The organism is Bacilliculturomica massiliensis, from assembly GCF_900605495.1.
Classification (GTDB): domain Bacteria; phylum Bacillota; class Clostridia; order Peptostreptococcales; family Anaerovoracaceae; genus Bacilliculturomica; species Bacilliculturomica massiliensis.
In genome coordinates, this window is the sequence record NZ_LR027603.1 from 728,681 (window position 1) to 786,351 (window position 57,671).

Below are 57,671 nucleotides of genomic sequence, written 5' to 3' on the forward strand. Positions count from 1 at the left end.
CTTCAGAAGAACAACATGCCCTTCATCGAGATCGACAGCGATTATGCGGGGACAGCCAGACACAACGTCTTCTTTGACAATGAGAGAGGCGGCTACCTGGCGGCGCGTCATCTGATCGAGAATGGTCACCGGCGCATCGCCTGCATTACGGGTCCCAACGGACCGGATTATGTCAGCGGACGTATCGAAGGTTACAGAAAAGCGCTGGCGGAAGCCGGGATCCCTTATGAGCCGGACCTTCTGGTGGAGGGTGACTATACTATGGAATCCGGGATACGGGCGGCGGAGCAGCTGATCGGCAGGGACTTTACCGCGGTCTTCGCTTTCAACGACATGATGGCCTTCGGCGCTTTCAAGACGTTTCGGGACCGTGGGATCCGCGTCCCGGACGACATTTCCCTGGTGGGCTACGACGACGTTCCACTCTGCGATCTTCTGGAGGTCTCGCTGACCACTGTGAGACAGCCGATCTATGAGATGGGAATGACGGCGGCGAAGAATATGATCCGGTATATCGAGACGGGAAGCGATGAGGATACCAATGTGTGCTTTGAACCGCAGCTCATGGAGCGCAGCAGCGTGAAGAACCTGAACGCACAGCCCGGAAACTGAGAGTGAAAGAAGGAGTAGAAAATGAAAAACATCAGACAGTATCTGACCTATGATGAAGCGATCTTTTCCGGGGAGGAGACGAAGAACATCGCCTCCCTCCTGAAAACATATGGGATGGAAGGAACGGAATTTTTTATGAACGAGGCCTGGCCGCGGACCCAGGATCTCTTTTCCGACGAGGAGGGAAAGCGTAAGTGGGTGGAGAAATTCTCCGCTCTCTGCGTGAAGCGCGTGCACTGTTCCTATTATGCGTATCCCACCCATTTCCTGACCAGAACCCATTTCAGCGAATTCGTGGAGCGCATGGACGGCCTGCAGGGCATCGTCGATTATTACGGCGATCTGCGCGGCGTTCACATGTTTGAACGCTGGACCCAGGAGTATGAACTGGCCTGCGCTCTGGGCGCTCAGTGCTTCGTCTTCCACGTGATCGACTACGCGGCCATCGACGGCGCCTGGGACTTCCACATTACCCGGGAAGAGATCCTTCAGGCCATGGTGGGCCTGGTGCAGACGTTCCTTCTGTATCTGGAAGAGAAAAATCTGCTGACGGAGACCTCGCCGGTGATCGAGCTGGAGAACGCAGGCTGGGGACTGGAGTACGGCGTCCAGCGCTGCGAAGATTTTGCGGAGATCTTCGCGCAGATCAGCGATCCCAGAGGAAAGGTGCGCGTGGGATGGGACATCAACCATCTGCTGCACGCCATCGGCACGGACGGAAAGGGCGGCGCCTGTTTTATGCTGCAGGATTTCGAGATCACGCCGGAGATGGCGTCTATGGAAAAAGAGTACGGCTCCGATCCAAAGACCTTCGCCATGAAGTGGATCGGCCATAATCTGCTCCATCCCGCCGTCATTGGACGGACCAATTGCCTGCATCTGTCGGACTGTGAGCTCAAGGAAGTGGAGTATTTCAGGAACGGCCGTCTGATGGGCGAATACGGCGAGAAGATCGACGCGATCCAGGGCCGGGATGAGAAATCCGACTACGGCGTGGGCATCGTTCTGGGGATGTACGATTCTCACGTTCCAATGGGCCGCGGCGGCGTGATACTGGCGGAGGATATGAAGAAGCTCATCGCCCGTCTGGCAGAGGAAAATGAGGAATTCGTGCTGCTCCACGAGCTGAAGAACAGTAGGCCGCTGTTTCCGGAGCTGGAGAACCAGCTGGAGTTTCTGGGACTGAAGCGCGGCTGATCGACGCTTTTCAATACAGACCTGAGTTAACGAGTGAACGGAGGAAGCAAATGAAATTCAGAGATATATTTCCGGTGGAGAAAGCAATTCTGGCCATGCTGCATCTGAAGGGGGATTCCCCGGAGGATATTCTTGAGAGAGCGAAGAGAGAGGCGGATCTGCTGTTTGAATGCGGCGTGGACGCCGTGATCGTGGAGGACTATTTCGGCGGCGAGGATGATGTGGTCCGGGTGCTTGAGTGGCTGCAGACCCAGCGGCCTCACTACTGTTACGGCGTCAACGTGCTGGACCAGTTTGCCAAAACTTACGAGCTTGCTGAGAAGTACGGCGCAAAGTTCATGCAGGTGGATTCTGTGTGCGGCCATCTGGTCCCCGAGGAGGACGCGGAGTACGAGAAAGAGCTGAAGTCCTATCACGACAGAGGAACGGTCTTCATCATGGGCGGCGTGCGGTTCAAGCATAAGGATGTACTATCAGGGCGCAGTCTGGAGGAGGATCTGAAACTTGGAATGGAGCGCTGCGACGCTATCGTTGTGACGGGCGTGGGCACAGGCATCAACACGGAGATCGAAAAGATCCGTGAATTCCGGTCCATCATGGGAGATTTTCCGCTGATCGTGGGAGCGGGGCTGACGCCGGATACGGCGGAGGAACAGCTTTCTGTCGGAGACGGGGGCATCGTGGGATCCTGTCTGAAGGAAGGCGGAAAAGCGGAGAACGACGTGAGCAGAGAGAATACATTGAAGTTTATGGCGGCGGTAAACGCCCTGAGAAAGGAAAAATAGGGGATGGAATATTTAGTTGGCGGATACACCATGCTCAACGATATTGTTTTTGCCGACGGCAGTTCCATAACGAACCAGCTGGGCGGCTCGGTCTTTTCCGCCGCGGGCGTGAAGCTGTGGCGGGACAGCGTGGCCTACATCGGGGCCGCAGGGGAGGACTTCGACCGCCATTACGGACCATTTTTCGAGGCCAATGGGATACGGACTCAGGTGAAAAAGGAATTTCCCCACACTCTTCACTACGTGATGAAGTACGAACCGGACGGAAGATGGAGTGAGACCTGCAAATACGGGGACGAATACGAGGAGTCCGCCATGTCCAAAAGCATGCTGACGCCGGAGATGTTCGCCGCCTTCTGCGGGGAGGATACCAGGGGCATCTATCTGGAAGCGTCGCTTTCCACTGAGATCGTGGATCATTTCAGCGAACTGAAGGCGCTGATGCCCAATGGCAAGCTCATGTGGGAGATCGCTACGGGGGATCTGACCGACCCGGCGCGCCGTGAACAGGTGCTTTCCCGCATCGAACAGACGGATATTTATTCGATGAATTTCAACGAGTCCAGGAGCTTTTTCGGCGTCGAGACGGAGGAAGAAGCTCTGGAGGCGATACTGCGCCTGGAAAAGCCCTGCTTTTTCCGGGCGGGCACAAAAGGCGCCTATCAGATCCAGGACGGGACTGTGAGCTTTCTGCCCTCCGTGGGCGCGGAGGAAAGCGTGGACGCCACAGGATGCGGCAACTGTTCCACGGCGGCGGCGCTCATCGGTTTTGCCGAAGGTCTCTCTCCGCTGGAGACACTGGCCATGGCCAACGTCTCGGCGGGGTACAACGCCAGACAGTACGGTCCCTGGCCGCTGGTCACGGAGGATGTGCGCCGGGAGGCGCGGGCGAAGATGGAACGATTGCTGGCGTCCGCCGGCAGATAGACCGCATTTTCCTTTTCAGGGAGGGGGAAAGAGTGTTACAATAAAGACAGTGCAAAACATTTTTTCATTGTCCACCGGGATAAGGGAGGCGGTTATCAATGGACGGCAAAAACGGAGAACAGCGGGCCAGCTGCATCAGCTGCGGCGTATACAACTGCGACAGCGGAGACAAGACGTTTCCGCCCTTCTGTCTGACCAACGAGGAAAACAGACCGATCATAGAGGAGACCATACGGATCTACGAGACAGACGAACAGACAGGCCGTGTGGCCAGAGCGTCCGCGGAGGTGGAAGGCGAGCATTACTGTCAGGCTACCAGAGTGGAGGAGATCCTCTACTTTGCGGAGAAGATCGGGGCGAAAAAGATCGGAATCGCCACCTGCGTGGGGCTGATCGAGGAGAGCAAACTGTTTGCGAAGATCCTGCGGGCCAAGGGCTTTCAGCCTTTCGGCGTGGCATGCAAGGTGGGAGGCGTGGACAAAAACGTCATCGGAATACCCGATGAGAAGAAGGTGGACCGGGGCGGCTACGAGCCCATCTGCAATCCTGTGGCCCAGGCCAAGCTGCTGAATAAAGAGGGAACAGACCTGAACGTCATCGTGGGGCTGTGCGTGGGGCACGATTCTCTGTTCATCAAGTATTCCGACGCATTGGTCACGACCCTTGTCACAAAAGACAGGGTGCTGGGTCACAACCCTGTAGCGGCCCTCTACACGCTGGGTTCTTATTATAAAAAAATACTGAGATAGCGCGAAGGCAAGAAGAAAGAGACAGCCGGCGGATGACGCCGGCCGTCTCTTTTTTGCTGCTTTTTATTCAAAACGCTGATCGTTCGTTCCGTCTCTCTCTTGATATAGCGGCGTGTTCACAGGGCCTTAGGCCGAATCCGCCGCCGGTCTGCTTCTCGCGGACAGAACTCCATAGACCGGCGCGATCCCTGTGAGCCCCGCCCGGTCCGCTCCGATTCTGCAGCGCCGACGCAAAGGGCGGTCTGCGCCATGTTTTTCCCTTTTTTTCGCCGCACTATGCAAAGTACGTGTATTCAGCTACCAAGTACGTGCAGCGTGAACTTTTTTTTGAAATATGCGCTACAATACAGGCAGAACCTTTCTTTCAGTTTAACGAAATCTATACTCTGGGTCAAACGGCGGAACCGGCGCTTTTATATTTAAAAAAGGAGCCTTTTTCAAGGCTCCACTGGGGGAATGACGTTCTGATAATAAGTATACCTTTCGTCAAACAGGAGGTGCGGGACGGAAAAGGCGGCGGAAACACGGCCCAGGACAGGCCCCGCGTCCCTTTCACGGAACGCCCCACAAGTTCGGAATGGTCCGGAACGCCAGGGAGGTGGTGCGATGGAACGGATCGACATGCGCACGATCTACAGGGGACAGCCGGAATACGCGCTGTTTCCGGAGCCGAAACCCGGGGAGAGCGTATGGCCCCATCAGGGCTGCCCCTGCTGGAGGGAGCGGCGGTACACGCTGCCGGCCGACCCCGATCATGAGTGCTGGTACTGCAGATACGCGGACTTCCATCTGAACCAGGACAAGGCACTGGAAGTGGGCATCTGCCAGTACCCCAAAAAGTGAAGCGACACGGTATTTTTATCAAGGGAGGAAAATGCGAATGGAACAAATGATGAAGAAACTGAGCCATGTTCTCCGGCTCCACGGACGGCCGCGTCAGGCGGCCAGCCGGCCCGCCCGCCGGGTTCTGGCGTCGCCTGTTCCGGCGCGGGCGGCAGACGGCCCGGGGCTGACGGTGGTAAAGCCATGGGAATCGGGGACGATAACGGAACCAGGGGGCATCTACGCCAACGGCATGGCCATCACACTGGAGGGAAAGGGGAACGGAACTGTCATAAAAGACGGGAGCGGAAATGAACTATCCTTGAGCGGCCTTTCCAGCTCCACAGATGGCGGTTATGACCTCTCCCAATACATCATCTACGGCGGATGTCAGAACAGCACGTGCACATCCGCCAGCGTCACCATGACAGGAGGGAAGGTATACGGCATCTGCGGCGGAGGAGGCGGGTCCAGCGCCACGGTCACGGGCAATACCTTCGTCGCCGTCTCCGGCAATGCCGCCGTCGGCAAGACAGGCGGCTTAAGAAACGACGCCAGAGGCATCGCCGGCGGCGGCATGGGACCGGTAGGCGGATCGGCTGCCGTCCAGATTTCCGGCGATGCCGATATATGGGGCTACGTCTATGGCGGCGGCAAAGATTATTATGGGACGGTGGGGAACGGCTCCAGCGTAACCATCAGCGGAGGCGCCATAGACAGCGGCGACGTCTGCGGCGGCGGCATGGGAAAAGTCACCGGGAATACCGTAGTGGTCATCACAGGAGGCGACATTAAAAGCGACGTCTACGGCGGCGGCAGCGGCGGGGCCACGGGGGGGTCCAGCGTCTCCGTCAGCGGCAGCGCCAAGGTGGCGGGACCCGGGTACAGCGGCGTGGTCCTGAATGTGAACAGTCGTACCGGGGGCGTGGACAAGTTTACCGTCAGCAATTTGGGCGCTGACGCACTCATCAAAATCAAGCTGAATTACGGCTACGACCCCTTTACGGACGGCGAACGCCCCACCGCCGTGGCCGTCACAGGGGCAAGGGAGGAGGATTTTACCAAGTTCTCCCTGTCGGGCAGCGGCGCCCAGTATCTGGAGCCGTACTACCATACGGACAGCGGTGAGGGGCAGATCCGAATCCGCTACGTGATGCCCACAGTGGAGGACGCCGCTGTCTACGCCAACGGCGCGGCCCTCCTCATCGACGGGACAGACAGCGCACAGACCACCGCCTACATGGACCTCGACCGGGACGGGGTGCTGGACCAGAGGGAGAAAGAACATACCAGCCTTGCCATGGTGAATTTTGACAAGAAAATAGCCAATGCACCGATGGACGGCACCGATCTGTCCAATTGGAACGTTTACGGCGGCAGCAAGGACGCCGACGTGGCCGCGGACACCCAGATCACCATGACCGGCGGCAAGGTGAAGTTTCTCACCGGCGGCGGCAGGGCGGCGACAACGGACGCCGGCGTTAAGGGAAATACATCAGTCACCGTCCGGGGCGGTATCGTGGGCTCGGATATTTACGGGGGCGGCAATACCAGCGGCGGCGGGCTGGCCGCTAATGTGGACGGCAGCACATCGGTCACCGTGGAGGGAACCGTCATGGGCAGCGTCTACGGCATCGGCAGCAGCACGGTGGGCGGCACGAAGACCGTCGCGGTGGGCGGCAGTGCAAAAATCGGCGGCCAATCCGGCTCTGGCGTGGTGATCAACGGCGGTACGGGAACGCCCGTTGTCAACGGCGTGGACAGTTTCAAGATCGATCCCAGCCTGACGACCGCCGCCGGCGTGTACGTTAAACTGCCCGCCGGCTGTACCGACGGCGTCATCGCCACCGGCGCGGTTCAGACCGACCTGGCCCAGATCAGGCTCACCGGCCCCGGATCAGCGGGAAAGGAAGCGGTACTGGACGGTACGGACGTCAAGGTCGCTGCAGCGTCGGCAGCTCCCGCGCCCACGGTAACGGGCGTCAATATTTACGCCAACGGCGTGCCCATCAAGATCGTGGCAGGTTCTACAGATGGCAATACCAACATTCTCTATGACAAGGACGGCAACGGCAGGATCGAGGATAACGAATATCTGAAGATCGGCGATGACGAACCCGGCGCCGCGGGCTACAACCTCTTTAATTACATCGTCTACGGCGGCAGCAATAACACCCCCATAACCGCCGAGCCCAAAATCAACATGACCGGCGGCAAGGTGTCCATTATCTTTGGCGGCGGCAGCGGCAACGACGGCGACGTCACGGGCGACCCCTCCGTCATCCTCAGCGGCGGCACGGTGGAGGCGATCTATGGCGGCGGCTACGAGGGTGCAAGTTCGGGTAATACCTCTGTCCTCATCTCCGGCGGCGAGGTGACAATAATCGGTGTCTACGGCGGCGGCTACGGCGGAGACAGTACGGTCTCCAGCTCTTCCGTCACTGTGAGCGGCGGTACGGTGTTTTCTGTTTATGGTGGCGGCAGCACCGGCAGCAATGTTACAGGCAATGTGGCGGTCGCCGTCAGCGGCGGCAAGGTGACAGGCGACGTCTACGGCGGCGGTACCAGCGGCACTGTGGACGGCACGAAGACCGTCACGGTGGGCGGCAGTGCAAAAATCGGCGGCCAATCCGGCTCTGGCGTGGTGATCAACGGCGGTACGGGAACGCCCGTTGTCAACGGCGTGGACAGTTTCAAGATCGATCCCAGCCTGACGACCACTGCCAGCGTGTACGTTAAACTGCCCGCCGGCTGCGGCGACGGCGTCATCGCCACCGGCGCGGTACAGACCGACCTGGCCCAGATCAGGCTCGTCGGCGCCGGGGCGGCGGGAAAGGCGGCGGCCTTTGAAAACAATACCATCATTGTAAAGACGGCTTCCACGCCGCCCGCCGGCGGCTATACCATCACCTTTAACGCCAACGGAGGTACGGTGACGCCCGCCAGCAGCGCCACCGGTACGGACGGCAGGCTGTCCAGCCTGCCCACGCCTGCCCGGAGCGGCAAATACAGCTTTGCAGGCTGGTATACCCGGGCCGCCGGCGGCGATCCGGTAACGACGAACACCGTCTTTGCCGGAGATACTGTGATCTACGCCCATTGGACCTATACGGGCGGCGGAGGCGGCGGTTCCGGCTCCGGCGGCTCCAGCACGACCACCAGCACTGTCAAAAATCCGGACGGTTCCACCACGACCACGGTCACGGACAAGGTCACCGGCGCCGTCACCGAGACCACTAAGGCCAAGGACGGCACGCAGACCGTGGTGGAGACGAAAAAAGACGGCTCCAAGAAGGAGACCGTCACCGCTCCTGACGGTACAAAGACCGAGACGGCCACCACTGCCAAGGGGGATATGACTTATACCCAGCAGCGGCCTGACGGCACAAGGATCAGCGCCGATAGCCCCAGTAGCGGCGGAGCCGCAGCAAGGGTGGACCTGCCCGGCAATGGGACTGAGCAGGTGACAGTCTCCTTCCCGGTGCTCGCCGGCACGGTGGTCCTGCGCGTCCTTCCCGACGGCACGGAGGAGCCGGTTGCTTATTCACTGGTGGAGGATGGAACCGTTTATGTCCGGCTGGAGGGCGACGCCGAACTGCGGGTGGAGACTCGCGGGGGTCTCTTTGACGACATGTCCGGTCATTGGGCGGAGGAATACGCGGACTTCACCGGCGCACGGGAGCTGTTCCACGGCACCGCGCCCCGCACCTTCGCGCCGGAACTGCCCATGACCCGGGCCATGCTGACAACCGTGCTCTGCCACATGGATGGGGATCCCGACGCGGGAGCGGCTCCGTTCCGCGACGTGGAGACCGGAGCATGGTACGCAGAAGGCGCGGCCTGGGCCGCGGAAAAAGGCGTTGCCGCCGGTACCGGCGGCGGGCTGTTCGAGGGGGACCGCAGCATTACCCGACAGGAGCTGGCGGTCATGCTCTGGAACTATGCCAGATCTGAGGGCTTGGACGTTTCCGTTGGGGAGGATACCAATATACTTTCCTACGCCGACGTCGACAGAGCAGAAGAATGGGCGATCCCGGCGCTGCAGTGGGCCTGCGGAGCGGGCGTCATGCGGGGCGGTCCGGACGGGACTCTGGACCCCGCAGGCATGGCCACCCGGGCGCAGGCGGCGGCCATGCTGAAACAGTTTGTTGCTGCGGCGGTGAAATAAAGCGGTATCGGCAAGTCTGAATATAAACAACTTTATTGGCAGTCCCGCAAGGTAAATCTGACAGTACAAGAGGCTTCATCCTAATTGGGATGAAGCCTCTTTACTACGTCAGGACAGTCGGGGGACATTGACGCCTGCGGCGTGGACAGCAGTACGGAATCGTCGCTATTTTATCGGGCAATAGAACTCACATATTCTCGTGGAGAAACATGGTAATAATTCCGAAATGCTTTGTAGAAATTGCTGCTGTTGCTATAGCCCAAAACTGAGGAGATTTCTTCTACCGGCAGACCCGTTCCTTGCAACAGGATGACCGCCCGTTCCATTCGCAACTCCAATAAAATTTCTGAAAAAGATTTTCCAATTTCCCGATGCAGTAAGGTAGAAATATAGTTTGGGTGGTAGGAAAAATGCTTGGCGATTTCTTTGAGTGTTACGGTATCAACGTGTTCCCCAATATACTGCACGATTTTTTCTGAAGGACTTTTCTTTACAGATTCCCGATTTGCATTCACATACTGACGTGCAATTTGAATGAGAAACGACAATGTAAGCGACTTCAGGACTACCTGTGTGTCCTCTTGCCGGTTGGCATACTCTATCACCATCATTTCAAGAAGCGCCCGTATGTTGCAGTCGTCCTCAATTTTGAAATGGATATATTCGTCGGAAAATTCATTAGTTGACGGATCAAGCAGAAAATGAAATAGCTTTGAATTAGCGGAAAGCATAGGCAAAAAGGCCCGGCAAAAGGTATCTTTCTGAATCAGTACGCCAATAATTGTTGTCTCCTTGTCGTCATGGACGCAAAGAGCATGACCAGCAAAGGGCTGGCCAGCATATAGCTCCCCCTCCCGGATGGTGATACGGTTATCATACTTAAAGCTGATGGAATCGTATTCACCCTGATAAGTGTAATTGAAATAGAAATAATCGTGCCGGTGAAATAGCTCCTGCCGCCCACCGCTTTGATGAACGACGACCATAATTTCATCTTCCGGCGCGCCGGGCCAATAAAACATTTTTTCCTCTTGATTTTCACCAAGGCAATTATGATATGTCCAATCCAATGTTGAATATTCTTCGCGCAATCTCTCGACCGCCGCGCATAAAATCTCCTGCGCCACCGTACTACTCCTTTACCTAAAGCCCCCTGTTTTATTTGCATCATATCACACCATATGAGAAAACACCACTGTATATATTAAGATTTGGCGCTGATTCTTTGAACATATTCTTTTATACTGAAAGTTGTTAAGAAAAAACAGGAGGCTATTCAATGAAATTCAAAGAGTTAGACGGTGGGAAAGCCGTTTTTTACAGAAAATTGTTCTCGCTTGTGCTGCCAATCGCATTTCAACAGTTCATGCTGGCGGCGGTGAGTGCTTCGGACGCTCTTATGCTTGGATTTGTCAGTCAAGATTCCCTGTCGGCGGTTTCGTTGGCTGGACAGATCACCTTTGTGTTCAATCTATTTATGGGTGGCTTGACAATGGGAACGAGTATTTTGGCTGCACAATATTATGGGAAAGGGGACATATCCTCTATCGAAAAAATCTTTGCTTATGTCACAAGGGTTTCCTTTCTGATTTCGTCCATCTTCTTTTTGGCGTCTCTTTTTATGCCCGAAATGTTAATGCGAATTTTCACCAATGAGCCGCAACTTATATCGGGGGGCAGTGTTTATCTTCGTATTGTATCAGCCCCCTATCTTTTCACTGGCATATCACAAATTTTCCTTTGTATCTTGAAAAATACAGGGTATGCCATGAAAAGTATGGTGATTGGGTCAAGCGCCGTTATCATCAACATTTTCCTAAACGCCGCGCTGATTTTTGGACTGTTCTTTTTTCCAAAAATGAGTATCGCGGGCGCGGCTCTTGCAACATCTATTTCAAAGCTCATTGAAATGCTATGGGCCTATGTGGAATCCTTGCGTGAAAATCGAATCAGGCTGCGTGTGAAATATTGCTTTAAGGCAGATCGGCTTTTAGTTAGAGACTATTGGAAATTCACCGTACCTATGATGGGGGATTATCTGGTGTGGGGGTGCGGCTTCACAATGTATTCTGTCATTATGGGGCATTTAGGCAGCGACGCTGTGGCCGCTAATTCGATTGCAAATATCGTAAAGAATTTAATCGTTAGTTTTTGCACTGGCCTTGCAAATGGCGGCGGCATTATTGTAGGCAACGAATTAGGAATGGGAGATTTGAAACAAGCAAAGAAATATGGCGGACTACTCTGGAAAATGGCGATTATTGGCGGTGCAGCGTCCGGCCTGCTATTGATTGCATTGTCACCTGTCATTTTGAATGTAACGACTTTAAGCAGCCAAGCGACCGAATACTTAAAATGGATGTTGATATTTTGTGCCTGTTACATGGTCGCTAAGGCTATCAACATGACAACAATAGCTGGAATTTTCCCCGCTGGCGGCGATTCTAAATTTGGTTTGATTTGCGACGCTATTACTATGTGGATATTTGCTGTTCCAGCCGGTTTTCTTGCGGCATTTTATTGGAATCTCCCTGTCGTCGTTGTGTTCCTAATCATCAATTTAGATGAAGTCGTCAAGCTCCCCGCTGCCATTATCCATTATCGGAAATATGGTTGGTTAAAGAATATCACAAGATAAAACCAAAACAGGAGGATTGAAAAATGACCGAACTTGAAAAATTGGACGCCGGACTGGAATACTGTTTCTTTGACGCCGGTGTTGTTGCCCGTAAAGAAAACGCCTTAAAGGGCTGTGCAAAATTCAATGTGATTGACCCTGCCGATTATGAGGCCCAGCTTGCGGCAATCAAGGAGCTATTCGGCTCGACCGGAGAAAACGTCTATATTCAGCCCAATTTCAACTGTGACAACGGCAAAAATATCCATGTAGGAGAGGACTTCCTTACAAATTACAATGTCACGATTTTGGATATAGCCCCGGTGCATATTGGCGACTATTGCATGATCGGGCCGAATACACTAATCACGACTGTCGGCCACCCGTTAACACCGAGGGGCAGACGGGAGAAAAAAGCGTATAGCAAGCCTGTGACGATTGGAAATGATGTTTGGATTGGTGGTAACTGTACCATACTCCCCGGCGTTGCGATCGGGAATAACGTGGTCGTGGCTGCCGGGGCGGTTGTTACCAAAGATGTGCCGGATAATTGCGTTGTGGCAAGAGTCCCGGCAAGAATTATCAAACGATTTACACGAATTACATAAAATGAGTAGAGGCAAAAGCCACAGGAAAATGCGTCTCGAATTGAGACGCATTATGAGGAAAGATGATCCGAAAGGTTATCTCCGTGGCTCATGTGGACGAGGCCGAGCTGGTCCGCCAAATCACGGAAAACAGGACGGTGGGATTTTTCGGGGTAAGAAATTTATAGACGCAGAACAGCGTAGGGCTGTCATACACAGCGATCTGGATTTCAGCGTGTCGGCAGATTGGATGTGATGGCGTCCACTGCCTTTTTCACGGATCCAGGGGAGGCCGCCAGGTTCATGCGGACAAAAGAGGCGAAGCGGTCTCCGCCGAACCAGTGACCGTAGTCGAAGGCCAGACCGCAGGTCTTCTGCATGAAGTCCTTCATTTCCTCCGGCTTCAGGTATGCGCTGAAATTCATCCACAGCAGATAGGTCCCCTCCAGGGGGCTGATCTCCACCAGAGGAAGGGCTTCTGAGAAAGCTTTTCTGACGCAGGCCTCATTGTCCGCGATGATCTCTTTTGCTTTTTCAAACCAGGGGCGTCCCTCTTCGTAGGCGGCGCGTACGGCGATGTAGCCAAAAGAGTTTCCATCGCTGATCTGGATGGCCTCTGTAAATTCGTCGAATTTCTTTCGCAGCGTTCCGTCCGGTATGATCACGAAGGAATTCTGGCAGGAAGCCAGATTGAACGTCTTTGTGGCTGCGGTCAGAGTCACGAGAAAGCTGTCGTAATCGCCGGCAAGAGCGGTGGGGATCTGTTTTGCGCCGCCGAAGGTGATGTCCTGATGGATCTCATCGGAAAGCACATAAACGCCGTGTTTCCTGCAGATATCCATAAGGCGGCGCAGCTCTTCCAGAGACCAGACGCGGCCCACAGGGTTGTGGGGGGAAGAGAAGATGAGCAGTTTGGCCTTCGTCTCGGCTATCATCTTCTCAAATCCGTCGAAATCAATGGAATACAGTCCGCCGCTGTTGATCAGATCGCAGGGAGCCAGCCGGCGGCCGTTGGCCTTTACTGCGTTCAGGAAGGGATAATAGACAGGGGTCAGCACCGCCACGCTGTCGCCCGGTTCCGTCAGGATCTGGATCCACCAGTTGATAGCGGGGACCACGCCGGGGGAGAAACGGATCCATTCTTTTTTCACTTCGAAGCTGTGATACTTTTTTTGCCAGTTGATAAAGGCGTTAAAATAACTCTCGGGTACCTTATAGTATCCGAATACGCCGTGATCGATATAGTCCTTCAGCGCCTTCTGCACGCAGGAGGGTACTTGAAAGTCCATGTCGGCGACCCACATGGCATGCAGGCCTTCTTCCCCGAAGTTGGGCGTCATATCGTCCCACTTGCAGGAGTCGGTATTTTTTCTGTCCCTGAAGATAATGCGTTCGTCATTCATAATATGTACTCCTTCCATTCGATAACTGCAGGCGCCGCCGGTCCTGCCTGTTTGCACGGTTTCGTCACTCTCGCCGGCCTCGCCGGTTCCGGGACCTGGGCGCACGCCGGAGTCGTCACGCCCCGCAGGACATGACGATCAGCAGCCGTCCGCCGGTGAAGGTGACGGTCACTGTGTCGTCGGCGAATTCATTGCTGATCCCCAGCGGAAACGCGTTTTCCATGAGATAGTCGGTAAGGGGATATTTCGCTCCTGTGAGCGTGATCCCTTCACAGCGGTCGGAGAAGGCAAACAGTGAGAATTTGTAGCCCGGCTCGCGGTGCAGGATAACAGTGCCGGGATCGGCCACCATCGCTCTGTTTTCCGGATCCACAAGCATTCCGTCGGCCCCGTGTACGCGCAGATAGGCCAGGGTCTGGAGGTTGGCCACCGTGTGGTCCAGCCGTCCGCCGATGCCTCCAACGATGAGAAAGGTGTCCATGCCCAGTTCCAGCCCTTTTTTGATGCAGAGCATAGTATCCGTATCGTCCTTTTCGCTGGGAACGCGGACCACGGGCACGCCGTCAAAAAAGTGGTCTTCCTCCGGCAGAACAGAGACTGGCCCGGGGGCCGTGGGGGCCGCGGACCGGCGGTCTTTGCAGGTATCCGCCGCAGTTCCGGCCCTGGCTCTTTTACCACTCTATCTGTGCATAAGAGACAGGGGATACGGTTATCATACTTTAAGCTGATTGAATCCGATTTCTGCCGCCTCCGCCGCAGCCAGGCAGGTGCCGGCGGGATCGGAATCGAAGTCGCCGATGATGAGATCCGGGCGGATCCCGGCCTCTTTTGCCAGGTGGTATCCGCCGTCGGCGCAGATGACGGTGTCGCCTTCTGTCTGCTTTATGAAAGAAGGAAAGCCGTGGGGATTATATGCGGTTATAATGATGCAGCGTTTCAATTGCGGTTACCTCGCTTTCCTGATGTGAGTTTATCTAATGGGTATCATATCACATTCCCGCCTGTGGGGACAGATCAATTTCCCTCCGTCACCAGCTGGCCCCTCTTGTTGAAGAAGGTCCTGCAGCCGAATTCCACCAGCAGGATGGAAGCCAGAGCCACGCTGGCGGAGATGGCCAGCATGACGCCGATCTGATAGCGCGTGGCCAGCAGCGGCGAGTTTCCCGCAAGGATCTGTCCGGTCATCATGCCGGGGAGAGAGACGATCCCCATGCCCACCATATTGTTGATCGTAGGCATCAGCGCGCTGTCGAAGGCGTCCTGCAGGATACGGCGGGAGGCTTTTTTTGGAGTGGCGCCCAGCATGAGAGCCGTCTCCACTTCGCCGCGCATGGTCTCGAATCCTTTCGTCAGGCGGGCGGCGCCTAAAGCGATGCCGTTCATCGAATTGCCCAGGATCATCCCGCAGATCGGGATAAAATACTGGGGATCATACCAGGGCCGGATGCCGATGACCACGAGAACGAAAAACAGCAGACAGACGGCAGTGCTGGCCCACATGGAGAGGGAAATGATCTTCATGAGCCGGGGAGAAAGCCTGCTCTTCACCCGGCGCTTGACGTTGTTTACTGCGAATGCCGCCATGCAGGCCACGATGATCAGGGAGAGCAGGGGATGGGGATTGCTGAAAACAAAAGAGAGCACATAGCCTACCAGGATCAGCTGAACGGTCATACGGGCGCAGGCCGCGGCGATCTCTTTTTCTCTGCCAATACGGGCGTGGGCGGAGATCAGGAGCACCGCGATGATAAACAGATAGGCCAGAGCCAGTTGGGTATAGGATATTTCCTGGATCATGAGTCTGCCTCCTCGGGAATGTTTAAAGTGCCGGCTGCAGAGCCGGCTTTGACGGGAGTCTCCACTCGAAGCACGGTACCTGCCTCCATGCGGATGATCCTGCGGGAGTATCTGCGCGCCATTTCTTCAGAGTGAGTGACGAGAACGCAGGAAGCCTTTCGGCTGTTCAGGTCTGCGGCGATCAGATCCATGACGGCGGTCTCCGTGGCTGCGTCCAGAGCCGAGCCGGGCTCGTCCAGCAGCAGGACGGGGGGCTGCAGAAGCAGAACTCTGGCCAGTGCAAGACGCTGTTTTTCTCCGCCGGAGTACAGCTCCGGATCGTTGTCGAGAGCTTTATTTCCCAGGCCCACCTGTTCCAGGATCGAAGAAAGCGTTTGATCGGGGAACGGAGGAAGCTCCTGAAATTCGGCGGCGATGTTGAGATTTTCCCTGACGCTGCCGGGAAAGACCGTGCTCTGCTGGCCCAGCATGACGACCCTGCGCCGCAGCTCCACCAGGTCCGCATGGGCCAGGTCTTCGCCCTGAAACAGAATGCGGCCGGAATCCGGACTTATCATTCCGTTGAGCATGCGCAGAAGCGTGGTCTTGCCGCAGCCTGAAGGACCGAACAGACAGGTGATCCCGCCGGCCTCGATCTCCAGTTCAGGAATACGGAGAATATTTTTATAAATAACATCTTTCAGAACGAACATCTGAGTAAACTCCTTCTTTTTGTGTCAGAATAAGATTGAAAAGTCGGTAGCGTATCGTATACTATATTAATGTATCTTACCCTCGATTGACAAGAGTATGGGCGGTATCAGGAGAAAAGATTTCTTTCGGCGCCGTTATGCTGAAATTCAGGATCCGGACAGGCCTTGAAGCCGGGGCGATGGTTCAGAGATGCAAATACGTATTCCTCCCGGGCGGGGCAGGCCGCGGCAGTCCGGAAGGAGTCGGCAATGGAGAAGCGAATGGAAAAGATAAATCTGAAAAGCCTGGATCAGGACGAACTGCAGGCTTTATTGAAAGAGATGGGGGAACCGGCTTTTCGAGCAAAACAGATCTTTGCCTGGATCTACAGAGGCGCGTCGTCGCCGGACGAGATGACGGATCTCAGCAAAGGATTGCGGGAGAAGCTGGCGGAACGGGCGGAGATCAGAGAGCTCCGCATCTTGAGACGGCAGATATCCGAACAGGACGGAACGCGGAAGTACCTGTTCGGACTGGACGATGAGAATGCCATCGAGACTGTGTTTATGAAATACAGACATGGGAATTCCATCTGCGTCTCATCTCAGGCGGGCTGCCGGATGGGATGCCGCTTCTGCGCCTCCGGCATGGCCGGGCTTGCGAGAAATCTGTCTGCGTGGGAGATCGCGGATCAGATCCTGCAGGTACAGAAGGACACGGGAGAGCGCGTGAGCAACGTGGTGATCATGGGAACGGGTGAGCCCTTCGACAATTACGATCAGCTCAGCCGGTTTCTCAGACTGGTCCACGAAAAGAACGGGCTGAACCTGGGATATCGCAGCATAACGGTCTCCACCTGCGGCGTGATACCTGGAATTCTGCGCTTCGGAGAAGAATTTCCCCAGGTCAATCTGGCCATCTCCCTTCACGCGTCTAACGAGGCCACGAGAAGCGAACTGATGCCCGTGAACCGCAGCTACCCCATGGCGCAGCTTCTGGAGGTCTGCCGCAGTCACGCGGAAAAGACGGGAAGGAGGATCACCTTTGAGTATACGCTGGTGTCCGGTGTGAACGACGGGGAGAAGCAGGCGGAAGAGCTGGCGGGGGTGCTCTCCGGGATGCTGTGCCACGTGAATCTGATCCCGCTGAACACCGTCAGAGAGAAGTCCTTTCGGGGCAGTTCCAAGGACTATGCCAGACGGTTTCAGGCGGCGCTGGAACGCCGCGGAATTCCCGCCACCATACGGCGGGAACTGGGCGGAGACATTGATGCGGCCTGCGGTCAGCTGCGCCTGAAGGCATAAGAAAATACTTGCCCATTACAGGGGGTTAGTGTATAATTAAAGAAAAGCAACAGTCGGCAGTGCCGACCATAGAAAAGAAATGGGGGCGGTCCAAATGGTTAAATTATTAGTAGGCCACAAAGGCAGCGGAAAGACAAAAAAGATGATTGATCTGGCCAACGAATGCATTGAGACGCGTAATGGCAGTATCGTTTTTATAAACAAAAACCACAGACTGATGTACGATCTGAAATACAGGATCCGTGTAGTGTGCATGGAGGATTACGAGCATATCACCAACATTGACGAATATATCGGTTTTATCTACGGCATCATCAGTTCGGACCACGATATCCAGGTGATCTTTATCGACAGCATCCTGAAGCACGCCGATGTAAAGATCGACGACCTGGAGGAGTTCCTGACAAGACTGGAAAAGATTTCGGAGATGTACGGTCCGGAATTTGTGGTCAGCATCAGCGCCGATCTGGAGGAGCTGGGCGACTACGCAAAGAAGTTCGACATTCTGAACAACTAGAGACAGTTTTTTAAACAGGCAGAAACAACAGGCGGTGATTCTTCACCGCCTTATCTTATGGAAATTTTTATCGACGGCAAATGCGCTGTTTCGCGGGCAGCGCCGCGCGCCGGAAGCGGCGGGCCTGCGGCGCAGTGCCGAAGACATGCAGTGCCAGAGACATGGGTTGCCGGAGACATGCAGTGCCAGAGACATGGGTTGCCGGAGACATGCAGTGCCGGAGACATGGGGCGCCGGCGGCGTCTGCGTGGGAAATGCCGAGGCGGAGTCCGCGGCCGCGGGAGGGGAAGTATGAACAGAAAGGTTGTCTCGTACGTTTTTTTCAGCGCTTTTATTTTCAGTACGATGGAGGTGGCGCTGAAAATCGGCGGCGGAAGTTTTGACCCGCTTCAGATCACTCTGATCCGGTTTTTTATCGGCGGACTGGTACTGCTTCCGCTGGCGCTGGACGATCTGCGGAAGCGTCAGGTGTCGTTGACGCGGGGCGATTACGGGTATCTGGCGTTTCTGGGGATCTTGTGTATTTGCGTCAGCATGCTTTTCTTCCAGTTTGGAGTCATGTATTCTCACGCGTCCACAGCGGCGGTGGTCTTCTCGGTGAATCCGATGTTTACCATGCTCTTCGCCCATTTCTTTACGGAGGAAAAGCTGAATCGCAGAAAGGTGATGGCTCTGGCCGTCAGTCTGGGCGGCATCGCCGTGATGATGAACCCCTTCCATCTGGCGGAGGGAAATACGGTCCGGGGGATGGTCTGTATCGTGATGGCAGCGCTGACCTTCGGCCTTTACAGCGCGGCGGGAAAGCTGAGGATCAAACGGCTGGGCGGCTTTACGCAGACATCGGTGAGCTTTATTCTCGGTTCTGCGGTACTGGCTGTGCTCATGGGATTTATGGGACGCCCGGTGATCTCGGGGATCTCTGCGGCCAATGTGCCCATCCTGCTCTATGTGGGCGTCGTGGTGACGGGAATCGGCTATCTGCTGTATTTCAAGGCCATCGAGGCGGGCGGAGCCGCTAAGGCTTCCGTTGTCTTTTTCATTAAGCCTATGATCGCGCCGGTGATCGCGCTGGTCATTCTGCACGAAGCAATTACACTGCAGACCGTGACAGGAGTAGGGATCCTGCTGATCGGTTCTTATATAAATATGACGGATAATTCAGGCGCAGCGGCGCCGGAGGGGGGAGATACGGATGGAGACGGACACGAAGATGCGGATCGCAGAGCTGGCTGATTTTCTGCGGGACCGCAGACCGAAAATCATGGAGACGAGACAGGAGAGCGCCGTGCTGATCCCTTTTGTGGAAAAGGACGGCGAGACGCACATTCTGTTTGAAGTGAGAAGCGACAATGTGCCGCAGCCGGGAGAGGTGTGTTTTCCGGGAGGACGGCTGGAAGGAAAAGAGAGGGCCGCAGACTGCGCGGTCAGAGAGACGAAGGAGGAACTGGGCATACCGAAGCACTGCATCAAGGTTCTGGGTCCCTTCGACATACTTCACAATTATACCAATGCAACCATTTATACCTTTATCGGAATGCTTTCTTATGAGGATGTAAAACGCATGGAGCTGAACAGGGAAGAAGTGAAAGAGGCGTTCCTCGTGCCGGTTTCTTTCTTCACGGAAAACAGGCCCTATGTTTATAAATATGAAGTCGCGCCGCAGATCGGCGAAGATTTTCCCTACCACATGCTGGATTGTCCCGACAAGTACAATTGGAGAAAAGGCAGCTGCACGGTCCCCATTTTTCAGTATGAGGGACGTGTCATCTGGGGAATCACGGCGCGGATTCTGTGCCACTTGCTGGAAACTCTGAAAGATGGATAATTTTGAGGGGTTCTAAACCGGCTGCGGCGTCCCCTATAATATACGAGGGTAAGGATTAGAGAAAAAACATAAACGAGGAGGACAAGTTTTATGAAATCTTTTGTCAAAAATCTATTACCCCTGGGGGCGCTGCTGGTGGCAACGGCCATGCCGGTGCAGGCACAGGCAGCGGAACAGCAAAGTACCGCATTAAACGAAATACTGAAAAGCAATATCAAATTTACCAGTCAATCAGATACATATCTCAGTCAGCTTATTTGTAAGTGGAATGGAAATCATCCGGGAAAGGACTGCGACGATCTTATTTTCGACATCGTGAACAACTGCATCAAGCCCAATCTGCCTCAGTGGCCGGAGTGGCCGGGGCAGGGAGGCGGATCGGAGCGGCCTGACGTTCCCGACGTCCCCGATGTGGAAGAGCCGGAGCAGCCCGACGTTCCTGATGTGGAAGAGCCGGAGCAGCCCGACGTTCCTGATGTGGAAGAGCCGGAGCAGCCCGATGTTCCCGATGTGGAAGAGCCGGAACAGCCCGACGTTCCCGATGTGGAAGAGCCGGAACAGCCTGATCTTCCCGACGTGGAAGAGCCGGAGCAGCCCGATGTTCCCGACGTGGAAGAGCCGGAACAGCCCGAGGCGCCGATCATCCCCGAGCGGCCTGAAAAGCCGGAGACTCCGGACACGGACAACGGCGGAAACCAGGGAAGCACACAGCTGGGCGCTTACCAGCAGCAGGTCGTGGATCTGGTGAATAAAGAGCGCAGAGCCGCGGGACTTTCCGAACTCAAGGTGAACGCAAAACTTTCGCAGGTAGCGGAAGTGAAAGCGGCGGATATGAGAGATAAGAATTACTTCTCCCATACTTCTCCCACCTACGGTTCCCCGTTTGACATGATGAAGCAATTTGGAATCACTTACAAGTCCGCAGGCGAGAACATTGCAAAAGGACAGAAGACGCCGCAGTCGGTTATGAACGGATGGATGAATTCACAGGGGCACAGAGAAAACATCCTGAGTTCCAGTTATACCGAGATCGGCGTGGGTTATGTAACAGACAACAAAGGAAATACATACTGGGTACAGATGTTCATCAGACCGTAACGCGCAGGCGTGAGGGCTGAATAAAAACTGCCCCGCCGGACAGAACTGCTTTTGGAGCAGAGTTGTCCGGCGGGGCGTTTTTATAGCGCTGTCCCCAGCCGCCCGGCGCTCTGCTGCTCCGGCCGCAGTCTTTGACAGACGGGCAGGGCGGATCATAGGATCCCGCCGGTCCTGCCGGACAGACGGGGATGGCGGCGCTGGGAAATATTGCGCTTTTGGGGACGGAAGGGGATGTGGTGTGGTATAATAGTTCCAACCATTGACTGCGGCGTTGCCGCAAGGAAGGAACTATTGCACCATAAGCAACATTGCGCCAACGGCGCCAAGTATCGAAGCTTATGGTATAATAGCCGCAGAGCGGCTATTATACTGATTCTGTGCGCGGCGGACGCCATGCGCGGATTATACCATGATGGCCTACGGCCAGTCATGGTATAATGTCCGCAGAGCGGACATTATAGATTCTGTGCGCAGCAGACGCATGCGCGGATTATACCATGATGGCCTGCGGCCAGTCATGGTATAATGTCCGCAGAGAGTAAGAGTGGAGTGGTTGAGCTGGATCGCGCGGTGGAGACCGCGCGGACGGACATTTGGGAGGGAGCTTGAGGATGACATTTAAAATTGGTCTGTGCCAGAGCACAACGTTGTCGGAGGATCGCAGGGAAAATCTGAAACGGGCGGCGGAGATGGTCCGGGAGGCGGCGGAGCAGGGAGCGGGGATCGTGGCTCTGCCGGAAATGTTTACGACGCCGTACACACATAAATATATTGCCATGAACAGAGAGCCGGCGGATGGAGAGACCACGGAAGCGCTGTCGTCTCTGGCGCGGGATCTGGGGATCTGGCTGGTAGGCGGCTCCATACCGGAGGAGGAGGACGGGCGCCTGTACAATACCTGTTTTGTCTTCGGCCCGGACGGCAGTCTGGCGGGAAAGCACAGAAAGACCCATCTCTTTGACGTGGATATCAAGGGCGGGATCCGCTTTATGGAGTCGGAGATCTTTACGCCGGGGGAGCAGGTGACGGCGGTGGATACGGATTTTGGACGGATCGGAGTGGGAATATGCTACGATGTGCGGTTTCCGGAATATTTCCGCACGCTGGCGCTCATGGACGCCAGACTGATCATCCTGCCCGCCGCGTTCAACATGACCACAGGTCCGGCCCACTGGGATCTCACTATGCGGGCCAGAGCTCTTGACAATCAGGTCTATTTCGCGGCGGTGTCACCGGCCAGAAATCCCCAGGGCCCCTATCTGGCCTATGGAAGTTCCTGTGTAGTCACTCCCTGGGGAGAATTCCTGGGGAAACTGGATGAGAGACCCGGCGTTCTGGTGTGCGATATCGACTTCGAGTATCTGCGGCAGATCAGAGAGCAGCTGCCTCTTCTGAAACAACGGCGGCCGGAGCTCTATCTGAACAGGCGCTGAGCCTTGGGATCCTGCGGGGCGCGCTGGTCTGCAGCCTTGAAAACAGAAACTTTACAGGAAATGGCGTATCGTGTATAATTCCTTTAGATCGCGCGGAACTGAGAGATACAGAACAGAGAAACAGCGAAACAGCGATGACAGCGGGGCGAAGGAGCTAGGCAGAATGATGAAAAAATTGCTTGTATTGCTGGCGGCCGGGATTTTGGCGGCGGGGATCTCCGCCTGCGGCGCCAATGGGGCATCTGGAGGCGAAGGACGCGCGGCGGAGGAGAGATCGTCTTCCTATGTGGTGCTGATCACAGGCACTGCCGGTCTGGGCGATCAGGGAGTGAACGACCAGCTCTGGGAAGGGATCGGGAATGCCGGCGGCGAGCTGGGGATCAGGGGCAATTATCTGGAATCGAAGACGGAAGCGGAATACGGAGAAAAGATCCGGATGGCGCTGGAGGGAGAAGCGGATCTGATCATATGCGCAGATCCGGCCATGGGGAGCGCCGCAGCGGCGGCAGCCGAGGAAAACCCCGACAGCAGATTTGTCATTTTGGACACAATAATAGAAAAGGATAACGTGGCGTGTCTCACCTGCGCCCGGGAGCAGGGAGCATTTTTAGCAGGACTGGCTGCCGGCATGACTACGGAGACGGGGAAGGTCGCTTTTTTAGGCGGAGGTGAGACGGAGGAATCGCGCAGTCTGCTGTGGGGCTGGGAGGCCGGTGTCCGGGCTTCAGGCAGCGGGGCAGAAACATGCTGTGCTTTTGTGGAAGAGTCCGCGGGGACCGCCGCAGAGAAGGCGAAAGAACTGATCGGACAGGGAGCGGACGTGATCTTTCAGGCGTCCGGGAGCAGCGGGGCAGAAGTGATCCGGGCCGCAGCTGAGGCGGGCGTTATGGCAGTGGGTACGGGAGAGGATCTGTCTTCACTTGCGCCGGAGCACGTGCTGTGCACGGTGACCAGGCGAAGAGACCGGGAGATCAGTCGCCTGCTCGAAAGCCTGACGTCAGACGGCTTCTCGGGCGGGATCATAAGAGGCTCGCTGGCGGACGGATGCGTGGAGCTCAGCGACGGGGCCGGCAATCTGCCGCCGGAAGTGAGAGAAGCCGCGGATAAGTGGAGCGCCGCCATCGCGGACGGCGCCGTAAACATCCCCGGGGATCGGGACGAGCTGGAGCGGTTTGAGCCCCAGTTATAGAAGAACAGAAAGAATACCGGGCCAGACATTGGGTCTGGCCTTCGATTTTGGATCAAAGGATCAGAGAAGGAAGAAGGTTCCGCGTGTCTTTGGAGACCGCGGCGGATGGAGGCTGCGATGGCGTTTTTACCGGTAACAAAAAAAGAAATGGAAGAACGGGGCTGGGAGCAGCCGGATTTTGTGCTGGTGACAGGAGACGCCTATGTGGATCATCCGTCTTTCGGAACGGCGATCATCAGCCGCGTGCTGGAACGGCACGGCTATAAGGTGGCGATCCTCTCCCAGCCGGATTGGAAGACGGCGGAGGATTTCCGGCGCTTCGGAAAGCCCCGTCTGGGCTTTCTGATCAACGCAGGCAATGTGGATTCCATGGTGAATCACTTTTCTGTCTTCAAACACAGACGAAGGCAGGACAGTTATTCGCCGGGAGGAAAAACAGGCCGCAGGCCGGACCGGGCGGTGATCGTTTACAGCGGACGGGCCAGGGAGGCTTACAAGGATGTTCCCGTGATCATCGGCGGGCTGGAAGCCAGCCTGCGCCGATTCGGGCATTATGATTACTGGGAGGACAGAGTGCGGCGCTCCATCCTGCTGGATTCCAAGGCCGATCTGCTGATCTACGGCATGGGGGAAAAAGCTGTGGTGGAGATCGCGGAGGCGCTGGATTCCGGGATCTCAGCGAGGGATATCGGCTGGATCCGGGGCACGGTGTGCCGGCGGGTCTCCGACGACACGGACCAGGACTATCTGGCGCAGGGAGACACGGCAGTGCTGCCCTCCTTCGACGAGATCTGCAGTTCACGGGAGGAGTACGCGCAGAGCTTCCTGATCCAGTATAAAAACAACGACTGGATCCTGGGAAAGCAGCTGGTGGAACGTTACGACAGCCGGCTGTGCGTGATCCAGAACCCGCCCATGGAACCGCTGTCGCAGCTGGAACTGGACGATATATACGAGCTGCCTTACGAAGGTACGTACCATCCGTCTTATGAGACGGATGGCGGCGTACCGGCCATCCGGGAAGTGCGGTTCAGCATCGTCTCCAATCGAGGATGTTTCGGAGGCTGCGCTTTCTGCGCTCTGACCTACCATCAGGGAAGGGAGGTTCGGGCCAGAAGCAGGGAATCCATCGTCGCGGAGGCCAGACGTCTCTCTGCTCTGCCGGATTTCAAAGGCTATATCCACGATGTGGGCGGCCCCACTGCGGATTTCAGAGGGCCGGCCTGCGAAAAGCAGCTGACCGCGGGCGTGTGCAAGCACAGAGACTGTCTCTGGCCAGCTCCCTGCGGACAGATGAAGGCGGATCACAGGGATTACCTGTCGATCCTCAGAGAACTGCGGGAGCTGCCCGGCGTAAAAAAGGTCTTCATTCGTTCCGGGATCCGCTTCGACTATGTGATGGCGGACAAGCGCGACGATTTCCTGTGGGAGCTCTGCGAACATCATATCAGCGGGACGTTGAAAGTAGCGCCGGAGCACGTGTCTGGCAGAGTGCTGGCGAAAATGAGAAAGCCGGCGCCGGAGGTCTTTGCCGCATTTGCTGAAAAGTACAGAAAGATCAACGAAAAACTGGGAAAGAAACAGTATCTGATCCCCTATTTTATCTCATCCCATCCGGGTTCGACGCTGCATGATGCGGTGGAACTGGCGCTCTACCTGAAAAAGAGCGGATTTGTACCGGATCAGGTGCAGGATTTTTACCCCACTCCAGGTACGCTTTCCACCTGTATGTACTATACGGGACTCGATCCTTTTACCATGGAGGAGGTCTATGTGCCCAGAAGTATGGATGAGAAGAAGATGCAGCGCGCGCTGCTGCATTTCAATAAAAAAGAAAACAGGCCGCTGGTGGAGAAAGCTCTGAAGAAGATCGGGAGGCAGGATCTCATAAGCGTACTGCGGTAGACTGAAAACAGGGGAGGAAACCGAAATGAGCCTGTTGGGACAACTGGCCGCCGTCATGGAAGAAAGCCGGGTAGAATACGAGACGCTGAAAGAGACGCCTGCGCCGGTTTTTCGCTGTCTGGAACAATACTTCGCACAGCGGGACGGAACGCCCGGGGACAGAGCGCACGCCGACGGGGGAACGGGCATGATGCGAAACGGCGCGGCGCTGGGCGACAATCTGGACTTCATGCGCTGGCTGATCTCGGAACGGAAGATGGCAGGGGCACTGGATCTGATCTATATCGATCCGCCGTTTTTTTCCGGGGCGAATTACGAGGCGGAGATCCGGATCAGCGCGGAAAAGATCAAGCTGCCCAGAATGAAACAGAAGGCTTACGGGGACACGTGGGAGAACGGCATGGAGGATTATCTCCGCATGCTTGCCGTGAGACTGCTTTTTATGCGTGATCTGTTGGCGGACACCGGCGGGATCTGGGTCCATCTGGACTGGCACGCGGCCCATTATGTGAAGATCATCATGGATGATATATTTGGCCCGGAGAATTTTGTAAATGAAGTGATCTGGACTTACAAGTCGGGAGGCGTCAGTTCCAGACGTTTTGCCCGGAAGCACGATACGCTGCTGTACTATGCGAAGAGCGGGGCATACTATTTTAAGACGCAAAAGGAGAAATCCTACAATCGGGGATTTCTGCCTTACCGCTTTAAAGGCGTTCAGGAATACGAGGATGAGATCGGATGGTACACGCTGGTCAATAAAAAAGACGTGTGGCAGATCGACATGGTGGGCAGGACCGCCTCCGAGCGGACCGGCTACGCCACGCAGAAGCCGGAAGCGCTGCTGGCGCAGATCCTGGAAAGCTGTACCAGAGAAGGGGATCTGTGCGCCGACTTTTTCTGCGGATCGGGCACGCTGGCGGCCGCGGCGCAGCGGCTGGGCAGAAGATGGATCTGCTGCGATTCGGGGAAACTTGCGGCTGCGGCGGTAAAAAAGAGGATGGCGCGTCAGAGCGCGGATTTTGACGGCTGGTACTCAAAAGAAGAATGGGGACATAGGATAGAGGACGGCGGGATCTGTGTGAAAGCGCAGCTGCGCCGGACGGACGAGGGCGGCGCGGCTGCTTTCTGCGCGGAAATAGAGAGCTGCGGCATGCCGGATATCGACGAGCTTCCGCTGAGAAGATCCCAGCGGGAACATCTCAGAAAGCTGGCGCAGGAAGAGCCCCTGAGTCTGATCGATCACTGGTCGGTGGATTTTCACTATGACGGAGAGGTTTTTCGGCCGCAGGCTGTTGTGCTTAGAAATGAGGGAACGCTGGATCTGAGGGCCGAATGGCCGCTGTCCGGCGCAGAGCTGGAGACGCTGGAGAAGGAATGGGCCGGGGCCGGAAAAGAAGCTGGGAAAGAGCGGGGCGCGCGCCTCGCCGCGGTCAAAGTCTGCGATGTATTCGGCGGCTGTAAATTTGGAGTGACGGAGATACGATCATAAATTGGGGGTGCAGGTAGGATGAATATCAGGGACAGGATAACCGGCGATTCGGTGAAAAAATTTATTATCGATATGGTGTTTGTGTTTGCCGGTTCGGCCATCGGAGCCTTTGCGACCAACGCTGTGCTGATCCCCAACGGACTTTCCGGCGGCGGGATCACCGGAGTGTGCCGGATTCTGCAGCAGTATGTGGATTTCGATTTTTCTCTTATGTACTATGTGCTGGCGCTGGTGGTGCTGGTCGTATGCTGGATCATACTGGGGGCCTGGGAGGCGAAAAAGATCATCGTCATGACCATCGTGTACCCGGCGTTTCTGGTGTTGTTTGAGGACCTGAATTTTACGCTGCTGGAGCAGAAAGACATGACGCTGGCCTCCGTATTCTACGGTCTCATTGCCGGCGTGGGAAGCGGTCTGGTCTTTGAACGGGGCTTTTCTTCCGGGGGCACCGACACCATAGCCAAGATCATTAAGGTGAAATGCCTGCCGCACGTGGGGCTGTCGCAGATCCTCATGTGTGTGGACGGGGCTGTCATCATCGCATCCGGCTTCGTATTCGGAACGAACATCGCGCTCTACGCGCTGATCTCCACCATCGTTTTCGCCAAGTCCTCAGAAATGATCATGTTCGGGTTTGATCCCAAGGTCGTGCAGCTGGAGATCATCAGCGATCAGCGGGAACAGATCGCCGAATATATTTCCAATGTGATCCAGCGGGGCATCACCAACGTGGAGATCATGGGTGAGTTCTCGAAGGAAAAGAAAATGAAGATCGTCACCATCTGTTCGCCCCGGGAGAGCATGTTGATCAAGCAGTTCGTGGCCCAGCTGGACCGTCAGGCTTTTGTTACAGTGGTTCACGTGGACACGGTCTGGGGAAATGGGAGAGGTTTCAGCGACATCAGTGGAAGCTGAGGAAACGTGTACGGGCAGCGTCTTCGGGGGCAGTGTCTGCGGGCAGCGACTCCGGGGGCAGCGTCTTCGGGGGCAGTGTCTGCGGGCGCAGCGACTCCACGGGCAGCGTCTTCGTGCTGCGTCTCCGCGGGCTCTCGAAAAAAACCTTTTCCGAGGAATCTTAAAAAAACAGTTGCCAACTATCGCTTGTCCGTGTATAATAAGAAATGTCTTTGGGCAGTTAGCTCAGCTGGTTAGAGCGCTTGCTCGACAAGCAAGAGGTCGTTGGTTCGAGCCCAATACCGCCCACCAGATAAAAACCGGTCAAATCATTGGTAATTCAATGTTTGACCGGTTTTTTATTTCCTGTATTGCTCACACTGCAGCTTGCCTTTGCCTTTGCATTTACATTTGCGTTTTGCGGGATGTGAAAAGGGGGACCGCGCTCCCCGCGTAACGTGTGGGAGTAGGTTGGGAGTTTTCAGTTTACTGCAGATTGGCTGGCCTAATGGCGCCTGCTCTTGCGCAGAGCTGAGGGTTCCGGCGGCGGTGCTCTGCAGCGGGGGATGTTGTGTCTGCCGGTGGGGCCATTGGCGGGGAATGGGTGTTCTGCCGGCGGGGCCATCGGCGGGCGATAGGTGAAAACAGCCAAAAAAATCGATTTTCACCTAAATATCCGGAAAAACAGCATGAAATATCCAGTTTATTACATGAAAATAGGCGAGATCTGCTTAAATAATTAAAATTCACCTATTTTACGAGTCCATATAGGTGAATTTGAATAAAAATTCTGCATATCACCCACGGCCGCACCCCGGGTCCGCTGCCGGGCCGCCCAAAGTCCACTCACAGGCCGTCCCCCGGTCTGCTCATAGGCTGCCGACAGCATGCCCCCAGTCCGGTCTGCTCACAGGCCGCCCATCGGTCTACCCACAGGCACCCACGGGTCTGCTCACAGCCCGCCCCCGGTCCTCCCATACCCCTCTTCCTGCGGCTGCATCGGCGGGACTTCAAGACAGCCAGACACCCAGATAAAGAGGATTATTCCGCGTATTATTTCGTCATTTCTACATTCTTAATGAGCAGAGAAAGCGTTCCGTCCGGGTTGTTGATGATCTCAAATTTGTCCGGCCGGTTGACCATGGACAGGGGCAGCTTGATCTCAATTCCATCTTCCGTAACGATCTTCCGCTTTTTGTTTACTGTCCGGTCCAGATTTTCCGGAAGCTCGATATGTTCTTCCTCGATCCCCTGACGGGAAAGTTCCTGATAGAATTCCTGCCTGATGGCGGGCACGCCCTTGGAAACGCTGTCGGCCAGGGTGTCCACATGCATGGAGCGGGTAACGTTGAACTCGTTGCTGATGGTCTTGTCCGCATCCATTTCACTTTTCAGATCGCCGGGATAATACTTTTCCGTCACGGTCTTCATGGCTTTCTTTACGATATTCAGCTTTTCTTTCGGCGATCTTTCTTCGGGAATGCGCAGGATCTGGCTGGAAATGTATCTCTGATTCTGTCCGTCGATGCTGTATTTTTTCTCCTTCAGATAGACCTTGTCCATGGCAAAATCGAAGATGAGAAACTCGTCGATCTTCTGAGAGGCGGAAGGCAGGGATACGGGCTGGCAGACGATCGTGTTGGCGATGTCCTCCGATTGATTGACGAAATGGATGTAGCTGCTTTTGTAGTTCAGTTTCAGCACGGCGAGAAACCGGTCGCTGCCGTCCTGAAATTCAGAGACCAGCAGGTCGCAGGGGGGAATGTCCCAGGAGCTGATGGCGTTGAAAAAAGCGTTGGCGAATCGTTTGCTCAGATCGACGAAGCAGTCCGGAGTCTCCTTCATCTTCTGCACTTCCGTGAACATGTCGCAGGGATTTTCCGGTATGGAGATGATCTTGACGTCTTCGTCCTGATATGCTCTGGAGATGTGGGCGCTGATGTAGTCGCCGGCTTCCTCCAGATCCAGGAGCCGGTCGGACAGAACCGGAACGCCTGCATTGCGATCCAGAATATGTAATATGGCCTGTCTCAATATAAAATCTTTACTCATAGATATGATATGACCTCCGTTTTCACACTTGTTTATCAGAAATACGGCTATCTGCAAGATCCGCGTATCACGTCCGTGGCCGCACGGAATCCGCGGATACGATCTCCGCTTTTCCCGCCACGCAGTCCACGCATCGCGTCCGCGGGCGCACGGGATCTGTAAAGCAGCCGCCATGGGGCCATTTTACCATATTTGATCAATGCTGACTACGGCAAATTCTGCGGAAAGACGCCGGCTGCCCAATCGGCCGCAGGAAGCTGTTGACATTAGCGATAATCGATATTATAATCTTATTAACGATATTCGATATTAGAGAGGGGGCAGAGGGATGGCTCGGGAGAAGTTCGGCACATTGACGGAACAGATGTTTTACATCCTCTTATGTCTGCAGACGGAGTGCTGTGGAATGGACATTATGGAGCAGGTCCGGGCGATGACGGGAGGCCGGGTGCTCATCGGCCCCGGCACGCTGTATCATCTGCTGGACGATTTCGTGACAGCCGGAATGATCCGCGAGACAAAGGTGGAGGGACGCAGGCGGAGCTATCTGATCACGGAGGCGGGGCTTGCGGCGCTGGACGCGGAGTATTGCCGGCTGCTGGAACTGGCGGAAGACTATCGGCGCAGTCGGCTGGGGGGAGGAGCAAGACCATGAAAACAAAGAAACGAAGGTATGAGAATTACTGGTTCTACGATTACTGCGGGATCGCCGCACACCTGGAGGAGATGGCGGAGAAGGGATGGCTGATCAGCCGTGTCACCCCTTTTTGGTGGGAATACCGAAAGATCGAACCCAGGCGCTTGAGATTTTCCGTCACCTATTTTTCGGAAGCTTCGGATTTCAATCCCTATCCCACTGAAAACCAGCAGACCTTTCTGGAGTATTGCGGGGAGGCGGGCTGGCGACTGGCGGCGGAGTGGGCGCAGATGCAGATGTTCTATTCCGAACGGGAGGAGCCGATCCCCATCGAGACGGACGAAGGGGTAAAACTGCGTGCCATCCACAGGGCCATGAAGAAGAATTTTCTGCCAAGCAGCATTCTGCTGGCTGGGCTGGCGGTGCTTCAGCTGTTCATGCAGGCCTTTAATTTTAGGAACGGTCCCGCCCGTTGGCTGGCTGACGGCACGGCGCTCACAGCAGGACTGCTGTGGCTGCTCGTTCTGGTGATCAGCGCCTTCAGCCTGTTGGGCTATGCATGCTGGTATGGGCGCTCGAAGCGGGCGGTGGAGACAGGCGGGAGCTGCGCCATTCCGGGGCAGCGTTACCGGGCCCTGTCCAGAGCCTCGACGGTCATCGTTCTGATCTCGCTGGCTTTGTGGTTTTGCAGCGTGTTAAAGACACACACGTGGTGGATCACCGCCGCAGTGATCGGCTATATGGTGCTGCTCCTTGCGCTGGTATTCGGAACAAAAAATATCATGAAGAAGATGAGAGCGCCGGGGAGCGTCAACCGGACCGTTACGACAGCGGTCTGCATCGTGCTTTCCATCGCCCTTACGGCGGCGCTGACAGTGGGCATACTGCGGGGCCGGCGCGCGGGGCTGTTTTCCAGCCGGCAGCCTGAGATCTATACGTCTGCGGCGCCTGACGGGACTATGTGGGAATGGGAGATCTATCACGATCCCCTGCCGCTGAGAGTGGAGGATCTGACCGTTGTGGATTATGAACATTATTCCTGCCAGTGGGATGCTCGGGAAACGTTTTTGGCGGGATATTATGAGGGCCGTCAGGACGCACCTCCCGACGGCTCCGACGTTCCAGAATTGTCTTATACCATTTCAGATGTGAAATTTGCGCCGCTGTATGGCGTCTGTCTTGAAGATGCGCTGAAGGTCTATGATTACGAGGACGACGTACCGGAGGAGGAACGGGCGTACTGGGAGAAGACAGACAGCACAGGATGGGAGGCGGACGCGGTCTATCGGCTGTACCGCGGCGGCCAGCCATGGCTGAACCGGTATGTGATATGCTGGGAAGACCGCATCGTATCTGTGACCTTCAGCTGGGAGATCACGCGGGAGCAGGCGGCGGCCGCGGCCGCTGGGCTTCGTCGGTAACGGGATATGAGACGCCGCAGGCTGGCGGCAGGCGTTCAGAAATTTGATTGTACGCGCGGATACACCGCCTGAGCGACGACTGATCGGGGTTTTGCAGTGTGTTGCACAGGAATTTGAATGTTCGCGGGGTGCGTCGCCCGAGCGCTGGCTGATCGGGGTTTTGCGGCGCGCGCTGCAGCAATTTGGATGTTGGGGAGGTCAGCTTTGAATCAGAATAAGAAAGAGGATAATTTTATGCTGTCCCAGATCGAGGACAGGATCCGTCAGTGCGAGGATCATTACATGATCACAACGACGGGATTTTTGGATATGAGACAGTGCACTCTTGCGGAGGGCGTCTGCCGGAAGCACAGAGGACTGCGGTATGCGTTCTACGGCGGATACGGTGATGCGGAGCGGCGGATGGCGGTGTTTTTTCCGGATTACGTGGAGTTCCCGGGGAAAGACGCCCGGGCGGCCGCAGAGGGACGTCTGGACGGGGAGCCGGAAGATGCGGCGGTCCGCTTTTTTCTGGAAAACCCCGAAGATGATCCGCTGACCGTGATCCGCGCGGTGGCGCCCTCTGGCGCGGCGGTGAGCAGAAAGCTGACTCACAGGGATTACCTTGGTTCTCTGGTGGGTCTGGGACTGAAGAGGGAAATGATCGGAGATATTCTGGTGCGGGGAGACGGCGCAGATATTCTGGCGGCAAAAGAAATAGAGGAGTTTCTGCTGTTTCACTACGGCAAGGCGGGACGGGCCAGCCTGGAACTGTCTGCCGTTCCGGTCTCGCAGCTTATCGTGCCGGAGGGGGCGCGTCAGGAGAAGAGCGACACGGTGGCTTCGCTCAGGCTGGACAACGTGATCGCCTCCGTGTTTTCCACTTCACGGTCCGGCGCGGCGGACGCGGTCCGCGGAGGGCTGGTATTCGTCAACGGACTGCAGGTGCAAAAGCCTGATACGCCGGTGAAGGAAGGGGATCGGCTGGTGCTGAGGGGAAAGGGCAAGGCGGTGCTGAAAGAGGTGGGCGGTCAGACCCGCAAGGACAGGATCTTTGTCCGCTTCGACCGTTTTCTTTAGAACAGCAGGCGGAGATCATGCGGTATTCGGCCCCCAGGTCTGCCGTCGGATCTGCTGCCGGGTCGGCCCCCAGGTCTGCTGCAGGGTCTGCCGTCTGGTCCGCCGCCGGGTCGGCCCCCAGGTCGGCTGCGGGGTCCGCTCCCAGGTGGTCCGCTCCCAGGTCTGCTGCAGGGCCTGCCGTCTGGTCCGCCGCCGGGTCGGTCCCCGTTCGGACGATATAAAACCGTATGGATCTCACAGCGGGTATTTTTGTTAATTATTTTTTCTTCCTCCAGAGCTTTTGAAATATTCTGAAATATGATAAACTGTTCTTATCTCATTTCATTTTAAGTGAGACATTTGACAGGAAAACAGGATATTTTACAGGCTGGCGCTTCCAGAAAACGGAAGAATGCAGCGCTGAAGCGAGGGGGGGATACGATGAGCTGGAAAGAAGATCTATTAGAAAACGTAGCCGACGGCAGGGGACTTTCGGATTTTGTTCCGGACCTGAAAGAGGCTGAACTGGGGGAGATCGACAGGCTGTTGGAGACCTTTCCGATGTCGGTCCCCAGATACTATCTGTCGCTGATCGACTGGAAAGACCAGGCGGACCCCATCCGCCGAATGAGCATACCTTCCCTGGGCGAATTCGATCTGGCGGGAGAGGCCGACACCAGCGGGGAACAGGACAACACGGTGATCACGGGCATGCAGCACAAATATCCGCAGACGGTCCTGATCCTGTCCACAAACCGCTGCGCCATGTATTGCAGATACTGTTTCCGCAAGCGCATGGTGGGTTCTGTGGATCAGGAGGTGGCCAGAGATCTGGACGGGATCTTCCGATATATCAGAGAGCATGAGGAAGTGACTAACGTGCTGGTTTCAGGCGGCGATTCGCTGCTCAATTCCAACGAAACGATCCGGACCTACCTGGAAAACCTCTCCGGGGTGGACCATCTGGATCTCATCCGTTTCGGCACGAAGATCCCCGTGGTGTTTCCGCAGAGGATCACAGAGGATCGGGAATTTCAGGAACTCATGGGTTTTTACGCGAAGAGGAAACAGATCTATGTCATCGTCCAGTTTAATCATTTGGCGGAGCTGACGCCGGAGGCGGAGGCGGCGATGAGAACGCTGCAGACGATGGGGATCTGCGTCAAAAACCAGACCGTTCTTCTGAGGGGCGTCAATGATGATCCGCGGACGCTGGGCGCTCTGCTGCGCCGTCTGTCCGCTATGGGAGTGGCTCCGTATTATGTCTTTCAGTGCAGGCCGGTCACCGGGGTGAAAAATGAATTTCAGGTGCCGATCCTGGAGGGCAGCCGCATTGTGGAGCAGGCGAAGGCAATGCAGAACGGACAGGGGAAATGCTTCCGTTACGCGCTTTCAAACCGCAGGGGAAAGATCGAGATCCTTGGAACGGCAGAGGATGGGACCGGATATTTTAAATTCCATCAGGCCAAGGATCCGGCGCAGATCGGAACCATATTCACGCGGAAACTGAAGCCGGAGGACTGCTGGATCGATTAGCGGACCCTCTCCGTTTACATTTACGTTACAATCCCTTTACATAATACATTTTGCCGTCGAAATAAGTTATAATAGACGGGCGAGATTGCAGAAAAATGGAGAAAAAGGGGAGTAACATGATGAGAGGACTGCGCGTTTTGCTGTTCATCCTTGCAGTGATGATCGCCATGACAGGGGCGGCGTTCGCAGCTGTGGATCCGGTGACGATGAAACTGGACGGAAAAGTGATAGAGACGGAGGTGCCGCCGACGATCATATCGGGGCGCACGATGGTTCCGGCGAAATTTTTGTTTGAATCCATGGGCGGAACCGTGGAGTGGCTGGAAGCTGCCCGTCAGGTAAAGATCGGTTATGACGGCACGGAGGTGCTTCTCACCATCGATTCGAAGACGGCGCTGGTCAATGGCAATGAGATAAAAATGGACGTGGCTCCCACTATCGTCAGCCGCCGCACGCTGATACCGGCGGCGCTGGTGGCGGAACAGCTGGGATGCAAGGTCAATTGGATCAATGAGACGAGGGTGGTGGAGATCTTCACGCCCGACAAGACCGAAAAGGCCCTCATTACGGGTATTGAAACAGAAGAGACAAGCAACGGTACATACCGCGTCATCATTGAGGCGGACAGAGAGCTTTCTGCATATAAGGATTCACTGTACGATTCCCCTGACCGTTTCGTTCTGGATATCAGCGGCGCGAAGCTGGATCAGGCGCTGATCCCCGAGGGGATGACAGAAGGCAGCATCGAGGCGGGCAACGAGATGTTCGACAAGGTGCGTTTTTCGCAGTTTGAGGCGGCCACCGTGCGTGTGGTGGTGGATCTCACCGGTAAGGCGGAGGGAGAGGTGAGTTTGTCGGCTGACAATACGTCTCTTTACATCGATCTGAAGGAAAGCGAGGACAGCGGAAGCGGGCCGTCCGGAAACGGAAGCACGCCGGGAGACGTGGGAAATAACGGCAGTCCGGCGGACCTGGCGGGGACGGATATTCCCATGCTGGCGGCTTCCATGCAGGACAAGCTTATCGTCATCGACCCGGGCCACGGAGGAAGCGATCCCGGTTCTCAGGGAAAAGACAGCAGCGGGAATGTGCTCCAGAATGAGAAAGATCTGAATTTGACCATTGCGCTGCGGCTGAACGAGCTTCTGCAGGCCGCGGGGGCGAAGACCTACATGCTGCGCTCCGACGATTCGACCATGGCGCTCTACGACAGACCGGCCAAGGCCAACGAGCTGGGGGCGGATCTGTATGTAGCGGTCCACAACAACTCCAATGAGAGTTCCACGCCCAACGGAACTGAAGTTCATTACTATAACAAAAATATGGACAGAGACTACGGTTATGTGAGCAAGGACATCGCAGACAGCGTGCATCAGGAGATCATCGCCACCATCGGGCTGAAGGACAGAGGCGTGAAAAGCAGCCCGTCTCTGGCCGTGCTGAACAGATCGGTCATGCCGGCGATCATCATTGAGGGAGCGTTCCTTTCCAATCCGACGGAGCTTGTGTATATGATGACGGATCAGTTTAAAGAAGCTTACGCAGTGGGCGCCGCCAGAGGCATCATCAAGGGGCTGAACGCCAGCGCGGAAGCGTTTTAGCATCCCCGGGACCGGACCTTGAAGAGGATGAAAATACTGGAATGAACAGCCCGTGGAGGTAAGGAATGGACACAACGCTGCTTTTGTATATTGGAATCATGGCGGCTGGAATTTTGATCGGATCGAGGACCATGTCCCCGGAAAAAGAGTATAAATGGCTGGGCCGGCTGCAGTTTCTGGCGCTGATGGTTCTCATCACAGCGCTGGGGATCAGGATCGGCGCAGATGACAAGGTCGTTTCTTCGTTAAAGGAGATCGGCCTTTCGGCTTTTGTTATAACGATTTTCACTCTGGCAGGCTCTGTGCTGTGCCTCTGGCTGGTGAGAAAGTGGATGGGACTGGACAGGGAAGGGGTGAAAAAAGATGACTAGATCCATAGTGGCCGCCGTAACGGCGGGAATACTGGCCGGATACTTCATCGCGCCGGAAGCCCTGGTCCGCTCCTGCGGCGCTCTGATCACAGGGGGGCTGTGTCTGCTTCTGTTTTTGGTGGGTCTGGACATTGGACGGCAGGGGACGATCCTGGAGGACATCAAAAAGGTGGGATTCCGGGTCCTGCTTTTCCCTGTGGCCGTGATCGTGGGTACGCTGGTGTTTGCGGCGGCGTCCTCCCTGCTGCTGCCGCTCTCTCCGCGGGAGACCATGGCGGTGGCTTCCGGACTGGGCTGGTATTCGCTGGCGCCGATGCTTTTGGCGGAGTATTCCGCTTCGCTTTCCGCCATGTCCTTCTTGTCCAACGTCATGAGAGAGGTGCTGTCCATCGTGCTGATCCCATTTGTGGCGAAGTACATCGGCCACACGGAATGCATCGCGCTGCCCGCGGCGGCGGCCATGGACACAACGCTGCCCATCGTGGTGGGGGCCACCAGCGACCGCATCGCCATCTATTCCATTACATCGGGAGTGGTCCTCAGCTTTGCGGTGCCGGTCCTGGTGCCGCTGGTCATGGAGCTGTGAGGACAGAAAACAGGCAGACAAATTGGAAGTTTGAGGAGGAAAAAATTAATGAAATTGTTTTTATGCTCACACTTTTCTAGTGTAGGAAATTTAATTAAAGAAGATATTGAAAATAAGAAAATTGCATTTATAACAACCGCCTCTATTCATGAAGGGTACACTGGATATGTAGGTTCTGCCAGAAAGCTATTTAAGAAAATGGGTGCTGTCCTGAAAGAAATTGACATTTCCACAGAAGAATACACAACAATAAAATCACTCTTCAAAGATGCGGATGTAATATACTTTACTGGTGGAAATTCGTTTTTTCTTATCGACCAATTACGAAAAACGGGTGCCGATAAATTGTTGATGGAAGAGTTGGAGAAAGGAAAATTGATGATTGGTGAATCGGCAGGAGCGATTGTGTGTTCGCCAACCATTTCGTATATTGAACAAATGGATAAAAAACCAGAGGATTATTCCCAAAAAGATGATATAGGATTGAACCTGATTGATTTCTATATTCTGCCTCATTATCTCACAGCACCGTTTAAGAAAATTACAGCCAGGATTTTTGACGATTATTCTGATTTGAAAATTTGTCCGATTAACAACAAACAAGGAGTTATTATTGATAAACAGTTATCAAAGGTGGTCGGTTGTGATTCATAAAAATTATCATTGAATCGGAAACAACCATGCCGTGTGATTATTTGCAAGAACCATTTTTGGTTCTGATCGGTCAATTCCAGTTTTGCGGGATCGCTGCACAGAATAAAATTGAAGAGATATTAAAAAGCTTTGGAGGAATCTCGTCCCCCAAAGCTTTGCTGTTTATTCGCGAACCTTGCCGGTTTCATGGCCTGTAGAGTTTCAAGTTCCAAGCGTGGAACGGCCGTTTCCCGCGGGAAGCAGTTCAAGGCGCGGCAGGTTTTCACATTTTAAGTTTTATGAATGATCAATGAAAATACCGGAACACGCCTTTTACCAGACCGAGGATCTTCACATCCTTGACCAGGATCGGGCTCATGGCGCTGTTCTCCGGCTGAAGACGGATGTGGCCTTTTTCCTTATAAAAGGTTTTGACCGTGGCTTCGCTCTCGAAGCCGTCGATCATGGCCACAACGATGTCGCCGTTGTTGGCCGTGTTCTGCTGCTGTACCAATATGTAATCGCCGTCGAAAATACCGGCTTCGATCATGCTGTCGCCGTGAACGGTGAGCATGAAATTGGTTCCTCTGGACAGGTAACGGGACGGCACGGGGAAGGAATCCTCCACGTTCTGTTCCGCCAGGATCGGCGTGCCGGCGGCAATGCGTCCGATGACGGGAATATCCACCACGTCGGTCCGCTCCGCGTTGGCGGCGGCCCGCAGCTGTCCTCCATCGGGATCAGGGCCGGGCGCTGAGACCGCAGGGGTCTGCCGGTCTCCTTCCTGTGTATCGTTATAGAGGATCTCGATGGCTCTGGGCTTGGCCGGATCTTTGCGGATGTAGCCCTTTCGCTCCAGATTGGCCAGATCCTTGTGGGCGGTGGATGTGGATTTGATGCCGAGGGACTGGCACATCTCCCGTACGGTGGGCGGATAGCCTTTTTTCTGGATCTCTGATTTCATGTATGCCAGTATTCTTTTTTCGCGGTCTTTCAGCTGGTCCATTCGTTCCTCCTTAAAAAGTTCACGCGCTTTTCTGCAGTGTGTTACGGCCTGACAGATACGTCCGCCGTCCCGCCGGCATTCGGCGGCTGATCTCTCCTGAAGGGAGGACCGGCGCAGATGGACCGGGGAAAAGGCGTATGATTTGAGTAATATTAGAATAACATAAAAAGAACAAAATGTAAACACATGTTCTGAGCAGAACAAGAAAGTGCTTGACATGGCCGACTGAAGGTGGTAATGTATTTCAAGTAGGAAGAAGAAGTTTCCGCTTCTCACCTTACAGCGCAGGCTCGTAAGGTCAATGATGAAAGAACAGCCGGACAGGCGTTTTTTTGAGGCGGATACTTGTGTAATCCGCCTTTTTAAATGCAGTAGGAGGTGCAAAACAATTAGCAAGGATAATCTGATCAACGAAGAAATTCGTGCAAGGGAAGTTAGATTGATCGCGAGCGACGGTACACAGCTGGGTGTCGTCAGTATTGAAGAAGCCATGGAAAAAGCAAACGAGGCCAAGCTGGACCTGGTAAATATCTCGCCCAACGCCAAGCCGCCCGTGTGCAAGCTTCTCGATTATGGGAAGTACCGCTACGAGCAGCAGAAGAAGGAAAAAGAGGCGAAGAAAAAGCAGAAGAGCTATCAGGTCAAGGAAGTGCGCCTCGGTATCTTTACGGAAGAACACGACCTCACCGTGAAAGCGAACAATGCGATCAAATTCCTGAAAAGCGGTGATAAGGTTAAAGTCAGTCTTCGTTTTCGCGGAAGAGAGATGGGTCACATCGCTCAGGGACAGAAGACGATGGAACGTTTTGCAGAATTGGCTGCGGAAGCCGGAACTCCGGAAAAAAGACCGGAGATGGAAGGCAGAAGCCTGTCTATGATATTAACCCCTAAAGCTGAAAAACAGTCATAAAAAACAGGAGGAAAAACGCAATGGCAAAGATGAAGTCCCACAGGGGAGCAATGAAGAGATTTAAAATTACCGGAACCGGCAAAGTAGCAAGACATAAAGCTTACAAAAGCCACATTCTTACTAAGAAAAGCACGAAGAGAAAAAGAGGGCTGAGAAAGTCCACTATTCTTGGAAGCGCGGACCACAAGAGAATCAAGTCCGTATTGAACGTGTAGAAAATTCAGGAGGTAAGGAAAAATGGCAAGAGTTAAAAAAGCAATCAACGCAAAGAAAAAACATAAGAAAGTATTAAAGCTGGCTAAGGGATTTTACGGTGCGAAGAGCAAGATCTTCAGAGCGGCCAATCCGGCTGTCATGAGATCCCTGCGTTCCGCATACGTGGGCAGAAAGAACAAGAAGAGAGAGTACAGAAGACTCTGGATCGCAAGAATCAACGCTGCGGCCAGAATGAACGGACTCTCCTACAGCAAGCTGATGAACGGGCTGAAGGTCTCCGGCATCGAGATCAACAGAAAGATGCTGTCCGAGATGGCTATCTACGATCCCGCAGGCTTTGCGAAGCTGGCTGAGACGGCGAAAGCAGCTGCGAAATAGACTGCAGGCAGAGATGCTTGGCAGGGGATCCGCGTGAAAACGGTTCTGAGAGACCGTGGGCGGATTCGACATTAAAAAGAAGGCTTCGACAAGCCCTTTTGACAAAAATACCCCCCTTCTTACGTCTATAATTACTTATAGAGCGGGAGGGGGTTTTTTATGTGGTAATTTACGGGGAATATCTGTTTCTGGAGAATCTGGCGACAGGGCTGATGATCCTGCATCTGACCCAGGTGTTTTCAGGCGTCCGGGCCGCCCGGCTGCGGCTGGGCCTGGGCGGAGCGTGCTGCGGACTCTACGCCTTCCTGATCTTCGTGCCGATGCACGTGCTGCCGTCGCTGGCTTTAAAGCTGGCGTTTTCTTTTACGATCGTACTTCTGGTCTTCGGGCTGAAAAAACGCAGGGCGCTCTTAAAAATGGTGCTTCTTTTCTTTTTTGTCAGCTTTGCCATAGGAGGGATCACCATCGGGCTCATGTACGGGTTCGGCGTGACGGGGGTCAGCGCCAACGGCGCCTTCTACATGGGCGCCTCGGGCTATCTGCTGGTGACCATGACGGCCGCGGCCGCGTATCTCATGCTGCGGCTGGTGGCGGATCTCATGAAGGGCAGGCGGATGGAAAACAGGACTACGGACCGCGTGAACGTTTATTTAAACGGCAGAAAGGCGGCGCTGCTGGGACTTCTGGATACGGGAAATTTTCTGTCGGACCCGGTGACGGGAAGGCCGGTGTGGCTCATGGCGGAAAGCGTGCTGGGTGAATTGTTTTCATCGGAGACCGCGGCGATGCTGCGAATGGAAAGCGATCCCAAAAAGCTCATGACCATACTGGCAGACGGAGTTCTGTGCGGCAGGCTGCGCCTGATACCTTACAGCGCGGTGGGGACGGAAAAAGGAATGCTTCTCGGCGTGAGGCCGGACTACATAGAGATTATGAAAGAGGGGGAAATGGAAATGAGGGAGGACATTATTCTGGGGGTCTATCACGGCGGTTTCGGATGCGGCGCGTTGGGGGAGCCATACGGCATTCTGATGCACGCGGATCGGGCGAAAGGAGGACTGGTCTGCAATGATTAAAGAATTACGAAAAGCCATGAGCGCGCTGGTCCACAGGTGGATCTGGTTCCGCTTCCGAAAAAAGCCGAGACAGGTTTTTTACATAGGCGGCAGCGACGTGCTTCCGCCGCCGCTGTCGCTGGAAGAAGAGAGAGAGCTGCTGTCACAGCTGCCGGAGAACGGGGAGGCGGTGCGTACTGTTCTCATCGAGAGGAACCTGCGGCTGGTGGTCTATATCGCCAAGAAGTTCGAAAACGCAGGGGTCAACGTGGAAGACCTGATCTCCATAGGCACCATCGGACTGATCAAAGCGGTGAATACATTCAAGCCCGACCGAAACATCAAGCTGGCTACCTATGCTTCCCGCTGCATCGAAAATGAAATACTCATGTATCTGCGCAGGAACAACAAAAACAGGTCCGAGGTATCTTTCGACGAACCCCTGAACGTGGACTGGGACGGAAATGAGCTGCTGCTGTCGGACATTTTGGGCACGGACAACGATATCGTGTACAATCATATCGAGGAGGAAGTAAACCGCGGACTTTTGGGCTACGCGCTGCACCAGCTCTCGCCGAGAGAACGGCAGATCATGGAGATGCGTTTCGGACTGAAAACAGGCCGGGAGATGACGCAGAAAGAAGTGGCGGACCGTCTGGGCATATCCCAGTCCTACATTTCCCGACTGGAAAAAAAGATCATAGTCAGACTGAGAAAAGAAATCAAGAAGCTGGGATGAAAGGGACCGGAGTGCAGGGGCATTCCGGTTCTTATTTTGGGGAACGATCATGGGCGGCAAAGCGCATGCGCCGCCGTTTTTTCTCCGCAGTCCTTTGCCGATGTTGTGCGGACGGCGGGCATTGGGTTATAATAGGTTGACAGCGGTCTTTTTGGCAAAGGATAAAAAGCTATGCAGGCAGAAAGGATTGGCAGGATGAAGTGGAGCGAGAGCAGCCCGAGGGCGTATTATAAAAATTATGAGAGAGTGGACGTGAAAAACGATCAGGGCTGGTTTGAGGTATATGAACTTCCGGGAGAGGTATTCGCGATCTGCGAGCCAAGGCATTTTCAGGAAGTGAACAGTTATCTGATCCTGGGAAGGGAGAAAGCGCTGCTGTTTGATACCGGTCTGGGTTTTTGCAATATAAAACCGCTGGTGGAGGAACTGGCCGGCGGCAGGAGCGTGGCGGCGGTCAACAGTCATTGTCATGCCGATCACATTGGAAACAATTGGCGTTTTGAGCCGGTCCTTGCTTTTTCCACGGAGGCGTCGCGGCAGGCGGCGCGCTGTGGCAGGAGGGGCGAGCAGTTGGGAGATCAGCTGAAGGAAGAGGCCTTTCGGGGAGGGTACCCGGAAGGTTTTCTGCCGGAAGAGTTTCAGATACCTCCTTATCGGACGGAGGAAACCGTGGAGGGAGACCGGATCGATCTGGGCGGCCGCACTCTGCAGGTCATCCATACGCCGGGGCACAGCGAGGACAGCATCATGCTGTACGACGGGGCACACCGTATACTGTTTACGGGGGACACGTTTTATCTGGCGGCGCTGTACGCGCATTTTGACGAGGCGGATCTGCCCCGGTACCGGAGATCGCTTCTGCACGCGCGGGAGGCCGCTCCGGAAGCGGAAAGGCTGTACTGTTCTCACAATGAGCTTTCGGCGGGCGTGGAAAAACTGACGGAGGCTGCCGGGGCCATGGAATGGATCACGTCGGCTGAGAGCGAAAGCGGAGCGGAAACAGAAGTGCCCAGCAGGGTCTTTACAGAGGGCGGAAAGCGCCTGATCGAATATTTCTTCGACGGTTTTTCCGTGGTCCGTCAGGCCAGGTGACGGAGAGATGACCGGCGGAAAAAATTGCCGGAAAGCGGGCTGGAAAAAGCGGAGAGATGGAAAAAAGATAAAGGAAATCCGGGATAAAAAAGGTCCAAAAAGTACATAAATAAAAGTGAACGCATGAAGTGCGGCTGCGGCAGAAAAGCGGCCGGTGCTTAGGGGGGCAGAACGGAATGCGGAGGACCTTTTATGATGGCAAGCAAAGTAGAAATTTGCGGTGTAAATACATCAAAGCTTCCTGTTTATAAGGATGCTGAGATGAAAGAGATGATAGAGAAGATAAAAGGGGGGGACAGTGAAACAAGGGACGAGTTTATCAGAGGAAATCTGCGTTTGGTGCTCAGCGTAATACAACGCTTCAACAACAGGGGGGAAAATCCGGACGACCTGTTTCAGGTAGGCTGTATCGGCCTGATCAAGGCGCTGGACAATTTTGATACAAAACACGAGGTGCGTTTTTCCACTTACGCGGTGCCGATGATCATCGGCGAGATCCGCAGATACCTGCGGGACAACAACGCTATCCGGGTCAGCCGGTCCCTGCGGGACACGGCCTACAAGGCGCTGCAGGCAAAGGAAAAACTGATCAAACTTCATCAGAAGGAACCCACTGTGGCGGAGATCGCCAAGGAACTGGGACTGCCCAGAGAGGACGTGGTACTGGCGCTGGATTCGATCCAGGATCCGATCTCTCTGTTTGAACCGGTGTTCCACGACGACGGGGACGCGATCTACGTCATGGATCAGGTAAAGGACACGAAAAACACGGACGCGAAATGGGTGGAGGACATCACGCTCTCGGAGGCCATGAAAAAGCTGGCGCCCAGAGAGAGACACATCCTCACCATGCGTTTTTTCGACGGAAAGACGCAGATGGAGGTGGCCGAAGAGATCGGGATCAGCCAGGCTCAGGTCAGCCGCCTCGAAAAGAACGCGCTGAAATATATGCGCAAATATGTTTAGCGGCTGTTCTCCCGCCTCACCATATATTCCGCACGATCAATGCCCCGCAGGTCTGTATTTTAAACCTGCGGGGCATTTTATATTTTTTGACGCGTTTTCCGCCGCGCCGCCTTCAGCTTCCGCAGGCCCGGAGGAGCTGCATAAGGTTGCGGATGGTATAGCGCAGGAACTGCGGGGCCAGATCCTTTGACTGGGAGAAGGGTATGGCCTGCCGGTTGATGGTGAGGATAGAGGAGATACCCATACTGGCGGCTCCGGAGAGTCCGTCGTCCAGCGCGCCGCCTACGATGGCGCACACGGGTACTCCGGCTTTCCTGGCGCGGCGGGCGATGCCGGAGGCCACTTTGCCGTGAAGACTTTGCTCGTCGATGCGTCCTTCGCCTGTGAAGATCAGATCACAGCCCGGCAGGAGGGAATCAAAGCCGACCACGTCCAGCACGGCCTCGATGCCGGGAGTAAGATCGAAATCCAGCATGGCGTACATTCCGCCGCCCATTCCGCCGGCTGCTCCGGCTCCGGGAAGCCCGCAGACCTGCTCCTTTCCGGGAATGCGGGCCAGAAGGGCGCCCAGATGGCACAGACCCTCGTCCAGCTGTCTGACCATGACCTCGTCGGCGCCCTTTTGAGGGCCAAAGACATAGGCGGCGCCGTCAGGACCGTACAGGGGATTGTCCACATCGCACATGGCTCTCAGACGCACGCCCTTCAGAAGATTTTTTGCGGGAGCGGCGTCGATCTCAGCGATATCCTTCAGGGTGCCTCCCACAGGAACGAATGTCCGTCCTTCGCTGTCGCGAAAGATCACGCCCAGAGCTGCGGCCATGCCGGCTCCGCCGTCGTTGGTGGCGCTGCCGCCGATCCCCACCACCACATCCCGGGCTCCGGCCGCCACCGCGTGACGGATCAGCTGTCCCACTCCGTAAGTGGTGGTCAGAAGCGGATCCCGCCTGTCTTTTACCATGGGAAGGCCGGCCGCGGCGGCCATTTCGACTACGGCGGTCCTTCCGCCGTCCATGAGGCAGTAAAAGGACTCGATATCTTCAAAATACGGACCCTTTACGGCCGCGGATACTTTTTCTCCCGGGAGGGCCTGAAGGAAGCAGTCGCAGGTGCCTTCGCCTCCGTCGGCCACGGGAAGGGCGGTCACCTGGCAGTCGGGGAAGACGGCCAGGATCTCTTCTTTCATAATATTGCAGATCTGTATAGAGGAAAGAGTGCCTTTGAACGAATCCGGCGCAAGGATGATTTTTTTCATTTGATTTCCCCACTTTCTTGAATTTCTGAGGTTACCATACCACAGGAGAGAGAACGGCGCAATCGGTATCTGCGTTTCCGTCAAGGCTGGAATGAAAAAATATTTCACTATTGAAATAAAATTTCTAAGATATTGCAGAGAAAACGGATGAAAGCACAAAAAAATGTGGATAAAATACAAAAAACGCTTAGAAGTTTGAAAATTATAAAAAATTATTGAAATAAAATTTCAATCGTGCTATTCTTGTCATAACGAAGCGAAGGGAGATGAAAGACTTGGAGTGGATCACAACAGTAGAAGGCGATATAGACGTCGAAGAACTGGGCCATTGCCAGCCTCACGAGCACGTCTATCTGGTGGAAACGCCGGCGCAGCTTTCTCACGGAGAGCTGCGGATCTCAAATCTGGCGGCCTCCATCGAGGAATTGAAGGGGTACCGCAGGGCGGGGGGCTGTTCGGTGGTGGACGCCCAGCCTCTGGCTACCGGCCGGGACGCCAGGGCGCTGGCGGACGCGTCGAAGGCCAGCGGCGTACATATTATCGCCAGCACCGGATTTCATCTTCGTTTTTTCTATGAGCCCGGTCACTGGATCTATTCGATGGATGAAGACCGGCTGACAAGGCTGTTTCTGCAGGAGCTGGATGAAGGGATGTTTCTGGGGGGCTGTTACGGCCTGCCGGAGTATCAGACCCGGATCCGGGCGGGGATCGTGAAGGCGGTCTGGACGGAGGACTCCATGGAGGGCCGCGCGGAACTGCTGCTGCGGGCGGCTGGGACCGCGGCCAGGGAAGCCGGCACGGCTCTGATGCTTCACACCGACTTTGGGAAAGGCGCCGTGGAAGCGCTGGATCTCCTTTCGGGGACTGGGCTGCCGCCGGATCGGGTCCTGATCTGCCACGCGGACCGGCAGACAGAAGATCTGGGCGTACACAGGGAGATCGCGGAAGCGGGGGCCTATCTGGAATACGATACCATTACGATGCTCGACATACATGACAATGAATCGGAGATCCGCCTGATGCAGTATATGGCTGAGCAGGGATATCTGGATCAGCTGCTGATCTCCACGGATCCCACGCTGGATCGGCTGAAGGCGTATGGGAGCGCCGTGGGCATGGATTATATCCTCACCCGCTTCCTTCCTGCCCTTCGCGAAGCGGGCTTTACGGAGGAGATGATCCATACCGTCACCAGAAAAAATCCGGCGGCGGCGCTGAGACGAGCGGGGAAGGGCCGGCGGGAGCCGGGCTGAGGGACCAAAAGGGACAACCGCCGCTGAAACGCGGTTGGAATAAAACAAAGTGCAAGAGAAGAAGAAGTACCCTCAGCTGACAAAAGGCGCCTGTCCGGAATCGTCACAGGTTCCGGAACGGATTGACAGCTGCGGGCAAATGGAGGAGAACTGTTATGACACGCAAAAAAGTATTGGCATTCTTGATGGCCTCGGTACTGGCGCTCTCTTTTACCGCCTGCGGAGGCACTCAGGGAGACGGGGGAAACGGCGGCGAGGGATCGGACGATGGGGCAAGCCAGTGGGCGTCCACCGATGAGACCTTCGATCCGCTCACTGAGACGGACGCTATCACCTTCGAGGAGATGCGGGCTCAGTTTGGAGCTATTCCCAAGGTAGAAGGCGAGCTGGCCTTCGCCGGCAATGTAAAGGCCTTCGAGAACGTGGTATGGCGGGAAATTTCCAACGGCTATGTGGCGCTGTCCGAGGCGGCCAACGCGGCCGGAATGAACGTTACTGTGGATACCCGTTCCCCTCAGGGCGAGAACGACGAGGAAGGACAGCTGACCATCCTGAAAGACCAGGTCCGTCAGGGCGTGGGAGCCATCCTGCTGTCGCCCATATCGGACGCCAACTGCATTCCGGGGATCGAAGCGGCTCACGAGGCGAATATTCCCGTATTCTCCATCAACAATGAATTTAACGGCGCGGACCGTTTTATCGGCCCCAACGCTCTGGAACAGGGCGCCATCGCCGCGGAGTGGGTCAACGAAAAACTCGGCGGTCAGGGCAAGGTAGCCATCGTCATGGGCATGCCCAAGACCGGCGTCACCAGAAACAGGACACAGGGCTTTGAGCAGTGGTTTGCGGACAACGGTTCCGACATCGAAGTGGTAGCCAGTCAGAACGCCGACTGGGACCGCTCGAAGGCCAAGGACCTGGCGGCCACATGGCTTCAGACCTATCCGGACCTTGACGCCATCTTCTGCAACAACGACGTCATGGCTCTGGGCGTGGTGGAAGCCGTCAAGGAAGCGAAGCTGAAACTGAACGAGGACATCTATGTGATCGGCTGCGACGGTCAGTCTGAAGCTTACGATTCCATAAAGGCGGGAGAAATGGCCGCCACCATCGACTCCTTCCCCTTCTATGAAGGTTACATGGGAGCCGAGGTAGCTCTTCGCGTCATGGCGGGCCAGGAGATCCCCAAGGTCGTGTGGACTCCGGTCAAGATCCTTGACAGCACCAATGTAAACAACGACGCGGCTGTGAACGTAGGATGGACGGATCCCGAGTTCGAGTAAAAGCAGAATAGCCACAGAAGCTGAAATGGAGGATGCCTTTTGAGAGAGCATCCTCCATTTCAAAGAAAGGAAGGGATCACCATGGAACCGAACATCCGTTTTGACCATATTACAAAAGAGTTTCCCGGCGTCAAAGCGCTGGAGGACGTATCTTTTGAGATCAGAAGCGGGGAGGTCCACGCGCTCCTGGGAGAAAACGGAGCGGGCAAATCCACGCTGCTCAATATTCTGCACGGCGTCTACACAGCGGACGGCGGCGATATATGGATCGGCGGAAAACGGGTGAATTTTGGAAATCCCATGGAAGCGCTGAACTTCGGGATTGCCAAAGTTCATCAGGAGATCAATCTCGTCCCCCAGCTCACGGTGGGGCAGAATATCGTGCTGGGCTTTGAGCCGGCCAGAGCCGGGATCATCAACTTCGGGGAGGTCAACCGCAGAGCGGACGAAGTGCTGAATTCGCTGGGCTGTTCCTTTTCCAGCGGCGACAGCATCGAGGGTCTCAGCGCCGGTGAAATGCAGATGATCGTCATCGCCAAGGCGCTGTTTCACAACGCCCGCATCATCTCCTTCGACGAACCCACGGCCTCCCTCTCCAACGTGGAGATCGAAAGTCTCTTCGCCGTTATCGAGGGGCTGAAGGCGCAGGGGATCACCATCCTTTATGTGAGTCATAAGCTGGATGAGATCTCCCGTCTGGCGGACCGGGCCAGTATTCTCCGGGACGGAAAGTACGTGCTGACCTGCGATGTGGCGGAGACCCCGAGAGACGAGCTGGTGCGAAACATGGTGGGCCGTTCGGTGTCCAGCTACGCGGTGCGCACCATGCCGTCCTGTGTGAGGGACGAGACGGCCCTGGAAGTCAGGAATATGTCGGGGCCCGGTTATTCGGATATCAGCTTCACGCTGCGCAGGGGAGAGATCCTGGGCTTCGCGGGACTGGTGGGGGCAAAGAGGACCAACGTGGTGAGAGCGCTGTTCGGCGCCGACGCCAGATATGAGGGAGAGATATACGTACACGGAAAGAAAACGGAGATCCATTCTCCCAGACAGGGGCTTTCCGCAGGCATCGGTCTGCTCTCCGAAAACCGCAAGACCGAGGGTTTCGTGGGAGAACTGGACAACTCGATGAACATCGCGCTGGCGGCTCTGCCGCGGCTGTCCGGGTGCGGCGTGCTGAACTTTAAAAAAATACTGGACAATTTCAACAAGTACGCCCAGGCCATCCGTCTGAATCTCAGGGATCCGGAGGTGCTGACGGTGAATCTTTCCGGCGGAAATCAGCAGAAAGTGATCCTGGCCAAATGGCTGGCCACGGAGGCTGGGATTCTCATCTTCGACGAACCGACCAAGGGCGTGGATGTGGGCGCGAAAGCGGAAATATACCGTCTGATGGAAGAATTTGCGGCCGGGGGCAATTCCATCATCATGGTATCGTCTGAGCTCCCGGAAGTCATCGGTATGAGCGACCGGGTGATCGTGATGCGGGAAGGCAGGATCGCGGCGGAGCTGGCCAAGGCGGAGCTGAGCGAAGAAATCATACTGAGTTATGCGATGGGAGGAGTCGGACAATGAATAAGCTCAAAAATACGGCAAAGCGGCTGAACCGCGAATTGGCTACGCTGTTTGTGCTGATCGTGATCGTCGTTATATTCTCTGCGAAAGAGCCGCGGTACATGGACCTGGCCAATCTGATCGATATCATCGAACAGGCGGTGATCAACGGCTTTCTGGCCATCGGCGTGACGTTTGCCATCATTACAGGGGGCATCGACCTGTCCGTGGGTTCGATCATGGCAGTGGCCATCGTGGCCTGCGGCCAGCTGGCCGTCTCCGGCCTGCCTCCCGTGGCGGTCATGGGGATCGGGATGCTGCTGGGGCTGGCGCTGGGGAGCGTCAACGGTCTGCTCATCACGAAAATGAAGCTGCAGCCCTTCATCGCCACTCTGGGCACCTGCAGCATCCTGCGGGGCGTGGCCTACGTCATCACCGACGGGTGGCCGGTGCTGAACATTCCCTCCGCTTTCCGGTCCCTGTTTCAGAACGAGGTGGTGGACGGCGTCCGCATGTCCATGATCTATCTGCTGCTGATGGCCGTGGTCTTCGCCTTTGTACTGAAGCGCACCCGGGCCGGCGTCTATATCTATTCCATCGGCTCCAACGAGGAGGCTACCAAGTTGTCGGGAGTCAACACCGACCGGTATAAGATCGTGGCATACGCCCTCTGCGGCCTGGCCTCCGCCATGGCGGGAATGGTCACCCTGGCGCGGCTGGGGACCGGGGAACCCACGGCAGGACAGGGCTACGAGCTGAACGCCATCGCCGCGGCGGCCATCGGCGGAGCCAGTCTGGCGGGGGGAAAGGGCAGCATACTCGGAACCGTTCTGGGAGCGCTGACGCTGTCCGCTCTGAGAGTGGGGCTGGTGGTGATCGGCATGGACACCTTCTATCAGTACATAGCCACAGGTCTTATCATCGTCGTCGCCGTGTACTTTGAAGTGATGAAAAATAACGTGATCAAGCTGGCGTCCAGGAGGCGGCAGCTGAGGCAGAGGACTTCTCCCGCGACTTCTTCCGGGGCCTCCGCCGATAAAAAGGAGTGAGGATCAATGAGAAAAATGAAAGCCGTTATACTGAAGGCTCCCAACGATTTTGCACCGGGCGAGATCGATATCCCGGCGGTGGGAGACGGGGATATTCTTCTGGAGATGAAAAAGGCCGCCATCTGCGGCACGGACATCCGCATACTGGAGGGGAAAAAAACCAAGGGAGTCCGCTACCCCTCGGTGATCGGCCACGAGATCTGCGGGCTCGTCAAAGAAGTGGGCCGGGATGTGAAAGGCTTTGCCCCCGGGGACAAGGTGGCCGTGGCCAATGTGATCCCCTGCCATTCCTGCAGGGCGTGCCTGGCGGGCCGGGAGAACGCCTGCATGGACAGGAAGGCCATCGGATACGAGTTTAACGGAGGCTTCGAGGAATACGTGCTGATCCCCCGGCTGGCCCTTGAGAGCGGGAACGTGGTAAAACTTCCCGATCACGTGTCCTTTGAGGAAGGCGCGCTGATCGAGCCGCTGTCCTGCTGTATCAGGGGACTGCGGAACGCGGGGACGGGTTTCAACGATAATGTGCTCATCGTGGGAGCGGGCCCCATCGGGCTGATGCATCTGCAGCTGGCCAAGATCGCGGGAGCCCGCAGGGTGATCGTCAGCGAGCCCATCGCCTCGCGCAGGGAAAAGGCAAAAAAGCTGGGGGCGGATATAGCCGTGGATCCTACGGAGGAAGATCTGGAGGCTATCGTCATGGCAGAGACAGACGGAGCCGGCATGGACGTCATCGTCATGGCTATCGGCGTGCCGGCACTGGTGGATCCCACGCTGAAGCTCTGCCGCAAGGGCGGCACGGTCAACCTGTTCGCCGGCTTTGCGGGAACGGGAGCGTGTACGGTGGAGGTGAACACCATCCATTACAACGAGATCACTGTCAACGGCAGCACGGCTTACCGGCGGCAGGATTACTACGACGCGGCGGAGATGGTGAAGAGCGGCAAGATCGATCTGAAGGAGATCGTGACGCACACATTTAAGATAGAAGAGTTTCAGAAGGCCTACGAAGTCTGCAAGAGCGGAGCGGGCCTGAAGGTGCTCATCGAACCGTAAAGAAACAGGGAGGACGCCTTCGGGGACAGAGGACCGTGCGCGCCTTTCAATTGAAGGTGACATAAAAAAAGGAAAAGAAGAGAGGTAACGAATATGGCTATGTTAGGAAAAGCAGTACGTATGAGCAGGCTGGTAAATCCCAGGAGCAATAAGATGATGGCGATCACGGTGGATCACGCCATCTCCAGAGGGATCGCGCCCATGACAGGACTGCAGCCCATCCAGAAGACCATAGACGCCATCGTGGCAGGGAGACCGGACGCCATGACCATGACGAAGGGGATCGCGGAGCACTGTATGTGGCAGCACGCGGGGAAGGTGTCGCTGCTGCTGAAATGCTCCAGCTACGCGCCCACTCACCCCACATATGACGCGGCCTTCGGCACCGTGGACGAGGCGATCCGCATGGGAGCCGACGCGGTGTCCATCGGGGCCATGACGCTGGGGGATTATCAGGCTCAGCAGTTTGCGGAGATCGGCCGGTTTTCGGAAGAATGCATGCGGAAGGGAATGCCCCTGATCGGCCACGTCTATCCCAAAGGGGAGTCGGTGCCCGCCGATAAGCGGACAGCCTGGGAAAATATCGCCTACTGCGTGCGCAGCGCGGCGGAGCTGGGGATCGATATCATAAAGACCACTTATACGGGAGACCCGGAATCCATGGCAAAGGTGGTGGACTGCTGTCCCGCCAGAGTGGTGATCCAGGGCGGAGATTCCTGCAAGACTCTGGACGATTATCTGAACATGACCAGAGACGCCATGGACTGCGGCGTGGGAGGCGTGACCATGGGACGGTTCGTATGGGATTATAAAGACATTACCGCGCTGGTCATCGCTCTGCGCTATATGATCCACGAAGGGTACAGCGTCAAGGAAGCGAAGGAGCTGCTGGCCCAGCTGGAGGCGGATAAAAATTACGATCAGTTCTAGTGTACCGGTACGTTATCGCTGGTCAGATCCGGCGCCGCAGACCGGTGAATGGGAGGAGAGAGATGAAACGCTACACTCTGGGAATCGACGTGGGCACCGCCAGCGTGAAGGTGGCTGCGGTGGATGAGTCGGGGATCCTTCTGGCCCTGCGCAGCGAGAGTTATCGTGTGGTCACCGGCGAGGGCGGAAAGGCTGAGATCGACGGACGGGACCTGAGAAGAGCAATGATGAACTGCTTTTCCGCGCTGTTTCTTGCGGATGGAATTCCGGCGGCGGAGGCCGCGGGCATCGGCATATCCTGTCTCTGTCCCGGTCTCTGCGCCTTCGACAGCCAGGGCAGTCTGCTGGTGGACCCTATCATCTATTCGGACTGCCGCAGCGCCGGCGAGGCGGAGTGGATCCGGGAGAATGTGGGGGAGGAGCGGCTGTTCGCTCTCACGGCCAACACGGTCATGGCCGGGGCCATCTCCGGAACCTCCATGCTCTGGATCAAGCGCAATCTGCCGGAGGTGTACGAGAAGACCAGATGGTTCGGCCATGTGAACACCATGGTGGCCGCCTGGCTGACGGGGCAGTTTGCCATGGATCATTCCAACGCCTCCTACACCGCTCTGTTTGAGACGGCGGGCGAAAAAAAGTGGTCCCGGGAGCTGTGCGAAGCTGTGGGCATCGATATGGAAAAGCTGCCGCCTCTGCTGGCCTCCCATCAGATCGTGGGCGAACTGATCGAAAAGGAACTGATCGGCATGGGGATCCCCGCCGGGACCCCGGTGGTCATCGGCGGGGGAGATACGGCCTGCGCCTCTCTGGCGGCGGGAGTCACCGGGAACGGGGACGTCTGCGAATCCGTGGGTTCTACCGATGTGCTGACCGTGTGCGTGGATCAGCCCCGGTTCAGCCGGAGTTTTATCAACCGCTGTCACGTGGTGGAGGGGACGTGGATCTGGCAGGGCGCGCTGTCGCACACGGGAAGTTCGCTGCGCTGGTTTCGCGATCAGTTCTGTCCGGATTATAAAGAGACGGAGCGGGACGGCGGAGAAAAGGCCTTCGCCGCCATGGACCGGGCGGCGGAACGGTCGGTTCCCGGTGCAGGCGGCGTGGTGTTCCTGCCCTATATGATGGGGGAGCGCAGTCCTGTCTGGGACTCCCGGGCCAGAGGCGTGTTCTTCGGCATGTCCCTTTCCACCACCCGGGACGACATGATCCGCGCTGTGCTTGAAGCCTGCGGATACGGTCTGCGGCAGCTGTCGGAGATCGCGGAGAAGGTGGCGGGACGCAGGACGGAGGAATTCATCTCTCTCGGCGGCGGTGCGAAAAGCCTGATCTGGGCGCAGCTGAAAGCGGATATTCTGGGAGCGGACATACACATTCTGGAGAGGGGAGACATGGCGCCCGTGGGAGCCGCCCTTCTCGCCGGAGTGGGAGCGGGGCTGTTTTCCGACCCCGTCTCCGCGTCGGAGCGGGTCGAAAGGAAGACGTACCGGACGGTGCGGGCAGGCGTGGAAAACCGCGGCGTTTACGACCAGCGGTACCGGATCTATACAGAACTTTATCCCAGGCTGAAGGAGCTGTTTTGATCGGGTCTTTCGGCGGCTGCGGGTCTTCCGACTTGAAAGACAGTTCTTTTCATGAAAGCATTTTTCTGATAAAATAAAAGAAGCTCAATGTTTCCAAAGGAAACTTTTTTTCACATACAAAAAGAAATGATCAGGCAGCGCATGGAGGTGGCCTATGAAAATTGTCATTCTTGACGGATATACGGAGAATCCCGGCGATCTGAGCTGGAGCGGCTTTGAAGCTCTGGGAGATCTGACGGTGTACGACCGGACCGACGTCCGGAATGTGGATGAGATCGCGGAGCGCATCGGAGACGCGGAGATCGTCATCACAAACAAGACGCCGCTGCCAGCGGCTGTGTTTGAACGCTGTCCGGGAATTCGATACGTGGGTGTGCTGGCCACAGGGTACAATGTGGTGGATTGCGCGGCGGCAAAGGAGAAAGGCGTACCTGTCTGCAATATCCCCACATACGGGACGGCGGCGGTGGGACAGTTCGCCATCGGGCTGTTGCTGGAGATCTGCCATCATATCGGCCATCACGATCAGGCGGTCAAAGAGGGGCGCTGGGAGAGCAGTCCGGACTGGTGTTTCTGGGATCATCCCCTGATCGAGCTGGATGGAAAGACCATGGGCATCATTGGTTACGGCCGCATCGGACAGGCGATGGGAAAGCTGGCTCAGGCGCTGGGCATGCAGGTGCTGGCTTTCGACGCCCATCAGGATCCGACGCTGGAGAGCCATACCTGCCGGTACGTCGGTCTGGATGAGCTTTTTTCACAGTCCGACGTCATCGCCCTGCACTGTCCGCTGTTTCCTGAGACGGAGAGGATCATCAACAGGGACAACATCGCCAAGATGAAGGACGGCGTCATCATCCTCAACAATTCCAGAGGACAGCTGATCGCAGAGCAGGATCTGGCCGACGCGCTGAACAGCGGCAAGGTGTACGCCGCGGGGCTTGACGTGGTGAGCACGGAGCCGATCAGGGGCGGCAATCCTCTGCTGACGGCGAAAAACTGCATCATCACGCCCCACATTTCGTGGGCTCCAAAGGAGAGCAGGCAGCGGCTCATGGACATTGCCGTGAAAAATCTGAAGGCCTTTTTAGCCGGCGCGCCGGTCAATGTGGTAAACAAATAGATCTGTTGGAAGAGGGGGGTCCGCTTTGACCAATCAATCGTGCAAGACTGTTATAATGGAGAGACTGAGCAGCCTGCCGAAGGCGGAGATGAAGGTAGGAGAATACGTTCTTGAGCATTTCAGCGAGGTGCTGAACTGCAATGTGTCGGAGCTGGCGGAGCTGTCCAACACCAGCGACGCTTCCGTGGTCCGTTTCTGCAAGAAGATGGGCTATAAGGGTTATCAGGAATTCAAGATCAGCCTGGCGGGGGACGTGATCCCCCCGTATAAACATTTCAATCAGGAGCTGGATCAGGACGACAGTACCGAGACGGTCTGCGCAAAGATCTTCAATACGGAAGTGGCCGCGCTGAACGAGACTCTTTCCATGGTGGATTACGAGGCGGTGGAGGCGGTGGTCAAAGCGCTGGAGGGCGCCCGCAGAGTGGAGATCTACGGCAGCGGCGGCAGTCTGGTGGTGGGCATGGATGTCCAGCACAAGCTGCTGAAGATCGGGATCAAAGCCAGCGCCGTCGCTGACGCCGATCTGCAGGCCATGTCCGCGTCGCTGCTGGAAAAGGGCGATGTGGCGCTGTGCATCTCCCACTCGGGCAGCAACCGTACCATTCTGAACTGTATGATACAGGCCAAGATGCAGGGGGCTACCACCATCGCCCTGACGGCGGCGGGATCGTCGCCCCTGTCCAAGATGGCGGACATTCCGCTCTTCGTAGCCACAAAGCAGACGGTCTTCAAATCGGAATCGGTCAGCGCGCGGATCGCGCAGCTGGCGCTGATGGACGCGGTGGTCGCGAAAATAAGCATCGATATTTATGATGAAGCTTACGAGGCGATCCAGAAGACGAGAAAAGCCACAGCGAGCAATAAATATTGACGGGATAAAAAGACTGCTCGATCAGGGGCAGTTCTTTTTTTCTCTGCAGGAGGGCAAACGTTCGGAACGCTCCGGCCGGCCGGGAGAAATGTTGTCCCGGCCGGAGTTGACAAGGAGCTTGGCCCAATGTTAGTATCTAGGTAGATAAAACGCTTTAATCCCATCTGCTGCCGCGGCCGGCAGCGGCCGGGAAAAAGGGCCGTTCGGTCCGGAGCGGGGGGATTTTGGAAATGAGAGAAGGAGGCGAGTAGGTGACAAAGGATATCAGAGGCAGTGGGGCGTTCTTTTACAGAAAAATGATCATGATCGCCTTTCCCGTCATGCTGCAGAATCTCATCAGCATCGGGCTGAATCTGATCGATACGCTTATGATCGGCCGTGTGGGCGTGGATGAACTGGCTGCGGTGGGAGCTGCCAACCAGGTCTATTTTATATTCAGTATGACCGCTTTCGGCATCTACAGCGGGGCCGCCGTATATACGGCGCAGTTCTGGGGCGCTCAGGATATCTCCGGCATCCGCAAGGTGGTGGGCATCGACTTCGCGGTGGGCGGGACCATGGCGCTCTGCTTTACGGTCGGCGCTTTTTTTGGCGCCCCTCATATTCTGTGGCTGTTTGCCAAGGATCCGGAGGTCATCGCCTACGGTACGCAGTATCTGCGGCTGGTCTGCTTTTCTTATGTTTTCACGGCTCTGTCCTATGTGCTCAGCTTTAACTCCAGATCGATCCAGAGGCTGGCCGGGCCCACCTGTATAAACGCGGCGGCCATGCTGGTCAATACCGTGCTGAATTACGGGCTGATCTACGGCAACCTGGGCATGCCCCGGCTGGGTGTGCGTGGCGCCGCTTTGGCCACGCTGATCGCCAGGATCACGGAGTTTTCTGTGCTCATCATCTACATTTACCACGACCGCAGCCATCCGCTGGCGGCTTCCTTCAAGGAGCTGACCTCCTTCGGGAGCGATATGTTCCGCAAGGTCATGAAGACGGCGCTGCCGGTGGTCATCTCTGAGGGAACGTGGAGCATAGCCACCTCCGCGTATTTTATCGCCTACGGGATCCTGGGCGCCTCTGCTCTGGCGGTGGCGCAGGTGGCCTCGGTGGTCAACGAGTTTTCCCAGTCCATCTATTTCGGTCTGGGCAACGCCGCGGCGGTCATGATCGGCGAGAAGCTGGGGCAGGGACGCACGGACGAGGTGGAGATGGACGCCAAACGAGTCCTCAACATCGTCATGGTGATGAATTTTATCGTTACGCTGGCGCTGATCTCCGTGAGGGGACCCATCGCCAGCTTCTACAGATTCGACGGGGCGACAACAGAACTGCTGAAAAGCACCCTCTTTGTTTGGGCGCTGTTCATCACGCCCAAAATGTTTGAATATCTGCTGATCTGCGGCATTCTGCGCGCCGGGGGCGACACCCGTTTCTGCATGGTGGTGGACGTTCTCGGAAACTGGCTGGTGGGCCTGCCCATGGCTTTTGCCGGAGTG

At 55.9% G+C, this 57,671-nt stretch carries 53 protein-coding genes and 1 tRNA gene (2 of these 54 running past the window's edge); 45 read left to right on the forward strand and 9 right to left on the reverse strand.

The window, feature by feature from the left end; all coding sequences use genetic code 11:
• From E0E37_RS12670 to E0E37_RS12700, 7 genes are all read left to right on the forward strand, one after another.
• Positions 1–612, forward strand: the 3' portion of a protein-coding gene (locus E0E37_RS12670) for a LacI family DNA-binding transcriptional regulator (RefSeq protein WP_130863392.1). 423 nt of this gene lie to the left of the window's left edge; the window shows 612 of its 1,035 coding nt (coding positions 424–1,035); the start codon falls outside the window, past its left edge; the stop codon is at positions 610–612.
• 21 nt (positions 613–633) lie between these two features.
• On the forward strand, positions 634–1,809 hold the full coding sequence (locus E0E37_RS12675; RefSeq protein WP_130863393.1) for a TIM barrel protein: 1,176 nt from the start codon (positions 634–636) through the stop codon (positions 1,807–1,809).
• Positions 1,810–1,859: 50 nt separating this feature from the next.
• Positions 1,860–2,594 (forward strand): BtpA/SgcQ family protein, encoded by a 735-nt coding sequence (locus tag E0E37_RS12680; protein ID WP_130863394.1) that lies wholly within the window; start codon positions 1,860–1,862, stop codon positions 2,592–2,594.
• 3 nt (positions 2,595–2,597) lie between these two features.
• Positions 2,598–3,521 carry a carbohydrate kinase family protein gene (locus tag E0E37_RS12685; RefSeq protein WP_130863395.1) on the forward strand — a complete coding sequence of 308 codons (924 nt, stop codon included), beginning with the start codon at positions 2,598–2,600 and terminating at the stop codon, positions 3,519–3,521.
• A 98-nt stretch (positions 3,522–3,619) separates the two neighbouring features.
• Complete coding sequence (locus E0E37_RS12690) at positions 3,620–4,270, forward strand: DUF1847 domain-containing protein (RefSeq protein WP_130863396.1); 651 nt, start codon at positions 3,620–3,622, stop codon at positions 4,268–4,270.
• Between the two features lie 606 nt (positions 4,271–4,876).
• A complete protein-coding gene (locus E0E37_RS12695; RefSeq protein WP_246019725.1) occupies positions 4,877–5,113 on the forward strand; it encodes a hypothetical protein in 237 nt (78 codons plus the stop codon).
• A 37-nt stretch (positions 5,114–5,150) separates the two neighbouring features.
• Positions 5,151–9,260: an S-layer homology domain-containing protein gene (locus E0E37_RS12700; protein WP_130863397.1), complete on the forward strand. Its 4,110-nt coding sequence runs from the start codon at positions 5,151–5,153 to the stop codon at positions 9,258–9,260.
• A 170-nt stretch (positions 9,261–9,430) separates the two neighbouring features.
• Here E0E37_RS12700 and E0E37_RS12705 read toward each other — a convergent pair whose 3' ends face one another.
• Positions 9,431–10,387: a helix-turn-helix transcriptional regulator gene (locus E0E37_RS12705; protein WP_130863398.1), complete on the reverse strand. Its 957-nt coding sequence runs from the start codon at positions 10,385–10,387 to the stop codon at positions 9,431–9,433.
• 152 nt (positions 10,388–10,539) lie between these two features.
• On the opposite strand from E0E37_RS12705, the gene E0E37_RS12710 reads away from it, so the two are divergent.
• The gene (locus E0E37_RS12710; RefSeq protein ID WP_130863399.1) at positions 10,540–11,898 is read left to right on the forward strand and encodes an MATE family efflux transporter; all 1,359 of its coding nucleotides are present in this window, start codon (positions 10,540–10,542) and stop codon (positions 11,896–11,898) included.
• 23 nt (positions 11,899–11,921) lie between these two features.
• Positions 11,922–12,485 (forward strand): sugar O-acetyltransferase, encoded by a 564-nt coding sequence (locus E0E37_RS19020; protein WP_130863400.1) that lies wholly within the window; start codon positions 11,922–11,924, stop codon positions 12,483–12,485.
• Positions 12,486–12,694: 209 nt separating this feature from the next.
• On the opposite strand, the gene E0E37_RS12720 is transcribed toward E0E37_RS19020, so the two are convergent.
• The 5 genes from E0E37_RS12720 to E0E37_RS12740 all read right to left on the reverse strand — a co-directional run bounded on the left by E0E37_RS12720 (position 12,695) and on the right by E0E37_RS12740 (position 16,356).
• The gene (locus E0E37_RS12720; RefSeq protein WP_130863401.1) at positions 12,695–13,867 is read right to left on the reverse strand and encodes a MalY/PatB family protein; all 1,173 of its coding nucleotides are present in this window, start codon (positions 13,865–13,867) and stop codon (positions 12,695–12,697) included.
• Positions 13,868–13,982: 115 nt separating this feature from the next.
• Positions 13,983–14,456, reverse strand: coding sequence for a thiamine diphosphokinase (locus tag E0E37_RS12725; RefSeq protein ID WP_130863402.1), 474 nt, complete (start codon positions 14,454–14,456; stop codon positions 13,983–13,985).
• Between the two features lie 123 nt (positions 14,457–14,579).
• Positions 14,580–14,807, reverse strand: a complete 228-nt coding sequence (locus tag E0E37_RS12730; RefSeq protein ID WP_130863403.1) for a motility associated factor glycosyltransferase family protein — start codon at positions 14,805–14,807, stop codon at positions 14,580–14,582.
• A 74-nt stretch (positions 14,808–14,881) separates the two neighbouring features.
• Positions 14,882–15,664 (reverse strand): ABC transporter permease, encoded by a 783-nt coding sequence (locus tag E0E37_RS12735; protein WP_130863404.1) that lies wholly within the window; start codon positions 15,662–15,664, stop codon positions 14,882–14,884.
• A complete protein-coding gene (locus E0E37_RS12740; protein ID WP_130863405.1) occupies positions 15,661–16,356 on the reverse strand; it encodes an ABC transporter ATP-binding protein in 696 nt (231 codons plus the stop codon). The genes E0E37_RS12735 and E0E37_RS12740 overlap by 4 nt, the downstream gene beginning before the upstream one ends.
• A 261-nt stretch (positions 16,357–16,617) precedes the next feature.
• On the opposite strand from E0E37_RS12740, the gene rlmN reads away from it, so the two are divergent.
• The 11 genes from rlmN to E0E37_RS12800 all read left to right on the forward strand — a co-directional run bounded on the left by rlmN (position 16,618) and on the right by E0E37_RS12800 (position 28,305).
• Positions 16,618–17,640 carry a 23S rRNA (adenine(2503)-C(2))-methyltransferase RlmN gene (gene rlmN / locus E0E37_RS12745; RefSeq protein WP_130863406.1) on the forward strand — a complete coding sequence of 341 codons (1,023 nt, stop codon included), beginning with the start codon at positions 16,618–16,620 and terminating at the stop codon, positions 17,638–17,640.
• 94 nt (positions 17,641–17,734) lie between these two features.
• Positions 17,735–18,157 carry an ATP-binding protein gene (locus E0E37_RS12750; RefSeq protein ID WP_130863407.1) on the forward strand — a complete coding sequence of 141 codons (423 nt, stop codon included), beginning with the start codon at positions 17,735–17,737 and terminating at the stop codon, positions 18,155–18,157.
• 291 nt (positions 18,158–18,448) lie between these two features.
• The gene (locus tag E0E37_RS12755; RefSeq protein ID WP_165445347.1) at positions 18,449–19,390 is read left to right on the forward strand and encodes a DMT family transporter; all 942 of its coding nucleotides are present in this window, start codon (positions 18,449–18,451) and stop codon (positions 19,388–19,390) included.
• On the forward strand, positions 19,350–19,982 hold the full coding sequence (locus E0E37_RS12760) for an NUDIX hydrolase (protein ID WP_130863409.1): 633 nt from the start codon (positions 19,350–19,352) through the stop codon (positions 19,980–19,982). Before E0E37_RS12755 ends, E0E37_RS12760 begins: the two co-directional genes overlap by 41 nt.
• 90 nt (positions 19,983–20,072) lie before the next feature.
• A complete protein-coding gene (locus E0E37_RS18740) occupies positions 20,073–21,080 on the forward strand; it encodes a CAP domain-containing protein (protein ID WP_246019727.1) in 1,008 nt (335 codons plus the stop codon).
• 611 nt (positions 21,081–21,691) lie between these two features.
• Positions 21,692–22,513, forward strand: coding sequence for a carbon-nitrogen hydrolase family protein (locus tag E0E37_RS12775; protein WP_130863410.1), 822 nt, complete (start codon positions 21,692–21,694; stop codon positions 22,511–22,513).
• A gap of 163 nt (positions 22,514–22,676) precedes the next feature.
• Positions 22,677–23,702 (forward strand): BMP family lipoprotein, encoded by a 1,026-nt coding sequence (locus tag E0E37_RS12780; protein ID WP_130863411.1) that lies wholly within the window; start codon positions 22,677–22,679, stop codon positions 23,700–23,702.
• A gap of 117 nt (positions 23,703–23,819) precedes the next feature.
• The gene (locus tag E0E37_RS12785; RefSeq protein ID WP_130863412.1) at positions 23,820–25,607 is read left to right on the forward strand and encodes a YgiQ family radical SAM protein; all 1,788 of its coding nucleotides are present in this window, start codon (positions 23,820–23,822) and stop codon (positions 25,605–25,607) included.
• 25 nt (positions 25,608–25,632) lie between these two features.
• Complete coding sequence (locus E0E37_RS12790) at positions 25,633–27,099, forward strand: DNA methyltransferase (RefSeq protein WP_130863413.1); 1,467 nt, start codon at positions 25,633–25,635, stop codon at positions 27,097–27,099.
• An 18-nt stretch (positions 27,100–27,117) separates the two neighbouring features.
• Positions 27,118–28,014: a YitT family protein gene (locus tag E0E37_RS12795; RefSeq protein ID WP_130863414.1), complete on the forward strand. Its 897-nt coding sequence runs from the start codon at positions 27,118–27,120 to the stop codon at positions 28,012–28,014.
• Positions 28,015–28,228: 214 nt separating this feature from the next.
• A tRNA-Val gene (locus tag E0E37_RS12800) sits at positions 28,229–28,305 on the forward strand.
• Positions 28,306–29,046: 741 nt separating this feature from the next.
• Here the strand turns inward: E0E37_RS12800 and E0E37_RS12805 are convergent.
• On the reverse strand, positions 29,047–30,045 hold the full coding sequence (locus E0E37_RS12805) for a nucleoid-associated protein (protein WP_165445349.1): 999 nt from the start codon (positions 30,043–30,045) through the stop codon (positions 29,047–29,049).
• Between the two features lie 328 nt (positions 30,046–30,373).
• On the opposite strand from E0E37_RS12805, the gene E0E37_RS12810 reads away from it, so the two are divergent.
• The 8 genes from E0E37_RS12810 (at position 30,374) to E0E37_RS12845 (ending at position 37,889) form a co-directional block, all read left to right on the forward strand.
• On the forward strand, positions 30,374–30,700 hold the full coding sequence (locus E0E37_RS12810) for a PadR family transcriptional regulator (RefSeq protein WP_130863416.1): 327 nt from the start codon (positions 30,374–30,376) through the stop codon (positions 30,698–30,700).
• Positions 30,697–32,103 (forward strand): DUF2812 domain-containing protein, encoded by a 1,407-nt coding sequence (locus tag E0E37_RS12815; RefSeq protein WP_130863417.1) that lies wholly within the window; start codon positions 30,697–30,699, stop codon positions 32,101–32,103. The genes E0E37_RS12810 and E0E37_RS12815 overlap by 4 nt, the downstream gene beginning before the upstream one ends.
• Before the next feature lie 204 nt (positions 32,104–32,307).
• The gene (locus E0E37_RS12820) at positions 32,308–33,162 is read left to right on the forward strand and encodes a YlmH family RNA-binding protein (protein ID WP_130863418.1); all 855 of its coding nucleotides are present in this window, start codon (positions 32,308–32,310) and stop codon (positions 33,160–33,162) included.
• A gap of 420 nt (positions 33,163–33,582) precedes the next feature.
• The gene (locus tag E0E37_RS12830; RefSeq protein WP_130863420.1) at positions 33,583–34,677 is read left to right on the forward strand and encodes a KamA family radical SAM protein; all 1,095 of its coding nucleotides are present in this window, start codon (positions 33,583–33,585) and stop codon (positions 34,675–34,677) included.
• A 116-nt stretch (positions 34,678–34,793) separates the two neighbouring features.
• Positions 34,794–36,278, forward strand: a complete 1,485-nt coding sequence (locus tag E0E37_RS12835) for an N-acetylmuramoyl-L-alanine amidase family protein (RefSeq protein ID WP_165445350.1) — start codon at positions 34,794–34,796, stop codon at positions 36,276–36,278.
• A 65-nt stretch (positions 36,279–36,343) separates the two neighbouring features.
• Positions 36,344–36,649 (forward strand): LysO family transporter, encoded by a 306-nt coding sequence (locus tag E0E37_RS18915; RefSeq protein ID WP_246019728.1) that lies wholly within the window; start codon positions 36,344–36,346, stop codon positions 36,647–36,649.
• Complete coding sequence (locus E0E37_RS12840) at positions 36,642–37,235, forward strand: lysine exporter LysO family protein (protein ID WP_246019729.1); 594 nt, start codon at positions 36,642–36,644, stop codon at positions 37,233–37,235. Before E0E37_RS18915 ends, E0E37_RS12840 begins: the two co-directional genes overlap by 8 nt.
• 48 nt (positions 37,236–37,283) lie before the next feature.
• Positions 37,284–37,889, forward strand: a complete 606-nt coding sequence (locus tag E0E37_RS12845) for a Type 1 glutamine amidotransferase-like domain-containing protein (RefSeq protein ID WP_130863422.1) — start codon at positions 37,284–37,286, stop codon at positions 37,887–37,889.
• A gap of 286 nt (positions 37,890–38,175) precedes the next feature.
• Here E0E37_RS12845 and lexA read toward each other — a convergent pair whose 3' ends face one another.
• The gene (lexA, locus tag E0E37_RS12850; RefSeq protein ID WP_130863423.1) at positions 38,176–38,874 is read right to left on the reverse strand and encodes a transcriptional repressor LexA; all 699 of its coding nucleotides are present in this window, start codon (positions 38,872–38,874) and stop codon (positions 38,176–38,178) included.
• Positions 38,875–39,280: 406 nt separating this feature from the next.
• Between lexA and infC the strand changes: the two genes are divergently transcribed.
• From infC to sigG, 7 genes are all read left to right on the forward strand, one after another.
• Positions 39,281–39,784, forward strand: coding sequence for a translation initiation factor IF-3 (infC, locus tag E0E37_RS12855; protein WP_456298054.1), 504 nt, complete (start codon positions 39,281–39,283; stop codon positions 39,782–39,784).
• A gap of 20 nt (positions 39,785–39,804) precedes the next feature.
• Complete coding sequence (gene rpmI / locus E0E37_RS12860; RefSeq protein ID WP_130863424.1) at positions 39,805–39,999, forward strand: 50S ribosomal protein L35; 195 nt, start codon at positions 39,805–39,807, stop codon at positions 39,997–39,999.
• Positions 40,000–40,021: 22 nt separating this feature from the next.
• On the forward strand, positions 40,022–40,378 hold the full coding sequence (gene rplT / locus E0E37_RS12865; RefSeq protein ID WP_130863425.1) for a 50S ribosomal protein L20: 357 nt from the start codon (positions 40,022–40,024) through the stop codon (positions 40,376–40,378).
• A gap of 161 nt (positions 40,379–40,539) precedes the next feature.
• Positions 40,540–41,454 (forward strand): sigma-E processing peptidase SpoIIGA, encoded by a 915-nt coding sequence (locus E0E37_RS12870; protein WP_165445351.1) that lies wholly within the window; start codon positions 40,540–40,542, stop codon positions 41,452–41,454.
• Between the two features lie 16 nt (positions 41,455–41,470).
• A complete protein-coding gene (gene sigE, locus E0E37_RS12875) occupies positions 41,471–42,172 on the forward strand; it encodes an RNA polymerase sporulation sigma factor SigE (protein WP_130864470.1) in 702 nt (233 codons plus the stop codon).
• 195 nt (positions 42,173–42,367) lie between these two features.
• Positions 42,368–43,264: an MBL fold metallo-hydrolase gene (locus tag E0E37_RS12880; protein ID WP_165445352.1), complete on the forward strand. Its 897-nt coding sequence runs from the start codon at positions 42,368–42,370 to the stop codon at positions 43,262–43,264.
• Between the two features lie 195 nt (positions 43,265–43,459).
• Positions 43,460–44,230 (forward strand): RNA polymerase sporulation sigma factor SigG, encoded by a 771-nt coding sequence (gene sigG / locus E0E37_RS12885; RefSeq protein WP_330548608.1) that lies wholly within the window; start codon positions 43,460–43,462, stop codon positions 44,228–44,230.
• 112 nt (positions 44,231–44,342) lie between these two features.
• Here the strand turns inward: sigG and E0E37_RS12890 are convergent, their stop codons facing one another.
• On the reverse strand, positions 44,343–45,485 hold the full coding sequence (locus E0E37_RS12890; protein ID WP_130863429.1) for a glycerate kinase family protein: 1,143 nt from the start codon (positions 45,483–45,485) through the stop codon (positions 44,343–44,345).
• Positions 45,486–45,760: 275 nt separating this feature from the next.
• Here E0E37_RS12890 and E0E37_RS12895 point away from each other — a divergent pair, with 275 nt between their 5' ends.
• The 10 genes from E0E37_RS12895 to E0E37_RS12940 form a co-directional block, all read left to right on the forward strand.
• The gene (locus tag E0E37_RS12895) at positions 45,761–46,738 is read left to right on the forward strand and encodes a phosphotriesterase family protein (RefSeq protein ID WP_165445353.1); all 978 of its coding nucleotides are present in this window, start codon (positions 45,761–45,763) and stop codon (positions 46,736–46,738) included.
• Positions 46,739–46,893: 155 nt separating this feature from the next.
• Positions 46,894–48,021 carry a substrate-binding domain-containing protein gene (locus E0E37_RS12900; RefSeq protein ID WP_130863431.1) on the forward strand — a complete coding sequence of 376 codons (1,128 nt, stop codon included), beginning with the start codon at positions 46,894–46,896 and terminating at the stop codon, positions 48,019–48,021.
• Positions 48,022–48,102: 81 nt separating this feature from the next.
• Positions 48,103–49,596, forward strand: coding sequence for a sugar ABC transporter ATP-binding protein (locus tag E0E37_RS12905; RefSeq protein WP_130863432.1), 1,494 nt, complete (start codon positions 48,103–48,105; stop codon positions 49,594–49,596).
• Positions 49,593–50,624: an ABC transporter permease gene (locus tag E0E37_RS12910; RefSeq protein WP_130863433.1), complete on the forward strand. Its 1,032-nt coding sequence runs from the start codon at positions 49,593–49,595 to the stop codon at positions 50,622–50,624. Before E0E37_RS12905 ends, E0E37_RS12910 begins: the two co-directional genes overlap by 4 nt.
• A 6-nt stretch (positions 50,625–50,630) precedes the next feature.
• Positions 50,631–51,677 (forward strand): zinc-binding dehydrogenase, encoded by a 1,047-nt coding sequence (locus E0E37_RS12915; RefSeq protein WP_246019730.1) that lies wholly within the window; start codon positions 50,631–50,633, stop codon positions 51,675–51,677.
• A gap of 93 nt (positions 51,678–51,770) precedes the next feature.
• Positions 51,771–52,607: a class I fructose-bisphosphate aldolase gene (locus E0E37_RS12920; RefSeq protein WP_130863434.1), complete on the forward strand. Its 837-nt coding sequence runs from the start codon at positions 51,771–51,773 to the stop codon at positions 52,605–52,607.
• A gap of 62 nt (positions 52,608–52,669) precedes the next feature.
• Entirely contained in the window at positions 52,670–54,184 is a 1,515-nt protein-coding gene (locus E0E37_RS12925; RefSeq protein ID WP_130863435.1) for a xylulokinase, read from the forward strand.
• Between the two features lie 154 nt (positions 54,185–54,338).
• Positions 54,339–55,307 carry a D-2-hydroxyacid dehydrogenase gene (locus E0E37_RS12930; RefSeq protein ID WP_130863436.1) on the forward strand — a complete coding sequence of 323 codons (969 nt, stop codon included), beginning with the start codon at positions 54,339–54,341 and terminating at the stop codon, positions 55,305–55,307.
• A 25-nt stretch (positions 55,308–55,332) separates the two neighbouring features.
• The gene (locus E0E37_RS12935; protein WP_246019731.1) at positions 55,333–56,181 is read left to right on the forward strand and encodes a MurR/RpiR family transcriptional regulator; all 849 of its coding nucleotides are present in this window, start codon (positions 55,333–55,335) and stop codon (positions 56,179–56,181) included.
• Positions 56,182–56,432: 251 nt separating this feature from the next.
• On the forward strand, positions 56,433–57,671 hold the 5' portion of the coding sequence (locus tag E0E37_RS12940; protein WP_216858908.1) for an MATE family efflux transporter. 162 nt of this gene lie beyond the right edge of the window; 1,239 of the gene's 1,401 nt are visible here — the first part of the coding sequence; its start codon is at positions 56,433–56,435; the stop codon falls past the right edge of the window.

Coding starts and splice junctions, on each gene's coding strand:
- rplT (WP_130863425.1), top strand. CDS start 40,022: ATGGCAAGAGTTAAAAAAGCAATCAACGCAAAGAAAAAACATAAGAAA.
- E0E37_RS12830 (WP_130863420.1), top strand. CDS start 33,583: ATGAGCTGGAAAGAAGATCTATTAGAAAACGTAGCCGACGGCAGGGGA.
- E0E37_RS12920 (WP_130863434.1), top strand. CDS start 51,771: ATGGCTATGTTAGGAAAAGCAGTACGTATGAGCAGGCTGGTAAATCCC.
- E0E37_RS12760 (WP_130863409.1), top strand. CDS start 19,350: ATGGAGACGGACACGAAGATGCGGATCGCAGAGCTGGCTGATTTTCTG.
- E0E37_RS12905 (WP_130863432.1), top strand. CDS start 48,103: ATGGAACCGAACATCCGTTTTGACCATATTACAAAAGAGTTTCCCGGC.
- E0E37_RS12930 (WP_130863436.1), top strand. CDS start 54,339: ATGAAAATTGTCATTCTTGACGGATATACGGAGAATCCCGGCGATCTG.
- E0E37_RS12685 (WP_130863395.1), top strand. CDS start 2,598: ATGGAATATTTAGTTGGCGGATACACCATGCTCAACGATATTGTTTTT.
- E0E37_RS12680 (WP_130863394.1), top strand. CDS start 1,860: ATGAAATTCAGAGATATATTTCCGGTGGAGAAAGCAATTCTGGCCATG.
- sigG (WP_330548608.1), top strand. CDS start 43,460: ATGGCAAGCAAAGTAGAAATTTGCGGTGTAAATACATCAAAGCTTCCT.
- E0E37_RS12890 (WP_130863429.1), bottom strand. CDS start 45,485: ATGAAAAAAATCATCCTTGCGCCGGATTCGTTCAAAGGCACTCTTTCC.
- E0E37_RS12775 (WP_130863410.1), top strand. CDS start 21,692: ATGACATTTAAAATTGGTCTGTGCCAGAGCACAACGTTGTCGGAGGAT.
- E0E37_RS12675 (WP_130863393.1), top strand. CDS start 634: ATGAAAAACATCAGACAGTATCTGACCTATGATGAAGCGATCTTTTCC.
- E0E37_RS12840 (WP_246019729.1), top strand. CDS start 36,642: ATGACTAGATCCATAGTGGCCGCCGTAACGGCGGGAATACTGGCCGGA.
- E0E37_RS12720 (WP_130863401.1), bottom strand. CDS start 13,867: ATGAATGACGAACGCATTATCTTCAGGGACAGAAAAAATACCGACTCC.
- E0E37_RS12835 (WP_165445350.1), top strand. CDS start 34,794: ATGATGAGAGGACTGCGCGTTTTGCTGTTCATCCTTGCAGTGATGATC.
- lexA (WP_130863423.1), bottom strand. CDS start 38,874: ATGGACCAGCTGAAAGACCGCGAAAAAAGAATACTGGCATACATGAAA.
- E0E37_RS12910 (WP_130863433.1), top strand. CDS start 49,593: ATGAATAAGCTCAAAAATACGGCAAAGCGGCTGAACCGCGAATTGGCT.
- E0E37_RS12810 (WP_130863416.1), top strand. CDS start 30,374: ATGGCTCGGGAGAAGTTCGGCACATTGACGGAACAGATGTTTTACATC.
- E0E37_RS12915 (WP_246019730.1), top strand. CDS start 50,631: ATGAGAAAAATGAAAGCCGTTATACTGAAGGCTCCCAACGATTTTGCA.
- E0E37_RS12710 (WP_130863399.1), top strand. CDS start 10,540: ATGAAATTCAAAGAGTTAGACGGTGGGAAAGCCGTTTTTTACAGAAAA.
- E0E37_RS12805 (WP_165445349.1), bottom strand. CDS start 30,045: ATGAGTAAAGATTTTATATTGAGACAGGCCATATTACATATTCTGGAT.
- rpmI (WP_130863424.1), top strand. CDS start 39,805: ATGGCAAAGATGAAGTCCCACAGGGGAGCAATGAAGAGATTTAAAATT.
- E0E37_RS12785 (WP_130863412.1), top strand. CDS start 23,820: ATGGCGTTTTTACCGGTAACAAAAAAAGAAATGGAAGAACGGGGCTGG.
- E0E37_RS12750 (WP_130863407.1), top strand. CDS start 17,735: ATGGTTAAATTATTAGTAGGCCACAAAGGCAGCGGAAAGACAAAAAAG.
- E0E37_RS12845 (WP_130863422.1), top strand. CDS start 37,284: ATGAAATTGTTTTTATGCTCACACTTTTCTAGTGTAGGAAATTTAATT.
- E0E37_RS12755 (WP_165445347.1), top strand. CDS start 18,449: ATGAACAGAAAGGTTGTCTCGTACGTTTTTTTCAGCGCTTTTATTTTC.
- E0E37_RS12880 (WP_165445352.1), top strand. CDS start 42,368: ATGAAGTGGAGCGAGAGCAGCCCGAGGGCGTATTATAAAAATTATGAG.
- E0E37_RS12695 (WP_246019725.1), top strand. CDS start 4,877: ATGGAACGGATCGACATGCGCACGATCTACAGGGGACAGCCGGAATAC.
- E0E37_RS18915 (WP_246019728.1), top strand. CDS start 36,344: ATGGACACAACGCTGCTTTTGTATATTGGAATCATGGCGGCTGGAATT.
- E0E37_RS12690 (WP_130863396.1), top strand. CDS start 3,620: ATGGACGGCAAAAACGGAGAACAGCGGGCCAGCTGCATCAGCTGCGGC.
- E0E37_RS12815 (WP_130863417.1), top strand. CDS start 30,697: ATGAAAACAAAGAAACGAAGGTATGAGAATTACTGGTTCTACGATTAC.
- E0E37_RS12700 (WP_130863397.1), top strand. CDS start 5,151: ATGGAACAAATGATGAAGAAACTGAGCCATGTTCTCCGGCTCCACGGA.
- E0E37_RS12790 (WP_130863413.1), top strand. CDS start 25,633: ATGAGCCTGTTGGGACAACTGGCCGCCGTCATGGAAGAAAGCCGGGTA.
- E0E37_RS12740 (WP_130863405.1), bottom strand. CDS start 16,356: ATGTTCGTTCTGAAAGATGTTATTTATAAAAATATTCTCCGTATTCCT.
- E0E37_RS12735 (WP_130863404.1), bottom strand. CDS start 15,664: ATGATCCAGGAAATATCCTATACCCAACTGGCTCTGGCCTATCTGTTT.
- E0E37_RS12925 (WP_130863435.1), top strand. CDS start 52,670: ATGAAACGCTACACTCTGGGAATCGACGTGGGCACCGCCAGCGTGAAG.
- E0E37_RS12795 (WP_130863414.1), top strand. CDS start 27,118: ATGAATATCAGGGACAGGATAACCGGCGATTCGGTGAAAAAATTTATT.
- rlmN (WP_130863406.1), top strand. CDS start 16,618: ATGGAAAAGATAAATCTGAAAAGCCTGGATCAGGACGAACTGCAGGCT.
- E0E37_RS19020 (WP_130863400.1), top strand. CDS start 11,922: ATGACCGAACTTGAAAAATTGGACGCCGGACTGGAATACTGTTTCTTT.
- E0E37_RS12900 (WP_130863431.1), top strand. CDS start 46,894: ATGACACGCAAAAAAGTATTGGCATTCTTGATGGCCTCGGTACTGGCG.
- sigE (WP_130864470.1), top strand. CDS start 41,471: ATGAGCGCGCTGGTCCACAGGTGGATCTGGTTCCGCTTCCGAAAAAAG.
- E0E37_RS12780 (WP_130863411.1), top strand. CDS start 22,677: ATGATGAAAAAATTGCTTGTATTGCTGGCGGCCGGGATTTTGGCGGCG.
- E0E37_RS18740 (WP_246019727.1), top strand. CDS start 20,073: ATGAAATCTTTTGTCAAAAATCTATTACCCCTGGGGGCGCTGCTGGTG.